The following is a 50,482-nucleotide window of genomic DNA, read 5'->3' as shown; positions in this document are numbered from 1 at the left end:
ACGACCCGAAGGCCTTCTTCGCTCACGCGGCGTTGCTCCGTCAGACTTTCGTCCATTGCGGAAGATTCCCTACTGCTGCCTCCCGTAGGAGTCTGGGCCGTGTCTCAGTCCCAGTGTGGCCGATCACCCTCTCAGGTCGGCTACGCATCGTCGCCTTGGTGAGCCGTTACCTCACCAACTAGCTAATGCGCCGCGGGCCCATCCTGTAGCGACAGCTTGCGCCGCCTTTCAACGAAAAACCATGCGGTCTTCCGTGTTATCCGGTATTAGCACCGATTTCTCGGTGTTATCCCCGTCTATAGGGCAGGTTACCCACGTGTTACTCACCCGTCCGCCGCTAACGATCCAAAAGCAAGCTTTTGAATCGTCCGCTCGACTTGCATGTATTAGGCACGCCGCCAGCGTTCGTCCTGAGCCAGGATCAAACTCTCCATAGAAAAGTTATCCTTAGCTTCTGTACGCTTTTCGCTTCGTTCAGTTTTCAAGGAACATCTTGTCGCTTTTGAAGCGACCTTTTCAATATAACATTTACGATTTTTCTTGTCAACACTTTTTTATTTTTTACTTTTTCGTGTTATCTTCAACACGGACGATTAGTAATATATCATATTTGATTATCTTTTAGCAATATATTTTTTCTCTTTTTTTTTAAAAAAGTCCCGATCATCTCGGGACTTTCGCAATTACTTATGGCGCATTTGAGGGAACAACAACACATCGCGAATCGATGGTGAGTTCGTTAACAACATAACAAGGCGATCAATACCAATTCCTAATCCACCTGTTGGTGGCATACCGTACTCTAGCGCTTCGATAAAATCTTCGTCCATCTCATGCGCTTCGTCATTTCCTTGTTCTTTTTCTTTTAATTGCGCTTCAAATCGTTCCCGTTGATCAATTGGGTCGTTTAATTCTGTAAATGCATTTGCATGCTCACGGGCAACGATAAATAGTTCAAATCGATCTGTAAAACGAGGATCTTCTGGATTTTTCTTCGCTAAAGGCGAAATTTCAACCGGATGACCGTAAATAAATGTCGGCTGAATAAGGTGTTGTTCTACCTTTTGTTCAAAAAATTCATTTACAATATGACCGAATGTCATATGCGGAGCTACTTCTACTCCGTGTTCTTTCGCTAGTTGACGAGCTTCTTCATCGCTCATATGCTTCCAAAAGTCAACACCAACATACTCTTTAATCGCATCAACCATATGAAGTCGTTTCCAAGAAGGAGTTAAATCTACTTCATATTCTCCGTATTGGATTTTTGTAGTTCCGAGCACTTCTTGAGCAATATGCGCAATCATATCTTCTGTCAATTTCATAATATCTGTGTAATCAGCATAAGCTTCATAAAGCTCAAGCATTGTAAACTCTGGATTATGGCGCGTTGAAATACCTTCGTTTCGGAATACACGACCGATTTCATATACCTTTTCTAATCCACCAACAATTAAACGTTTTAAATGCAATTCGATCGCAATACGCATATACAACGTCATATCTAAAGCGTTATGATGCGTAATAAACGGACGAGCCGCAGCCCCTCCAGCAATCGAATGCATCATAGGGGTCTCTACTTCTAAATATCCCTTTTGATCTAAATAGCGACGCATGGACTGAATGATTAAGCTGCGTGTAATAAATGTTTTTTTGCTTTCTGGATTCATAATTAGATCGAGATAACGTTGGCGGTAACGTTGCTCAATGTCTTTAAGCCCATGGTACTTTTCAGGGAGTGGACGCAACGATTTTGTTAACATTTCATATGCATGCACTTTAATAGATAGCTCGCCCACTTTTGTTTTAAATACTGTGCCTTGGACACCAACAATATCCCCTAAATCTGACGTATCAAAAATTTCATACTGCTCTTCGCCAACATCGTCTTTGCGCACATAAATTTGAATTTGCCCTGTTAAATCTTGAATATGTGCAAATCCAGCTTTTCCTTTGCCACGCTTTGTCATAATGCGACCGGCTACAGAAACATGAATTTGTTTCTCCTCAAGTTCCTCTTTCGATAAATGACCGTATAGCGCAAACAACTCTTCAGCCTTATGTGTGCGCTCGAATCGTTTCCCGAATGGATCAATTCCTTTTTCACGTAACTTATGTAACTTTTCACGACGAACTAACAGTTGATCATTTAATTCTTCATGTGACATAACAAAGTTCACTCCAATGACCTTTTATTTTTTAAGCCATACTGCCAGCATGAGCTGACAGTATGCTTTATACTTCCATCACAACATCACTTTCTTTTGCTTCAACTTCTTCGACAAAATTCATAAGTAACGTCACAAGCTCATCGCGCGTCTGGCATTCGTTAATCGCATTGCGCACTTTGGCGTTTCCACGAATACCTTTTAAGTACCACGCAGCATGTTTGCGCATTTCTTTTACAGCGATATACTCGTTTTTCAAAGCGATTAAACGATCTAAATGCAAAATGCATACTTCGATTTTTTCACGCACAGATGGTTCCGGAATGAGATCACCTGTTTCCAAATAACGAACTGTACGATAAATCATCCACGGATTACCAAGGGCAGCTCGGCCAATCATCACACCATCGACGCCCGTTTGCTCTAACATTCGTTTTGCATCTTGAGGAGTCTGGACATCGCCGTTACCGATAACAGGAATGCGAACGGCTTCTTTTACTTGTTTAATAACGTTCCAATCCGCTTTTCCTTCATACATTTGTACGCGTGTTCGCCCATGGACTGCAACAGCTTGTCCGCCTGCTCGTTCCACCGCCTGAGCATTTTCAACAGCATAAATGTGGTTTTCATCCCAACCAATCCGCATTTTTACCGTTACAGGCTTTTCTACGGCATCAACAACCGCCGCTACCATGTCGTAAATTTTATTTGGATCTAATAGCCATTTTGCCCCCGCATCACATTTTGTAATTTTCGGAACAGGGCATCCCATGTTAATATCAATAATGTCCGCATTCGTATGCTTATCTACATATTTGGCCGCTTGTACAAGCGTTTCTTTTTCTCCACCAAAAATTTGCAAGCTTAATGGTTTTTCACGCTCATCAATATAGAGCATGCCCATTGTTTTTGGATTATTAAATAAAATCGCTTTATCGCTAACCATCTCTGCACAAACAAGTCCTGCACCAAACTCTTTTACAGTTAGACGAAAAGCTGAATTACATACGCCCGCCATCGGAGCAAGCACGACAGGATTATTAATTTGTACATTTCCGATTTTAAACATTAAACTCCCTCCTTTCTTGCTAACATAAATTGTTCCTCCACCGCTTTGCGACTTTTCCATATACGAACACCTTGGTCCGATAACTGTTCAACGTACGAACGTAAAGGACGTTGAACGGAAGGAATAATTAGCGATTCATCTATTTCAAACAACGGGATTAATACAAACGCCCGTTCATACATGCGCGGATGCGGAATGATAAGTTGTTCTGTTTCAATATTTTCGTGATTATATAGCAAAATGTCAAGGTCTAACGTTCGTGGCCCCCAATGAACTTCTCGTTTTCGACCAAACTGTTTTTCAATGTCCATCGTTGCTTCTAACAAAGCAAATGGAGATAGCGACGTAGCAACCTTTACAACCATATTTAAAAAACAAGCTTGTTCGACATATCCAACCGGATCTGTTTCATAAACGGAAGATGTCGCTAAAACAGAAATACATGAATGGTTATTTAAAGCCGTGACCGCTTTACGTAAATAATCAAAACGATCTCCTATATTTGAGCCTAATGCAATATAAGCAATATGTTCCATTTGTTAACGCCCTCTCGTCATTTCAACTGCCACATACGCATAGTGACCTTTAATAGGTGGATTTGGCTTCGTCACCTTGACTGTACACGACGAAATCGTTGTATACGTAGATAAAATTTGCTCAGCAATACGTTCCGCTACTGCCTCGATCAATTTAAACGGCTTTCCTTCAACGATACTTTGACATATGTCATATATATGTGCGTAATTAACCGTTTCACTTAAATCGTCCGTTACACCTGCTTTTCTTAAATCCGTTTCAATCATAACATCAACGTAAAAACGTTGACCGAGTTTATTTTCCTCAGGAAACACCCCGTGATAACCGTAAAACTCCATTTGCTGAACGTAAATTTTATCGCTCATACTCTCACCCTCTCCCGATCATCGCATCCATCATTTTAGCCATTCTAGCGATCGGTAAAACGTCATGTACACGAACGATATGCACGCCTTTCGCAATGCCGAGACAAACGGTTGCTCCTGTTCCTTCTACTCGTTCGTGGACGGGTAAATCAAGCACATGCCCAATAAATGACTTTCGTGATGTTCCTAACAAAATAGGATAATCAAGGACTGCAAACTCATCTAATCGACGCATCACTTCTAAATTATGCTCTACTGTTTTAGCAAAACCAATACCTGGATCGATAATAATTTGTTCATCGGTCACACCTGCTTGCTTTACGAGATGAATACTCTCTTTTAAATCATTGATCATATCTGAAATAAAATGTTTATAATTGCGATCGTGACGATTATGCATTAATACAATCGGAACACCGTAATTAGCCGCTACTTTAGCCATATTCGGATCGGCTTTTGCTCCCCAAACATCGTTAATCATCGTAGCCCCTGCTTCAATGGCTTGTTTTGCGACTTCTGCTTTATACGTATCGATAGAAATTGGCACATCCACCGCTTTGGCTACTGCTTCCACAATGGGAATGACGCGACGCAATTCTTCTTCAAGCGGTACTTTTTCAGCCCCGGGGCGAGTTGATTCGCCCCCGATATCAATGATGTGCGCTCCCTCAGCTACAAGTTGTTTTGCCCGTTCAATTGCCTGCTCTACGTGATTGAACTTCCCACCATCAGAAAAAGAATCAGGAGTTGCGTTTAAAATGCCCATAATAACTGTTTGTTTTCGTAAATCTAACTTATGCTTTCCGCAATAAATGACATTAATCAATTGACGTACCCATCCTTTCTGTCGTACCTTGTCCATAAATGCGTTGTAAACGATGCGTACGCACGTTGTAGACGTTTTGTTATTTCCCCACATTTCCCGGGATATATATCCTCATCTAGCCGACAAACCGGCACAACTTCTTGAATGGAATTTGTTAAAAAGATTTCATCTGCGCTTTTTAGCTGTTGTAGCGAATAAAAACCTTCTTCCACACGAATGCCCCATGAGTGTAGTAAATCGATCACAAACATTCGGGTCACACCGTTTAAAATCCCCGTTTGTACGGCAGGGGTGTACACAACACCATCTTTCACCCAGAAAATGTTAGAAACAATCCCTTCTGCTACACATCCTTCTTCTGTAAGGAAAATGCCTTCTACATTTGGATGATGACCAATTTCCCTTTTACCTAAAATATTGTTTAAATAGTGATGCGATTTTAAGCGAATACACCCTTCTGGCGTATTTCGTTTCACTTGTAAAGTTTTACATACTTTCTCTTCCGCAAAGGCTGGAATACGTTTCATATACATAATGATCGTCGGATGTGTATATTGTTCCACTTGCAACCCAACATCTCCGATTCCAGCTGAAACGTTTAAACGAACATACGCATCGCGATAACCGTTAGCCTGTAACAATTGGGAAAGAATATGCAAAACATCATTTCGAGTGATAGAACATGAAATGTTGAGCATATCGAGTCCGTTATGAAGACGAGCTAAATGATCATCAAGCAAAAATGGATGTCCATCATATACGCGAAACGTTTCAAACACCCCAAGCCCATACATAAATCCATGATCAAACGGAGAAATACGAGCATCTTCCTTTTTTACAACTTGTCCATTTACATAAACGAACATAAGGCATCACTTTCGTCTATATAGTGTAATGAAATTTTTAAGCATCTCTAAACCATATTCCGTCATGATCGACTCAGGATGAAACTGCACCCCTTCAATCGGCAATGTTTTATGGCGAATAGCCATAATTTCTCCTTCTTCTGTCCATGCGGAAATGTCAAAGCAATCGGGCAATGTTTCTCTTTTTACAATTAACGAATGATAACGCGTAGCGGTAAACGGATTCGGAATTTGAGTAAAAATCGTCTTTCCATCATGAAAAATGGGCGATGTTTTCCCGTGCATTAAACGTTCCGCCCGAACAACTTCCCCGCCAAACACTTGCGCAATCGACTGGTGACCAAGACATACACCAAAAATCGGGACCTTCCCTGCGAAATATTGAATCGCCTCCATGCTGATGCCTGCTTCATTCGGACTGCAAGGACCAGGCGAAATCATTAAAAAATGTGGCTGAAGTTGTTCAATTTGAGCAATCGTTACTTCATCGTTTCGTTTAACGATTAATTCTTCCCCTAATTGCCCTAAATATTGGACTAAGTTATACGTAAATGAATCATAATTATCAATCATTAAAATCATTTTGCTCACCTCATGCTTAATTGTACATACTCTTCTTCGCTCAGCTCTTTTGCTTTCCATAAGGCAAATGCTTTCTTTAAACATTCTTTATATTCATGTTCTGGTTGAGAATCAATAACGATTCCTGCCCCTGCCTGTACATAGGCAAGACCATCTTTCGCAATCATCGTTCGAATCGCAATGTTTAGCTCCATATCGCCGTTAAATCCGATCCAACCAATGGAACCTGTGTAAACACCACGTCGAACAGGCTCTAGCTCTTCGATAATTTCCATTGTTCGTACTTTCGGAGCCCCTGTAATCGTTCCACCTGGAAACACAGCTGATATCACATCAAACGCATCTTTCCCTTCTGCAAGTCGTCCAGAAACATGGGAAACGAGATGCATTACATGAGAATATTTTTCAATTACCATAAACTCGTCTACGTGTACCGTCCCATATGCACATACACGTCCAAGATCATTACGCTCCAGATCAACAAGCATTAAATGTTCCGCTCGCTCTTTTTCGTTTGCTAATAATGACTGAGCAATTTGTTCATCTTCTTGAATTGTTTTACCACGTGAACGCGTTCCTGCAATCGGACGTGTACTCACATACTCCCCCTTCTTTTTTACAAGTAACTCTGGGGAGCCGCTCACGATTTGAAATTCAGGAAAATGCATATATGCCATGTATGGTGATGGATTTAATGTACGTAATTTTTCATAAATCGCAAACGGATGAGTAAGTAACCGTTTCGACTGTCGCACAGACAAGTTCACTTGAAAAACATCGCCTTGCGCAATATACGCACGCACTTTTTCGACAGCTTCCATAAACTGCTCTTCGCTCATTGACACCGTTTCTTCTTTTTCATAGTTCGGAATAAACGGACGAGAAGCATCGGTAAATTCCGTTGTCCATAATTGCTCGTACCGTTCAAGACGTTCACGCGCTTGGCGTTCTTCCCCATTTACATAATGAGTAATAAAATAAAGAGATGATTCATCATGGTCATATACAAACACATCGTCAAATACTAAAAAATATAAATCAGGCATGTTTAAATCGTCACGTGCGATCGAAGGGAGCTTTTCAATATACCGGGCACAATCGTAACTAATGTAGCCGATCGCCCCACCTTGAAAGTCTGGACCTTCCTCTAATTTGTCTATCCTCCATTGATTCAACCATTTTTTTAATGATTGCAATATATTCCCTTCAAACGTCTCTGTGCGATGCTTCTGCCACACTGTCAACTTGTCATCTTTTCCAATGACAACCGCAAATGGTTGTAAGCCGATAATACTGTATCGGCCGTCCCGACCGCTTTCAAGCAAAACATGATGCAACTGTTTTCGCGACAATGCTTTATATTGCGAAAACCAGTCACGTTGTGCGTATGAGATTTTTTTCATCATCGGTCGTCGCTTTTGCTGGCTCAAAGATGTCACTCCTCTCCATCAGTCCATACGCTTATTGTACAACGAACATATAGAAACAATCACGAAAAAAAATTCGGCAAGAATGTCCTTGCCGAATTATTCTTCAAACTGATATAGTGGTGTGCTCAAATAACGTTCACCGTTACTTGGAATAATTGCTAACACTTTCTTTCCTTTTCCTAATTTTTTCGCCACTTGCAATGCTACATGAATCGCTGCACCAGATGAAATGCCTCCTAAAATACCTTCTTGGCGAGCAGCTAGACGAGCCGCTGCAAATGCTTCTTCTGTCTTTACAGTGACGACTTCATCGTAAATGGATGTATTTAAAATATCTGGGACGAATCCTGCACCGATACCTTGTATTTTATGCGGACCTGGTTTTCCACCTGAAAGCACAGGAGAGTCAGCTGGTTCAACAGCATAAATTTTAATGTTTGGGTATGCTTGGCGCAACACTTCTCCAGCTCCTGTAATCGTTCCACCCGTTCCAATGCCAGCTACAAACGCATCTAATTGATCGCCCATTTGTTCAACGATTTCTTTTCCTGTCGTTAAACGATGCACTTCCGGATTTGCTTCGTTTTTAAATTGTTGCGGCATAAAATAACCGTGCTCTTGTGCAAGCTGCTCTGCTTTTTGAATAGCACCTCGCATCCCTTCGCTCCCTGGGGTTAACACAAGCTCCGCTCCATAAGCGCGAAGTAAGTTGCGACGCTCTAAACTCATCGTATCAGGCATAACAAAAATGGCTTTATATCCTTTTGCAGCAGCAACCATCGCTAAACCAATTCCCGTATTTCCACTTGTCGGTTCAATGATTGTATCCCCAGGCTGAATTTTCCCGGCTTTTTCTGCTGCTTCAATCATCGCAAGCGCAATCCGGTCTTTTACGCTGCTTCCCGGATTCATAAACTCTAACTTCAAATATACGTCTGCGCTATTTTCATCAACGATGCGATTTAACTTTACTACCGGTGTTTGACCAATTAACTCTGTAATGGATTGTACTACACGCGCCATTTCATCCACCCCTAATCCCGAGTATTTTTATAGAATTTGTAACCAATTTATCAGTTATTTTCGAAATTGTCAATCATTTATTTTTGTTTTGCTAATTTTTTTAACTCCTCAAGATCTTCGGCCGAAAATGTGTACGTTTCATTACAAAAATGACAAGATGCTTCCGCTTTCCCTTCCTCATCAATCATTTGCTGAATTTCTTCCGCTCCCAAGCTAATAATGGCATCTGCTACTCGTTCACGCGAGCAACGACAAACAAATGACACGGGCATCGTTTCGAGAATTTTTACATTTTGTTCCCCACCGAGCAGTTCATATAAAATTTGTTCCGGCGTCAAACCACTTTCGATCATTTTGGAGATCGGCGGAATAGTAGCTAAATTTTTTTCAATGTCGGCAATTGTTTTTTCTTCTGTTCCCGGCATGAGTTGTAAAATAAAACCACCAGCCGCTAATATCGTATAATCTGGGTTAACTAACACACCAACCCCAACGGACGATGGCGTTTGTTCAGAGGAAACGAAATAGTATGTAAAGTCTTCACCAAGTTCTCCAGATACGAGCGGAACTTGTCCTGTAAAATAATCGCGTAACCCTAAGTCTTTCACCACTGTTAATGTCCCATTTGTCCCAACTGCCCGGGCGACATCGAGCTTCCCATTCGCATTTAATTCAAAATGAACATGTGGATTGGATACGTAGCCACGCACATGTCCTTTGGCGTTACTATCAACAAGAATATGTCCAATAGGTCCACCACCTTCAATTTTAATTGTAATTTGGCTATCTCCTTTTAACATGGCCCCCATCATCACACCCGCCGTCATGGCACGACCTAAAGCAGCAGACGCTGTTGGCCACGTTTCATGTCGCCTTTGTGCCTCCTGAACCGTTTCTGTTGTTCGTGCTGCATACGCTCGCACTTGACCATCGTATGCCAACGCTTTTACTAAATAATCTGCCATTGCTGTCACTCACCTTTCTTGTTTCGCTCATATAACAATTGCAATCCTTTTAACGTTAAAAACGGATCGACGATATCAATCACCTTCGATTCATGGGCAATTAGTGATGCTAATCCACCTGTTGCAATTACTTTTGGAGGAATAGTGCTTTTTCCTTTCATCCGTGACACAATTCCTTCTACTTGTCCGACATATCCATATAAAATACCAGCCTGCATCGCACTTACTGTATTTTTCCCAATAATATCGTCTGGACGGGCAATTTCAATACGCGGAAGTTTAGCGGCTCGAGAATAAAGCGCTTCCGTGGAAATCGTAATACCTGGCGCAATAGCTCCTCCCATATATTGTCTATGCTCGTTAATATAACAGTATGTTGTTGCTGTACCGAAATCAACGATAATAAGCGGTGCACCGTACAAATGAATGCCCGCTACAGCATTGACAATTCGGTCTGCTCCGACTTCTTTCGGATTGTCATACTTAATGTTCAGCCCTGTTTTAATGCCTGGACCGACAATGAGGGGCTTAATATGAAAGTATTTTGTACACATTCGTTCTAACGCAAACATAATTGGCGGAACAACGGAAGAAATAATGATGCCGTCAATGTCAGAAAAATGCAATCCGACATCTTGCAACAACATTTTCACAATCATCCCGTATTCATCTTCTGTTTTGCTTCGGCTCGTTTCAATGCGCCAGTGAAACTTCAGTTCGTCTCCATCATATACACCTAGTACCGTATTTGTGTTTCCAACGTCTAATACAAAAATCATCACTCATCCCCACTTTTCGCAATTTGTTCCTTTTTTCATCATACCATACTCGTTTGAGCGGACGGTAAAAAAAGATGCCTCTTATAAAAAGAGACACCTTTATTCTTCTTTTTTCGTTTGAATATTTACTTTTACCTCTTCTTGTTTATCACCATTTCGATTTGGTAACGTACCGTGCTCGAACAAATGCTTAATTTGCTCCGCATCAAGCGTTTCAACTTCAAGCAACGTATTCGCAATGAGGTTTAGCTTGTCGCGATTTTCTGTTAATACACGCTTAGCTTTTTCATAACATTCTTTAATAATGCGTTGCATCTCAAGGTCAATTTCGTATGCGATTTGATCGCTGTAGTTTTGCTCGTTATGCAAATCACGACCTAAAAACACTTGACCGTGAGATTGACCAAACTGCATCGGTCCAAGTTTATCGCTCATACCAAACTCCGTAACCATGCGACGAGCGATGCTTGTTGCACGTTGGAAATCGTTATGTGCTCCTGTACTCACTTCGCCAAAAACAATTTCCTCCGCCACGCGTCCACCGAGAAGGCCTGTAATTTTATCAAGCAATTCTGGTTTTGTCATAAAATAACGATCTTCTTTTGGCAACATGACCGCATAGCCACCTGCTTGACCGCGCGGGACAATCGTTACTTTATGTACCATTTCCGCATCAGCAAGCACCATGCCAATGACTGTATGACCTGCTTCGTGATAAGCGACAATTTTTCGTTCCTTTTCAGAAATGACGCGACTTTTCTTAGCAGGACCAGCAATGACACGATCCGTTGCTTCATCAATATCGCTCATATCAATTTTTTTCTTGTTACGTCGAGCAGCAACAAGTGCAGCCTCATTTAATAAGTTTTCTAAATCTGCACCAGAAAAACCAGGTGTACGCATCGCAATCGCTTTTAAATCAACAGATTCATCAAGAGGCTTGTTGCGCGCGTGTACACGAAGAACCGCTTCACGTCCTTTCACATCTGGACGGTCAACCGTAATTTGACGGTCAAAACGACCTGGACGTAAAAGGGCAGGGTCTAAAATGTCTGGACGGTTTGTTGCCGCGATAATAATAATGCCTTCATTTCCGCTAAATCCATCCATTTCAACAAGCAATTGGTTTAATGTTTGCTCCCTTTCATCGTGACCTCCACCTAAGCCAGCACCACGTTGACGCCCGACCGCATCAATCTCGTCAATGAAAATGATACAAGGAGCATTTTTCTTCGCTGTTTCAAATAAATCACGTACACGCGAAGCACCGACACCGACAAACATTTCAACGAAATCTGAACCGCTAATAGAGAAAAACGGGACACCTGCTTCCCCAGCAACAGCTCTTGCCAATAACGTTTTCCCTGTTCCTGGTGGTCCGACGAGAAGAACCCCTTTTGGAATGCGAGCGCCAAGCTCGACAAACTTGCGAGGATCTTTTAAAAACTCAACAATTTCAACAAGTTCTTGCTTTTCTTCATCCGCACCGGCAACGTCTTTAAAGCGCACGCGCTTCTTATCTTCGTTATACAGTTTCGCACGGCTTTTGCCAAAATTCATCACTCGGCTGCCGCCGCCTTGCGCTTGATTTAATAAAAAGAAGAACAAAATAAAAATGATGATAAACGGAATAATGGACGTAAAAAACGTCACCCATCCGCTCGTTTCATCAGCAGGCAACACTTCTACCTTCGCCTGCTTCGCTGCCTCATCGATTCGCTGAAGAACTTGTGGGCTGTTTGCTACGTATGTCGTAAAAAACTGCCCTTCAGCATAAGTTTTTAATTGCCCACGAATTTCATAAACGCCTCGCTCCGGCTTCAACGAGACATACTTTACATCACCATTTTCTAGATGGGTAATGAACGCATCGTACGTCATCCGTTCCGCCCGTTGATTGCCGCCATTTAAAAAGCTCACAACACCAATGACGACAAGGAAAATAAGCAAGTAAAAGATTGTATTACGGAAAATGCGGTTCATTTCCTACCTCCTCCCACACTTAAAACACGCTATAGTCAATAGTATCATAGAAAAACGTTCCAAAACAAACGATGTGCATGAAAAAATTATTTGCTGTATACTTCTGGCTTTAACACACCGATGTACGGAAGATTTCTGTATTTCTCACAATAGTCTAACCCATAACCGACAACGAATTCATCCGGAACGATAAAACCGATATAATCTGCTTCAATATTCGCTTTGCGACCAGACGGTTTATCGAGCAAAGTCACGATTTTAATCGATTTTGCTTTGCGATAGCGGAATAAGTCGGCTAAATAGCTGAGTGTTAAACCACTATCAATAATATCCTCAATAATGAGCACGTCACGACCTTCAACGGATGTGTTTAAGTCTTTCAAAATTTTCACTTCTCCAGACGATACTGTCGCATTGCCATAACTCGATACATCCATAAAATCAATTTCTAAATATGTATCTATATGCTTAATTAAGTCTGCCATAAACGGCATAGCACCTTTTAATACACCAACCGCAAGCGGAAAGCGCCCTTCATATTCTTTCGTCAATAATGCTCCTAACTCTTTTACTTTTTGTTGAATTTGTTCTTCAGTAATTAAAATTTTTTCCATATCTTGATGCATACCCATATTCTTTCCTCCTACCATCATTCATTGCTTTTTATAGTGTAATACAATATAGCGATTTTTTGTAATATTTGTTGCTGTATAAACTGATTTTTTTACACCAGGAATCCATATGATGTTCCCGTTTGCATCTTCAACAATTGGCCATTGTTCCCGCTCGTTCGCTGGGATTTTTTCGTCAATAAAAATGCGAGCTACTTTTTTCGGATGCTCCATTCCTTTTACTTTCATGCGGTCTCCACGCTTTCTCGTTCGAACCCGGAGCGGCAACGCTAATTGATCAACATCAATCACTACATGCTCATCGTCTTCAATGACAGGATAACGATCAACAAACTGACTAGTGAGTTGACATCCGTTTGGTAATACGAGCGTCTCAGGAACACGGAAAAGAAACTCATATTCACTCGTTTGTTCCTGTTGAAACGTAAATATACACACCTCGTATTGACGAATGACTTTTAAACCATTTGGAAAATGAAGCATACCTGAAGGATGTTGTCGTTTTAAAAAAAGTAGCGCCTGGTTTATATGTATAGAAGATAACGACGATGGAACATTCCCATAAAGATAGTTTAATATTAGTTGAATCCCTCGCCTTTGTAAAGGTTTTGGCATGCGCATAAACGAAGGAATATGGACACGGACATGCCCTTTTTGTTGGTCAACAACATCTTTCAATTTTTCTTTCGTTAATTGCTCTAAAAATGCTTCATCTTCGCTCATCGTCTCGCTAAATTGTTGAACATGCTCATGAGCGCGACTGTTTTCACTTTTTAAAAAAGGGAGAACGTAACGACGAAAACGATTGCGCGTGTAATCATCTTTGTCATTGCTTGGGTCGTGACGAGTACGCAAGCCATTCTTCTGACAATACTTTTCAATTTGCTGTCGATCAATGCATAAAAAAGGGCGAATAATATATCCGTTGCCAAATGGCCGCTTGATTGGTATGCCTGCATATCCTTTCGGTGTGCTTCCGCGCACAAGTCGCATAAGCACCGTTTCTATCTGATCATCACCGTGATGAGCTAAGGCGACACAATGCGCTTTGTACTTATGCATCACTTGTTCAAAAAAGGTGTAGCGGCAATCACGAGCTGCTTCTTGCACCCCTTTTCCCGTTTGCTCCATATATAATTGGACGTTCAGCTGTTTCGCCTCACATATAATACTACGTTGATCGCAAAAATGTTTCACAAAATGCATATCTTCTTCCGACTGTTTTCCTCGCAACATATGATCAACGTGTGCCACAACGATTTGAATGTCATATCGCTCCCGTTCGCTCCATAAAAAATGGAGCAACGCTAACGAATCCGGACCACCCGATACACCAACAACGACGGTCGTATGACGTTCAAGCAATTGATGCTTTTCAATAAATTGATGTACAATGTCTAACATACTCTCCCTCTTAACAACGTCGTTTTTTACAATCGTACCATATCTCATTCCTCATACTCAAAACGAACGCAGAAAAAATTAAAGAATTTGGACATACAAATAAACGACATACATAAATAAGACGCAAACAAATAAAAACATCGTCTCTACCCAGCGAAATTTTTTCTTTTCTTTTACGTGCACGACTCTCTCTCCCCGTTTTTTTTCTGTCTGCATAGACGGTTGTTGCATACATTGCAATAACTCTTTTCTCATTTCGTAAGCGCAAGTATACTTTCCATCTAGTGCACGCCATAATATTTTTTCATATGTTTTTAAGTACGGATGGGAAGAAATCATGAGACGCAACTGCTCTCGTCCGTTTTCTTTTCTTTCAAATCGCTTTGGATAGCACATATTAATCATAATCATCGCTACGGCAAACAAATCATATGATGGCTCTGCTTTCCTTGTTCCCATTCCCCAATACCCTCGATCAAAAAACTCTGTAAATTCTTTAATCGCCCTCCCGCGAATCGTCGTCCCCCCCACATCAATTAACCGAACTTTTGGAACCTTCCCGGAAACGATTAAATTTTCTGGTTTTAAATCACCAAACACCCATCCTTTTTCATGTAACTTATGCAAATCACCTAGCAGCTGCAATATAATAACAATAATCCATTCTTTCCCACGTTTTTGAATAAAAGTTAACAAATCATCCCCTTCAATATACTCCATCACATAAAATGAATAAATCTTTTTTTCTTGCGGATGAATCCAATCATCTACATCTAATAAACAAGGTCCGAGGGCGACTCCCTGGACCTCTGAAAATCGTTTCAGTACATTTACTTCTGACATCATAGCTGTTGCTTGGTTGCTTATTTTTAGCGCGACAAACGTTCGTCCTTCTTTCGCTAAATAAACAACTCCGTTTGCTCCTTTACCGAGCTGCTTAATAATTTCATAGCGATGTTTATGCCACTTTCCTTGTATAACCGTTCCTGTTCGGATGTTACATAGATTGTTCGATGTATACATCGTCATCACCATCGTGAGTAAATAAGCTTTTTAATGAACGTCTTTTTTGGAATTGTTGTAGCGCCTCGCGGATGGCTGGACCGGTCGGTGTAATTCCCCCGGATGTTAGCTTCGGAAACACACTTGAAATCGACTCCATTTTCGGTGTCCAATCTAAAATGCGGTCCACTTCTCCTTTTTTCCCGGGAAATACGAAAACAGAAAACTCATTATTTCCCGAACGAGCATTTAAACTAATTGATAAATCTAACAATGCTTCTTTCACAGTTTGCAACTTCGTCTTCATACTTCCGCTTGTATCTACTAATATTAAAACTTGTAAATTCACTGTTTCCCCTAATTCTTCGACAACTTCCATTACTTCTCCCCTTTTTTCTGGCGGAAGCTGCTCGATCGAAGCTTGCGATCCTAAAATTTGTTTCAACTCTCGATTAATGACTCCTTGCAACGTCTGTGTCATCGCTTTTCTTGTTACCATTTGGACCGTCTGTGACAATTGTTTAGCATACACAACTTGACTAATTCCACCACCTGACTGAGCAATGCCTTCAATTTCACGCAATCCTTGCTCATCAATAATGTCTTGATCAAGAACACCGATCACATTTACTGTAATTCCTTGTTCTTTCGCTAATGCCGCCATAGCAATTGGATCTTCACCGTGGTTAGAACAACCATCTGTAATTAATAAAATTTGACGTAACGTCCCTTTCCGCATACGTTCATCCCCTCCGAAAAAAGTAGTATACTCCCATCATCGACGTTCAGAGGGGATTTTATACCTTTATTTCATATATTGATATGCGGGAATGACCGCCCATTTCGGTGTATTATGCTTAATGCGCGCAACAACAATTGTCATATCATCTTCAATTTCTCCGCCGTTGACACGAATGACCTCTTCTAAAAGCAACTCTGATACTTCTTGCGGATCATTCGTTTTTAATTCTTTAATTTTTCGTTTCATCCATACATCATGATTTTCAATGTGCGACACTCCATCTAAAATGCCGTCGCTCATCATAATAAGCAAATCGCCTGCTTTTAATTGTTCTTCAATCATTTCAAACTCTACTCCAGTAATAATGCCAATTGGCAAATTGCTCGATTCAATTTTCATCACGTTGTTTCCCCGTTTAATAAAGCTTGGTGAAGACCCGACTTTCAAAAATTTTGTCGTTGCATTTTGCAAATCGACAATGGCCAAATCTAACGTCGAAAAAATTTCTTCTGTCGTACGTAAAGCTAAAATAGAGTTAATGGATTTAATCGCAATTCGTTCTTCAATTCCTGATTGTAAAATTTTTTGTAACAGCTTGAGCGTCTCTTTACTTTCATAATGCGCTCGTTCACCATTCCCCATTCCGTCGCTAATAGCTAACGCATATTTTCCTCCGCCAATTTCCATCATTGCATAGCTATCACCTGAAATGAATCCGCCCCCCTTTGCAACATACGCAACACCTGTGTCAATGACAAACGCTTTCGAAGAACTGAACGTCACCCGACAATCTCCGTTTGGATATATAGAACAATCTTCTTTTTTCACAACGATCGTCTCACCTAAAATATCAGATAGCATCGGTGCAATGAGCTTTTCGCACTCCCCTCTTCCGTCGCAATACGGAACGACCATCTCAATGTCAACGCTTCCTTTGTCTAAACTATAAATTTCAACATCGTTTACATCGACCCCAAACTGTTGAAGGGCATGTAAAATTTGTTCTTCCTGCACATAATAATTTTCACGTTCTTTTTGAATTTCTTTCGCGAAGTCTTCCATGACTTGCGATACACCTAATAACTGTTCTGCGACAAGTCTTCTACTCTCTTTCATTTGTTGCTTTAGTTTTTTATTGGCTTTATAAAATGACACGTCTTTTTCAATAATTTGAACGACTTTATTTGCTTTCACACAATGTTTATTCCATTCGCGTAACAACTTCGCATTCGTCATTTGATCATTTTCGCCTGCTTCTTGCATAATCTTTTTCATATAATCATATGTTTTATCAAAGTGGGTCATCCAACATTGGTCTTTCTTAAAACACGTTTGACACGTTTTAGCAGCAACATCGCTTAAAAAGTAATCAATTTCACGTTCTTCCTCTTCCTCATGCGTAAGCACACCGTATGAAGAGAAACTTTTCGATAACGCTTGAAACACATGAGAAAATTGTTCGACTCGCTGGGCTGTAACATCGCGAATTTTTCTTACATATTGTTGTTGCTCATTCGTATGCTCAACCGTTCCTGGCACATACTTCGCCATTTTGCTCGTTAACGATTGTGGCGTCATCAAGAAAAGTAAAACGGCAAATACCGACTCGACGACATTTGGCACAATGTTCGCTACCCCTTCGCTATAAAGGGTGATTAACAATGTTGCAACGACGAGCCCAAACGAAACACCTAGCTTTCTCCCTTCTTTCAATAGCCCACCGAGCAATCCAGCGAATGCTAGTAGACTCATTTGGTATAAATTTGATACATTCGCTAAACTTAAAATGAGCCCTGTCACAACACCAACAGTTGAACCGACGGTCGCACCAGCAACAAAAGCAAACAAAAGCAATAAATAGCGTGACGCAACATGTTCTAGTGAAAGATCATAAATCGACCAACCAACCATCCCTGTCATCATCGAAGCAAGAAGAATGACAAAAGAAATGACTTCTTCTGGCTTTAACGTTTGTTTATATTTTTGATGGTCAAATAACGGAACACTTTGTAAAAAAATGAGCGTTAAAATGGAGGCAAGACCTGCTTCAATAAACATCGTCATTCCTTCGTATATCGTCCATTCATCATTCCACGTATAAATCATGATCATCTTCGCAAACACAGAGGCAGAAAACACGACAACTGGCAATCTTTTCGGCGGAGCATCAATCCAGTACAACAAACGATAAAAAACGAGAAACATAACGATCGAAGCAACTATAAATAGAGAGGTGTAAAAAGAGATGGTCAACGCTCCCGCAAATAAAGCAATAAACACAAATCCTAACTTATCACGACGAAGTAAATAAATGGCTGCAAAAAAAGGTAAAGCAAACGGTGTCATTTTTGTTAAAATGAGAGCTCGTCCAAGCAAAAAACCGATGATTAAAAACAAAAACCCTTGCTGGAATAACAAATGGCTTAAACGAACCGTAAACCGTTGAAACCACTGAGAAACTGTTGTTCTTGTCTCACTTAAAGGTACTTCCGCCATTCGATTGACTAACTTCCGTTCTAATCTCTCCATATTTATCCTCTCCCTTTTTTCCATATATTCGTCTATTAACTTGTATTATACAGACTGAATTATCAAAATTTTGTCAAAAAAAGAAGATGAATCATATAAATCTTTCGACGGAATACCACAAAAAACGGGTTATACAAACAAAAAAACACCAATTTCGTGACGAAATTGGTGTTTTTTGATGACCCGTACGGGATTCGAACCCGTGTTACCGCCGTGAAAGGGCGGTGTCTTAACCACTTGACCAACGGGCCACTATGTGTAATTTGGTAGCGGCGGAGGGAATCGAACCCCCGACCTCACGGGTATGAACCGTACGCTCTAGCCAGCTGAGCTACGCCGCCATGCAACGACATTTTTTATGCTAACATGTTCTTTAAACAAAGTCAATAGTTTTTTCACTATGAAATTCAAACGAAAAAGCATCCACTCATGAAATGGATGCTTATATAAACTGCCTCATGTCTCGTTCGGCAGCAAGTTAACCGCGTCGAGCACCACGACCTCCTCGTTTCGATTCAGTATGGCGTTTAAGGGATGCTAAACGATCTTCACTTTCTTTCAAGAAACGGCTAATTTTTTGCTCAAAACTTTCTTTTGAAGCGCGATCATTTCCTTTATTGCGCGGACGTGAAGCTTGTTCTTTTGCCTTTTTGATCGATAAGCCAATCTTTCCATCTTTCTCAACATTAATGACACGAACTTCGACAACATCGCCTACTTTAAGATGTTCGTTAATGTCTTTTACATAGCTGTCAGCTACTTCACTAATGTGCACTAAGCCTGTCGCGCCTTCTGGTAACTCAACAAACGCTCCGAATTTTGTAATGCCCGTTACTTTTCCCTGTAACTTGCTGCCTACTTCAATTGACATAAAAAAAGTGCTCCTCCTTAAAATCTGAAAAATCGTTTCTTTCATTATACATAATGAAAAAAACAAGTGTCAATAAGCCTTCTGCCTATCTCTTTTACTCATCAGGAGTGATGAAAATAATTTCTCCTTCTTTCGACAAAAAATATTGTTTTCGCGCCAATTCGGCAATATATTTATCATCATTTAATTTTTTGATCTCTTCTTTTAATCTTTTTTCATCTTTTTGTAACGTGCGCAACTTTTCCTCTAGTTGCTCTTTCGTTTTTATTTGTTCATCGATTGCGGAAGATTGTGTCATCATCGTATATAAAAACAGCGAAGAAGCGGCTAACGCTATCGTTGCCACAAAGCTAAAACGAATAACAATTTTTTTACGACGCCGCGCCTTTTTATGTTCTTGTTTTTCTTGTTGAATAACATACGACGTTTGAATTTTTTTTACTTTGCTTTTTTGTGGGGCACCCATGTTTTTCACCGCTCCTTCTTCATTACCCTTTTTTCCTAAATATATTCGTGATTTTGGCGAGAAACCCTTTTCCAATATGAAAGAAACGTCCAACTGCTGCTTGAAAGCGAAGCGGAGTTTTTCGCCAAATGAAACGTCCAATCCATATAAAAGGTTGCAATAAAAAGCGTATACATACATATACGACTTTATATAAAATTTTACCAATGGATAAAACAAAATGACAAGTAGCGATCAATAAAAAAACAAAAAAACGGTAAAGAAGTCGGAGTGGAAATACGATGATGTAATAAAATAAACGCATAAGGAAACGATATAACGTCACAACGATGCGAATGATGTGTTGCAACAAGCGAACATACATATTTTGAAATAACGCTTGATAAGCAGCGTACCCACATAAAATAGCTAAAAAAATGTACAAGCGAATTTGTCCATTATTCACGAGCAACAACGTGTAAAATACATATAACGCTTGCACAATCCAAAAAAGAATATCTGCAATCCATACGATCAGCCGATGACGTTCGGAACGATTGAATATATGTGCGTATGTATCAAAAGATGCACCGATGACGATCCCTGTTCCAATCATCGCAAGCAAAGTCGTAAATTGCACATGTAAACTCATTTAAACAACTTGCTAAAGAATCCTTTAGCTTTCTCCGTATGATGTTCGTCCAAATAAACGATCTCGAAAATTTTTCCCTTAATTGACACAATTCCTTTATCTACATCTAAGTTTTTCATTTGTAAACTTTGTCCTTTAATAGACAAAAAACCCATAACCGTTTCTAATAAAAATTCTTCATTATCAAAGCTTTCGACTTGCTTCACACCTGTAATTTCTAACGTGCGGCGACCGCGCATCATAATGTCGTGTTCTTGAATCGGTCCTTTATTTCCGATATTTTGTGTCATCATTGTCTCCCCCTCACAACGATCATTTGTACAAGTGTATGAGGGGGGGAAATGGTTTAGAACAAGCTATTCCACTCGCTCTTCTTTTACGATTTCGTATAAGGCGCTCGCTTCTTCTTTTTTCGCATGCTCTTGCAATCCGAGCACTTTTACTGTCACATGTTTTTGACCAAATTGAATCATCATTTCATCGCCTATTTTTACTGTTGAACTTGCTTTCGCTTGTTGACCGTTAATAAATACACGTCCTTGCTCAGCTACTTCTTTCGCCAACGTTCTTCTTTTAATAAGTCGAGAAACTTTTAAAAACTTATCGAGTCGCATATTATAACCCCTCCCTTTTTGCTTCTTCCCATATTTCATCTAGTTGGTCTAGCGAATATGAGCTCCAATCTTTTCTACTTTGTTTTACTTTTTGTTCGATGTATTGAAAACGACGATAAAACTTTTCGTTCGCCATCGCTAATGCCTCTTCAGGATTGACTTTATAGTATCGACATACGTTAATAAGCGCAAACAATAAATCACCAAACTCCATTTTTAATTTTTGTTCATCCATGCGATTGGCTTCTTGTTTCACTTCATTCATTTCTTCTTCCACTTTACGCCACATCGACTCTACTTCAGACCAATCAAATCCAACTTCCGCTGCCTTTTTTTGATATTCATATGCTCGCGATGTGCCTGGTAACGCCTTAGCCACATCGTCAAGCAATGAAAGAGACTCCCTTGCTTTTTCCTCCTGCTTTATCGCTTGCCAGTTACGTACAACCTCTTCAGCATGCTCGACATGAACATCCCCAAATACGTGTGGATGACGGCGAATCATTTTTTCTGTAACGGCGCGAATGACGTCATCAATCGAAAACATTCCTTCATCTTCTCCAATTTGAGCATGAAGCATGACTTGTAATAATACGTCGCCGAGCTCTTCAACCATGTTTTCATCGTCTTGCTGATCAATTGCATCAAGAAGCTCATATGCTTCTTCGAGCAAGTATTTTTTCAGCGACTCGTGCGTCTGTTTCCGATCCCAAGGGCAACCGTTCGGCCCACGCAACGTCGCAATGACACGTCGTAAAGTAATGAAATCATGGTACAAAAGCTCATCATTTTCTACTTTCGGTACATAAACGCTCGTTAAATTGTTAACCGTCATCCCGCGATCAAGCTCGTATAGTGGAACTTTTTCGATACGCTCTTGTTTACTTCCTGCTGCATAAACGATAAAAACCGGATAATCGTGCGGTAATTTTTCTAATAGAGCTAGTTTGACATCGGATGCAATAAACGAATCATATACTTGACAAAAAATGATATGATTTCTCAATTGAATTTCGTCCGGTTGAAATGAAGTCGCATCAATCAATTGAAATCCCTCAATCGGATCGAGACCAACGGCGTTAAATAGGGCATCAAGAAAGCTCTGCCCCCCTTCAATGCGAACAGATATATGATCTCGTTTTTCAAGCAATAACTTTACTGTGCGCTCAGCAACAAGTGGATGTCCTGGCACAGCATATACGACATCCCCTTTTTTTACTTCTTCACAAAGAAAAGCAACAATATGTTCATACACTTGTTCAAATTGATCATATTTTTCATATATATCGTCAAATGATTGAGCGTATATCCCTTCTGCTTCTAATTGTGCAACAACAGGATGATCTTTTGTCCGCAAAAAGAGGCGCTCCGCTTGTTTTAACGTGCGGTACACACCTAAAGACAGTTGATCTATATCTCCTGCCCCAAGACCGACAATTGTAATTGTACCCATGACTATCCAGCCTTTCTTTGTTTGATGTTTGTTAAATAACGACCAAGTGGAATGGCAAGTAATTCTTTCTCATCGAAAACTCCCTTTTTAACGACCATTATAATATAAACAAACGCCCCTATAAACACGCCAACAATTGCTTGAAGCGATGAAAATAGCCTTCCTTGATGAACAGGTAACTCGTTCGTTAACATGATGTATCCAATTAAAATGATTGCCATCACCGTAGCCGCTTGCATCGTCTGAATGACTGTAACGAATGAAAGCAACGGGCGAGACATTTGTTTTTGCACATAAAAAAGAGCGCTTGTACACATGACAACATAGGCAAAGAATGTCGCCATTGCTGCCCCAACCGTATGCCATAAAGGAACGAACCATATATTTAACACCCACTTCGTTACCATACCTATACATACGATGGAAAGCGGGCGAAATACATCCCCAATTCCTTGTAAAATCGCAATAAACGTTAACGTTAACGAAGTAAAAAGAATACAAATGGACAAAATCGTTAGCTCGATCGCACCAGCATGATCTTTAAACAACATGATATTCGCTTGTTTTAATATACAAACTAAACCAACTGCTGCCCCCAACCCAATAACAAAAGCTACCCGAACAGCTGTATATACCCCTTCACGTTGTGTTTGTTTGCGTGATAACATCGGCACAAGCGCTAACGAAAAAGAAGTAGCTGCTACGGTTCCAAGTTGAATGAACGGTTGACCACGGTCATAAATTCCTTTCGCCGTTTTAGCTAGCTCATGTAATCCTGCTTGTCGCAGCAAAGGTAAAAGAGTAAATGAGTCAACGAGCTGCATTAAAACGAGCACCATGTTTGCTAAGCAAATCGTCACTCCGTGAATCGCTAAAAATGACAGCACTTTTCTTTTTTCCTGTTTTGGCAACTGTATTCCCGTATAGGCATTCATTCGTCTTCGCAACATATACGCAACGAGAACGAAAAGCGCTGCAAAACTTCCTATGAGCGAGCCAAACATCGCACCAGCCCCTGCTTCATAAACGGTAAATCCGCGATGAAGCAAAAGAAAAGATAGAAACAAAATAGCTACTACACGTATGAACTGCTCCACGACTTGTGAAACAGCTGTCGGAATCATCTCCTCTCTCCCTTGAAAATATCCGCGCAAAACAGAAGTAAATGGGAGAAGCAAAAAGGCAAACGAAATCACACGAATAAGGGGAGCTAATTGATCATCTCCCATCATGATCGCAAAAAACGAGGCACCAAAATACAAAATGGAAAACATGATAACGCTGATGAATGATAAAAAATAAAAAGAAAGCCGCGCAACCGCAAACTCATATGTTGGCTGTTTATTTTGAGCAATCAGTTTTGAAATCGCAACAGGGTATCCATACGTTGATAAAGCAAGGAAAATTCCATAAAACGGATAAACTTGTTGGTAAATATAAAATCCAACATCACCCGCAATATTTTGATACGGAATGCGATAAAAAGCGCTCAATATTTTTGTAAATAAGGCCGCAAGCGTCAATATGAACGCTCCGCGCAACCAGTCTTTTCTTCCCATAGCCTTTCACCTTTTCAGTCACGTATAATGATACATCAAAAAAAGGTAGCGAGATGCTACCTTTATTGTTCCATTTGACGAGCGAGGAAGCTCGCGGCTGTTTCTGCTGCTTTATGCTCCACTTCACCAAGTGTTTTATCTTTTGAGAAAATAATAACTGCCCCGATTGGATCCCCTCCGGCAATAATCGGTGCAATCACGTATGATTGCATATGCTCTTCATGGGCTTGTGCAAATGACACGTTTGTTTCTTCCGTATGCAAAACGGACTGGCGATCTTCCATCACTTTTTCAACAAGTTCACTTACGCTTTTGTTTAAATACTCTTTTTTCGATCCACCTGCTACTGCGATAAATACATCGCGATCACAAATGAGTACAGGTTGTCCTAAGCTGTCAAATAGAGCCTCAGCGTACTCTTTTGCAAAGTCGCCTAGTTCGCTAATCGGCGAATACTTTTTCAAAATGACCTCACCATCACGGTCAACAAATATTTCAAGCGGGTCTCCTTCACGAATGCGAAGTGTTCTGCGAATTTCTTTCGGAATGACTACTCGTCCTAAATCATCAATTCGTCGAACAATACCTGTTGCTTTCATCTATCGATGCCTCACTTTCATGTAGTTATTAAAAATGGCACTGGTGAAGCAGTTGAATAATTCACCATTGTTGTGATTAGTATCCGTAACAAACGAAGTTATATACACAATGAAGGGGGATTTTTTTTAAAAAGTGAAAATCCCCCATCTTCATCATTGCCACTTATTTATAAACAGTAAACATGTATTACTCAATTATTTTTTAGCATATTTTAACCCTTTTAGCAACTCATAAATGATCATCATCCATTGTTGTGGTTTCATCCCTTTCGTATGAACGACAATTTTAAATCGATCGCCGTCCATGCCAAACCCAACGTCTCTTCCATACGGCTCACCGAGTTTAAACAATTTGCTGACATCGATTTGCTTTGTCGTTTCTTGTGAGAACAAAATCGTAATTTCTTGTTTCGTTTGCTTAATGGACTGAATGAGATGCTGTTTTGCATATATTTTCATTTCTGCAATTTGGAATAAATACGCCACTTCATCTGGATACTCACCGAAACGGTCTAACATTTCTTCTCGCAATTGTTCGAGTTCCTCTAACGAGTCAAGTGCGCGGAATCGTTTATACATCTCGATTTTTTGTTGTTCATTTGAAATGTAATGCTCCGGAATATACGCATCAACTTCTACATCAATTTCTACTTCAAACGGTTTTTCTTGCTTCATTCCTCGTCGTTCTTCAATAGCTTCTTTCAACATTTGAGAATAAAGCTCAAAACCGACGGAATCAATAAACCCGTGTTGCTGTGCCCCTAATAAGTTTCCAGCTCCTCGAATAGACAAATCGCGCATCGCAATTTTAAAACCAGATCCGAGCTCTGTAAACTCCTTAATCGCTTGTAATCGTTTTTCGGCTATTTCATTTAACACTTTATCTTTTCGATACGTAAAATACGCATACGCAATGCGATTGGAACGCCCCACTCGCCCACGCAATTGATATAGTTGGGAAAGACCCATTTTGTCGGCATCATAAACAATTAACGTATTTACATTTGGAATATCGACGCCTGTTTCGATAATCGTCGTACTTACTAACACATCGTACTGTCCTTCTAAAAACGCAAGCATGACCGCCTCTAATTCATGTTCGGACATTCTTCCGTGCGCATACGTGACGCGCGCATCAGGCACGAGCATCGAAATTTCTTCCGCTTTGCGATCGATATCTTCAATGCGATTATAAAGGAAAAACACTTGTCCTCCGCGCGCCATTTCGCGCTCAATCGCTTCTCGCACAATGATCGGACTATATTCCATCACATACGTTTGTACGGGGAAACGATTTTCCGGAGGTGTTTCGATGACAGATAAATCGCGGACACCGATAAGCGACATATGCAACGTGCGCGGGATCGGTGTAGCGGTTAATGTTAATACATCAATATTTGTTTTTAATTGTTTAATTTTTTCTTTATGAGCAACACCGAATCGTTGTTCCTCGTCAATAATTAATAAACCTAAATCTTTAAACGATACATCTTTTGATAAAAGCCGATGCGTACCAATCACCATATCGATTGTGCCGTCTTTTAAGCCTTGGATCGTTTCCGCTTGTTGTTTTTTTGTACGGAAACGACTTAATAAACCGACGTTAATCGGATATCCTTGGAAACGTTCACGGACCGTTTCATAATGTTGCTGGGCTAAAATTGTCGTTGGAACGAGAAATGCGACTTGTTTTCCGTCCATAATTGCTTTAAATGCGGCACGCAACGCAACTTCTGTTTTCCCATAACCAACATCCCCACATAATAGCCGATCCATCGGGCGCTCGCTTTCCATGTCCCGTTTAATTTCACGAATCGAACGAAGCTGATCTTCCGTTTCTTGATATGGGAACGCTGCTTCAAATTCCCGTTGCATTTCATTATCAGGTGAGAATGCATATCCTTTGCTCGCTTCTCGCTCCGCGTACAATTTCATTAAATCTTCGGCAATATCTTGAACAGAAGACTCTACTTTCTTTTTTACTTTCTTCCATTCTGTTCCGCCTAGTTTATAAATTTTCGGTTCTTTTCCTTCTGAACCAACATATTTTTGGACGAGATCCATTTGATCAACAGGAACGTATAACGTATCATTCCCTTGATATTGAATATGAATGTAATCTTTATGGATTCCGTTAATTTCTAACGTTTCGATTCCTAAATATTTCCCGATTCCGTGATTGACGTGAACGACATAGTCACCAACTTTTAAGTCCGTATAACTTTTAATACGCTCCGCATTCGACAATTTTTGACGTCGCATAGGACGTTTCAGTCGTTTTTTAAATAGCTCTTCTTCCGTAATGACGGCAAGCTTTTGCATTGACAATTCAAATCCTGCGACGAGCCCCGACGGAACGATTTGACATTTCCCATGGAATAATGCATCGTCTTTTCCGATTTGAATGGCATCAATCTCATAATCTTCCAACGTTCGTTTCAGCTTTTTCGCTCGTTCTTCGTCCCCCGCTAGCAACACAACCGCATAGTTTCCCTTTTGCCAACGTTCAATTTCCACCTTTAACAATTGCATTTGACTATAGAACACTTGTATTTGCTTGCAAGATATATTGACAATATTTTGCGGGTGTGTATATGGGATATGACGTAAAAATAAAGACAAATAAATCGTTTGCCTCATCCGCTTTTGTAACACTTCAGGAAACGAATGAGAAATCGATACGTTTTGTACGATTTTTCCTTCTTCCAATAAGTTCGTATACCACTCTGCCTCTTCTTGCTCGAGTTTTTCTGCTACTTCTTGAATGCGACTCATTTCATCAATGACAACTACACCGTTGTCTGGAATATAATCTAGCAAACTCGCAGCCGAAGGGTAAAAGAACGAGAAATACTTGTACATTTCTTCGATTGATTTTCCATTTTTCAGCTGTTCCAATTCAAACGACATATGTTCGTATAAACGATTTTTCGTCTTTTCATCATGAATATGCTGCAACGTATCATGAAATTGTACTTCTAGCTTTTGAATAGCTTCAGCCATATGTTGTTGTTCAATAATGAGTTCCGTCGCTGGACCGATGAATACCTCATCTATTTCAGCTACCGAACGTTGATCGTCAACTGCAAACGTCCGAATCGACTCAATTTCAATATCAAATAACTCAATGCGATAAGGAAGCTCTGCAGTAAGGGGATAAATATCAATAATGCCTCCTCGAACGCTAAACTCCCCTGGCGTTGAAACGACTGATACACGCTCGTATCCCATCGCAACAAATTGTTTTAAACAACGTTCGACGTCCACTTGCCCACCAACGCGAAAATGAAGTTGATAACGTTCCCATACATCTTTTGGTGGAAGTAGTCGTCGCAATGCGGCAATTGGAGCGATGACGATTCCTTTTTTCCGTTCACACCAATAGTTTAATACTTCTAAACGTTGTGCTCTCAATTCCGGACTAGCTACAGCTAATTCAGCTGCAATTAATTCATTGACGGGATAAAGAAATACTTCCTCCTCATCCACTAATTGAATCAGATCGTCATATATTTTTTGTGCTTGAAATAAATTGTGCGTTACAATGCATAAAGGCCGTTCTGTCTCCTCATACAAAGAAGAAATAAAAACAGAACGGGCCGAGCCAGATAAACCTGTCACAAGCTGCTCTTTTAACCCATTGCGAATGCCCTCTGCAACCGATTGCATGTCCGCATGATTCATAAAATATTGTCTTAAACCTCGCAAAAAATTCCCTCCTCTCCAACATAAATACAAAAACGCTTTGGGATCCCCAAAGCCAATTATTGAATAAACTTTTCATATTGATGAAGATCAGGATTCTGATCTAATGCTTCTTGGCAATGTTCACAAATGGACTTTACGTAAATTTCTCCTGAAGGGAGATACTGGATCATATCTAATTTTTCTTCTTCCGTTAAGCGATGAAAACCTAATTGCTCACTTTCTAAATCGAGCACATCAAGCGTCCCCATTTTCATGCCGCAATGACGGCAATAATAGTGTAATGCCATATCGCATCCCCTCCTAAATGGTTGATTTAATCGAATACATTTTGAACCATTTAGGAGGAAATTATTCAATTATTTATTGAATTCATTCATCACTTGAGCGAATGGAATGTGTAACGATCGCTCGCACGCATCAGCTGCCTTTTGAATCGCTTGATCGATATTTATTTTTTCTTCAGCTGTAAACCGACCTAATACGTAGTCGCTCACTTTCATGCCATTTTTCGGGCGATCGATACCGATACGGATGCGTTTAAATTGCTCTGTCTTCAAATGATGAATAAGTGATTTCATCCCATTATGCCCGCCTGCACTTCCTTTCGGGCGTAAGCGAACCGTCCCTGTCGGTAAGTCTAAGTCGTCATAAATGACAATCACATCATCGACATCAATGTCATAATAATCCATCAACGGACGAACACATTCGCCCGATAAGTTCATATATGTAAGCGGTTTGCACAATATGACTTTTTCCCCCGAAATGATACCACTTGCAAATATACCTTGAAACTTCGTTTGATTAAGGGCAAAACCCCAGCGATGAGCAAGCTCGTCAACGACCATAAAACCTACATTATGTCTCGTTTGCTCGTACTCTTTTCCTGGGTTGCCTAAACCAACAAACAGTTTTGCCATTTCTTCTGCTCCTTCTCTCCATACTGCAAAAGACGTAACCAATGATGGCTACGTCCGTCACGGCGTTGTTTCGCGTCCTTCTTCCGATTCCGGTTTCCCTGGTTCTTGTTCTTCACCGCTATGAATTTCTTCTTCTTGCTTCGGTGGCAAGATCGACGCGATCACTTCTGTCGGATCATGATTGATTTCATAAACACCGTTCGTTTGAATATGTGAAACTGTAACAACATCGCCTACTTGTAAATTTGTTATGTCTATATCGATGGACGGTGGAATATTTGACGGTAACGCCCGAATGGACAATTGATGCATCGCCTGCTGCAGTACACCACCGTCTTTTACACCTGCTGCTTCACCAACCAAATGAATAGGAACGTGAACATCAATTTCTGTCTTTGCATCAACCGCTAAAAAGTCAATATGAATGACATCGTGGCGAATCGGATGCTTTTGCATATCACGAACGATGATGCGAATATGATCGCCATTTAGTTTCGCGTCTAAAAGACCGCTCCCGCCAACAGCCCGCCATTGTTTCAAAAACTCGGCCGCATCAACAAAAACCGATTGGCTATTCGTTTTTTTTCCGTACAAAACAGCTGGGATGTGACCATGTTTTCGCATTTGTTTAACATAAGAGCGTCGATGATCTGTACGTAATTGAAGTTGTAACAATGAAATCACCTTCCTATTTTAGAATCGCTCATAGCTTCCCCTAAAATAGGAAGGTCTAAACGCCATTAATCGAACAATGCGCTAATTGATTGTTCTTCGTGTACGCGAATAATTGCTTCACCGATAAGCGGGGCAACAGATAGCTCTACAATTTTATTCGTTTTCTTTTCTTCAGGAATAGCAATCGTATTCGTTACAACAAGCTCTTTAATTTTCGAGTTTTGAATTCGTTCAATCGCTGGACCTGATAAAACAGGGTGCGTACAACATGCATACACTTCTTTCGCCCCATGCTCAGCTAACGCATTTGCTGCTAAAGTAATTGTTCCAGCTGTATCAATAATATCGTCCACTAAAATTGTCGTTTTCCCTTGCACATTACCAATAATGTTCATCACTTCCGCCACATTTGGTCTTGGACGGCGTTTGTCAATAATGGCAATAGGCGCTTTTAGGCGATCTGCCATTTTCCGTGCGCGCGTCACACCGCCGTGGTCTGGAGAAACAATGACAATGTCATCAAGCTGTTTTTCTTTAAAGTAATCTGCTAAAATCGGCACACCCATTAAGTGGTCGATTGGAATATCAAAAAATCCTTGAATTTGTGGTGCGTGCAAATCAAGTGTAATGACGCGAGAGGCACCCGCTGTTTCTAATAAATTAGCAACCAATTTTGCGGTGATCGGCTCGCGAGAACGGGCTTTCCGATCTTGGCGAGCATATCCGTAGTACGGTATAACAATATTAATGGTTTTGGCAGACGCTCGCTTTAATGCGTCAATCATAATAAGCAATTCCATCAAATGTTCATTTACAGGGGCGCTTGTTGATTGAATAACATAAACATCGCAGCCACGAATACTTTCTTCAATGTTAATTTGAATTTCCCCGTCGCTAAAACGAGAAACGGAGCATTTTCCTAGTTCAACGCCAATGACTTTTGCGATTTCTCGGGCTAAAATCGGATTCGAATTTAACGAAAATAACTTTAAATTAGAATTCAAATACTGAGACATGGGTAAGTAAACCTCCATTAGGATTTTTTCTTTTCTTGTAGACGCTCAACATAATTTTCTTTATTTGTTTGCCGAGCGCGGGCAATAGCTAAAGCTCGGTTAGGTACATCATCGGTAATAGTTGATCCGGCCGCTACGTATGCTCCGCTTCCTACAACGACAGGGGCAATTAAGTTTGAGTTACAGCCGATAAACGCACCATCTTCAATTTTTGTCACATATTTATTTACCCCATCATAATTTACCGTAATCGTACCACAACCGATATTCACATCAGCACCTACTTCAGCATCCCCGATATAGCTTAAGTGCGATGCTTTACTTCCATTTCCAAACGTCGCTTTTTTAATTTCGACAAAGTTTCCGATTCTCACATCGTCGCCAATTTTAGATAGCGGACGAATGTGGGCAAATGGACCGATCGTTACATCTTTGCCTACTTCGCTGTCATGTACAACAGAATGACGAATCGATGTATTGTCACCAATACGACTATTTTTAATTTCGCTATTCGGTCCGATGATGCAATTTTCACCAATTACCGTATCGCCTTCAATCCATGTCCCAGGATAAATGACCGTATCCTGTCCAATGTGCACATCAGGTGCTATATACGTATGCTCAGGATCAATGATTGTCACGCCATTTGCCATATGTTTACGATGAATGCGCATACGCATAATTTTTTCTGCTTGAGCAAGTGCAATGCGGTCATTCACGCCTAACGTTTCTTCAAACATTGGTGTTTCGTACGCTGAAATAATTTCGCCTTGTTTTTTCAAAATTTCGATGACATCTGGTAAATAATATTCCCCTTGCGCATTATCGTTCGACACTTTCGTCAGCGCTTCAAATAGCGCACGATTATCAAAACAATACGTTCCTGTATTAATTTCACGAATCATTCGCTCTTCTTCTGTTGCATCTTTATGTTCTACAATTTTTTCGACATGTCCATCTTGATTTCGGACAATGCGACCATATCCAGTTGGATCTTCTGCAAGGGCGGTTAAAATCGTTGCTTTCGCTTTCGTCTGTAAATGATGTTGTAAAAGCGCTTCCATCGTTTCTGAGGTGATCAGTGGTGTATCTCCACAAACGACGAGAGTTACACCATCTTTATCAGCTAAATGAGGTGCTGCTTGCATGACAGCATGCGCCGTCCCAAGCTGTTGTTCTTGAATGACGTACTCACTTTGATTGCCAAGTTGTTCTTTCACTCGTTCTGCTCCAAAACCAACAACTGTAATTAATCGATCGACATGTAACGTAGAAATGGCATCCACTACATGTTGTACCATCGGCTTCCCACAGACAGGGTGTAACACTTTATACAGCTTTGAACGCATACGCGTTCCCTGTCCAGCCGCTAAAATGATCGCATATCGTTTCATCGTAAGGCCTCCATACCTCTCTTTATCCATATTGAATATATATCAATTATGTATGTATTTCAAGGAAACATTGTCATCTACCAAAAAAATTCATCATTTTCACTATATGTTCTTTATTAATAGGATGAACATTATTTTGCATATGAAAAGGACCCTCTTGTAACGAAAGGGTCCTCTCTTATGATTTACGAAGCACCTGCTTCTTCAAGCTCTTTTTCCAACTCACCAGCACGGTGATATTCAGCTAAAACAGCTTCTTGAATTTTCCCGCGGGTTGTTGAGTTAATTGGATGAGCGATGTCACGGAATTCCCCGTCAGGAGTACGCTTGCTTGGCATAGCGACAAACAAGCCGTTATTGCCTTCAATCACGCGGATATCATGAACGACAAATTCATGATCCAACGTAATCGAAGCAATCGCTCTCATACGTCCTTCGGTATTCACGCGGCGTAATCTCACGTCAGTCACTTCCATTCTGTTCACCACCTTTTCCCTATATAAGAACTTAAGTGAATTTATTCCACGTCGTTTTTTATTTTCCTGCTAACATGAAAAAAATTTTTTTACGATTGTTTGACAAGTGCAACGACTTCAATTTCAATTAACGCATCTTTTGGCAAGCGGGCAACTTCAACAGCGGAACGCGCTGGTTTATGATCGCGAAAATATTGGCCGTATACTTCATTCATCGCTGCAAAATCATTCATATCTTTTAAAAATACTGTTGTTTTTACAACTGTTTCTAAAGACGCCCCTGCCGCTTCAAGCACGGCTTGTAAGTTTTTGAATACTTGATGCGTTTGTGCTTGAATGTCCCCTTGTACCATTTCTCCTTCCGGCGTTAAAGCAATTTGCCCAGAGCTGTAAAACATATTGTTAACGATAATGCCTTGAGAGTATGGTCCAATCGCTTGTGGAGCTTGATTTGTGTGCACAACTTTCATGTCTCTTCCTCCTGTATGTAAAAATCATTTATTTTATTTGACAAAATGAAAGTAGTTTCCTTCTTCTACGGTAATTTGTTTTTCTTTGACATTCACAGACGTTAGTTTCACAAGGGAAACATATTCATCAACGAGTCGCTCTTCTGCTTCTTCCGACTCAACGAGCACACCAATGCCAACAACGTTTGCACGAAACTCTGAAAGCAAACTAATCATGCCGTTAATTGTTCCGCCAGCTTTCATAAAATCATCAACAATTAAGACGTTTGCTCCTTCTTTTAAACTCCGCTTAGATAAAACCATCGTTTGAATGCGTTTCGATGAACCGGACACGTAATTGATGCTGACCATTGATCCTTCCGTTACTTTACTATCACGACGAATAATGACGACAGGTACATTTAAAAAACTTGCAACCGCATAAGCTAGCGGAATTCCTTTTGTAGCAACCGTTACAACAAAATCAATATGTTCATGCGCAAACGCAGAAGCATATAAACGCCCAATTTGGTTGACGATGCGCGTATCACCGAGCAAATCCGTCATGTACAAATAACCCCCTGGTAATAATCGATCAGGGTCTGCTAAGCTTGTACATAATTGCTGAATAAACTGTTTTGCTTCTGCTTCTGACATTTTCGGGACATATTGCACTCCTCCGGCAGCTCCAGGAAGCGTGCGCAACAAACCGATTCCTTGTTGCTCAAACGTTTGCTTAATAATAGCTAAATCTTCGCTAATGGACGATTTTGCTGATCCATATCGCTCTGCAAAAAAAGTCAGCGGTACAAGTTGATGTGGGTGATAAAGCAAATAGTGCGTCATATCCACAAGCCGACTGCTTCGCCTTAATTTCATGTGATAACCTCCTTATTGTTCGTGCCTTTCCCCGATTAATCGAACAGCATATACGTGTTCACAAAAGCCCCGCAACCCGTTATATACACGTTGCAAACGCGAATCGTGTTGAACAAGGCCAAATACGGTTGGACCACTGCCACTCATTAACGATACATCTGCTCCAAAACGCTTCATTTGTTCTTTAATTTGAGCTACTTCGGGATGCATGTTTAATGTGACACTTTCTAGCACGTTCCCCGCGAGCGCACAAATTTTTTCGTAATCTTTTTCTTTAATGGCAGCAACCATTCCGTCTACATTCGGATGATCAACAGATTGTAAATTCAAATTGCGATACACATCCGCCGTTGATACACCGATTGTTGGCTTCGCTAAAATGACCCAACTTGGTGGAGGGGCAGGGATATGTTCAATTTTTTCTCCTCGCCCTGTGGCAACTGCCGTTCCTCCATATACACAAAACGGAACATCTGAACCGATTTCTGCACCAATTTCAGCAAGCTCATCTAAGCTTAAACCTAACCCCCAAAGTTTATTTAACCCACGCAACGTTGCAGCCGCATCGCTACTCCCACCTGCAAGACCTGCTGCAACAGGGATACATTTCGTAATAGAAATGGCTACACCGCGACGAACGCCGAACTTTTCTTTCAACAATTTCGCGGCTTGATACGCTAAATTTCGTTCATCATCCGGCACAAAACGATTGTGGGAGATAATTTGAATCTTATCACAATACAAATCCATTAACTCTACACGGTCAGCTAAGTCAATTGTCGTCATCACCATTTTGACTTCATGGTAACCGTCCGCACGCTTATGTAATACATCGAGAGATAAATTAATTTTCGCTGGTGCCTTCACTAACAACCTCAACTTGTTCACCTACTTTTCCGACTTCAAACTTCTATCGACATTTTACCACAAAAAATAGTGAACAAATACGTGCCTTTTCAATAGCCATAAAAAAAGAGACTACCGATATCGGTCGCCTCCTTAACCGTTATGAATGTGAGCTGCTCATCGCTACTTGTTCGTCATCTAAAAATGTAAGTTGCACCGTCTCTGTCAATACGTCTGCATAACTATATGATACACGTTCAAAAGCGTTTTCTTCTTGATCAAGTTCAACGACAAATACGGACGGATATGTTTGGGCTAACACGCCGCAACGCTCGATTGTCTTTCGACGCCCACCGTTCGCCTTTAACGTCAATCTTTTACCTAGATTCGAATCCAGAACTTTTTTAATTTCCGACAATGTTTTTCCCATCGTATCCACCTCACTATTATGTAGTATAACAAATACAAATAAATAAGTCAAAAAATAAGAATTATATCAACAAAAAATATTTTATGTCAATACTTTTGTCTTTATTATGGACAATAATAAAAAAAATTATGTATAAAAAGCGTTAAAAACAAAATGATATTGCCTCATCTTGTCTTTTTACCATAATGGCAAAAAGACAAGAGGCATTTGTTTATGTTTGCTCAGCAATCGTCCGAAAAGGCATTCCGGTTCGCAACACACCTCGCGTCTCGACACCGCCAAGCCCTTTTTCCCCCGTTAACGTATTTCTTAATACATCCCATACATTGACACGATCCATAAAAGGAGTGAAACTAATGCGCGAGACGATATATACAGGATCAAGTGCATGAATATTGACGCGTGCAGGCGAGCTAGCAAAGTTCGCACCTGCCCGAATAAGCGATTCGAAATGAGATTGACAAGCGCCAGCGAAAATGACGAGTTGATCGAGATTCGGAATTTTTTTGCGTGCCTGTCGCACCGTTTGCACAAAATATTTCGAATGACGATACGCTTTTAAATCATCCATCGATCCTTTTGATTTTGAATATGCATCATGCCCAGTGACAACTAAAATATCTGGACGCACTTGTTCAAGCAGCGGAATAATACGATCAGGCATATCTGTTTCATGACAATGAACCCCATATACCGGAACCCCAATTCGTTCATACAACTGCATACATTTTCGTAAATAAAGCGGGTCTCCATCAATATGAAGCACTCGTCCTGGAAGTTGGAAAAAATCCATTTTCACTTCGTATCCACCGGTCGCTTCATATTCGCTTTTTTCCCGCAACAATCGATAATCTTGACGCAGCAATTTATAACATTGCTCAATATGTTGTTTCTCCTTTTCTTCTCGCTTCTTTTTTTCCCGCTCATCAATAACAACTAAATCAGAAAATGGAGCGTCTGCGATGAGCCGAACGTCTTCTCCGTACAAAATCGCTTCTTTTTCCCCCTCTTTTTCTTTTATATCAATGACTCGAAACAAAATATCATATTCATACGATTTCCGTGCAACAATATCCCCAATTTGAATCATACACGCCCGCCCTTTCGTTTGTTTTGTTTGTAACATATGCAACGAAAGGATCGAACGTGTAAAAAAAGAGGCTTTAAGCCTCCTGTGAAAAAAAGTCGTATAGTCGCTCGCTCAAAATAGCAAATTCAGCGATAGTAAGCGTTTCTCCTCTTCGTTTCGGATCAATACGGGCACCCTCAAGCGCCTTTTCAATTTGTTCTTTTTTCTGTTTGCCGTTTGGCAAGTGACTCATTAAATTGTTTAAAATCGTTTTCCGCCGCTGTCCAAAACTCGCACGAACAACAGTAAAGAAAAAATCTTCATTCGACACAGCAACAGCAGGTTGTTCTCGCTTCAATAAACGAATGACTGCAGAGTCCACATTCGGCTTCGGTACAAATACCGTTCGTGGCACATTCATGACCGTTTCCGCGTGTGTATAATATTGAACTGCAATCGTTAAGGAACCGTAGTCTTTCGTTCCTGGCTTTGCCGCCATGCGCTCTGCTACTTCTTTTTGCAACATAACGACCATTCCACGAATAGGTAAACGATCCGTTAACAACTTCATAATGATCGGTGTCGTGACGTAATATGGTAAGTTGGCAACAACCATAATATCTTCTACATCCGCTAACTGTTCCGATATCACTTGTTGAACGTCAGCTTTTAAAATATCTTGGTGAATAACGGATACGTTTGAATACGGGGAGAGCGTATCCGCTAAAATAGGAAGAAGCCGCTGGTCAATTTCAAACGCAATCACTTTTTTTGCTCGGCGCGCTAATTGTTCTGTAAGCGCACCGATTCCCGGTCCAATCTCGATGACACCTGTCCGTTCAGAAAGCTCAGCAAAATCAACAATACGATGTAAAATATTCGGTTCAATTAAAAAATTTTGTCCAAGGCTTTTTTTAAACGAAAAGCCGTATTTCGCTAAAATTTCTTTCGTACGAGTCGGTGTAGCAATATCTTTATACATGTTCTTCCTCCTGCACCACTTGCTTCATCGCTTCCACAAACTGTTCTTTTGAAATTTGAAACATTTGTAACCGCTTATGCAGTTGTTTTCCGTTTGTATATCCGATTTTTAATAATTTACCTAACTTTTCACGTCGGGCGCGCGCTAGCGGGCCTCCGATTAATCCTGCATCGACAAGCTGCTGAAATGGAATCTCCTCTTGCGGATCGATCATTTCTTCGTACACACTTAAAAGCGCTGTGCGAATCGCTTCAATGGAAGCATGCTCAACACCGAGACCTTTTCCGTGTTTTCCTCTCGCTTCCTCACGCGTTAAAAATGCGTGTTTACATCCCGGTACACGCTCAGCAATTGTTTTGCGAATTTTTTCCCCTGGGTAATCAGGATCGGTAAAAATAATCACCCCTCGCTGTTGCTGGGCTAAACGAATGCGCTCAATCGTTTCCTCATTAATCGCTGCTCCGTTCGTTTCAATCGTATCTGCATCTACCGCACGGCGAATCGCCACTGTATCGTCGCGTCCTTCGACAACGATAATTTCCTTAATTTTCATAAAAACCTCCATCTGTTAACTGTTCTTCACCCATTATAACGAAAAAAACAGAGGATCGTGAAATCCTCTGCAGTTATTTTAAAATTTTAATTTTCACACGTTTCGTTCCCCAACGATATGCCGTCGATTTATCGGGGAAAAATACGTCGATTTTATACCCTCTCACATTCGCGCCTGTATCTGCAGCAACAGCATATCCATACCCCTCAACGTATACTTTTGTTCCAAGTGGAATGACACGCGGATCGACAGCGATCACCTTGGCGTTTGGGTTTGAACGTAAATTCACACCTGTTGCAGTCGTTCCAGAACAGCCACCACAATACGCTGTATATGCTGTGGCAATCACATAAAGCTCTTCAGCTACCTCACCGCTTCCACGGGAAGCTAATATTCTCGGAGCTTGTTTTGTGCCGATGGCAACAATGCGACTTTTGCTCGGCTTAATTGTCTCTGTTTTAATAAGCTTGCGCGACACTTCTTTTCCATTTTCTAAAATCACTTCATATTGCTTCGCGACAAGCCCTTTCTCTCCCTCGCTAATCACTTTTTGTTTCCCTTTTTCCAATCGTGCATCTTTCTTTTTCACAACAGTATAATTGACTGGTTCTTCCACTACATCGGTGACTTTTTCAACTCGAACAATGTTTATTTTCGTGTTTGGTTGAATCATGTCATTCAATTTTGGTTGAACGCGATCCAGCTTTCGCAATGTAATATGTTGTTTAGCTAAAAAGTCAGCGACCGTAGTCGAAGTAGACCAAACTTGCTGCTGTTTGCCGCCGTCATTTACCGTAATCGGAAACGCTTTACTTATCACTATTTTCATGTTGTCTTTTACTTTTTCGTCAACGTTTGGTGATATTTCGTCATAATCACGAAGCTGGATTTGCTGAATATGCAATACATCCTTCACCGTTTTCGCCGTCGTCCTTAATCTCTTTTCTACCCCATCAACGACTAATACAATCGGCTTACTTTCTTCCCATTTCACCGTTAAATGATCAACAATTTTAGTTTGTGGGGAAGGAGAGATAAAATCTTCTTGTTTTAACTGAATATTTTGTTCTTTTAGTAGCTCAGCAACCGTATTTGCATGCGTACGTACTTTTTGTTCTTTTCCGTTTGCATACAACGTCACCGTCTCTTTTGTCCATTCATAGCTGGCATATCCCGTCATGCTAGATAAGGCTAAAAACCCTCCTGTAGCAAGCGCAATTTTCTTTTTTGATGTTGATTGCAATAATTTTTTTACATACGTAATCAAAATAAAAACGCCTCCTTTTCCGATAGATGATCGCGACGACCCTCCCTTTCTATGAAGCTTATTATCTATTATTCAAAATATTCTTTCATAAGGGAAGGAAGACTTGTCGACAAGCTTATTGTATGCTTGCAAAAAAAGTTGTAGAACAATCTCGTTTCATCTTTTCTTTAGACAAGTCTTCCTAATTATCGACACGATTCTCTATCAAATGATGCCGAATAATCGCTTCGCATTGTCGGACGTTTTTTGGGCGACTTCTCCAAAAGATAAACCTTTTAATTCGGCGATCGCTTCGGCAATATATTTGACGTAGCTCGGTTCATTCCGTTTTCCTCGAAACGGATGTGGCGTTAAATACGGACAGTCCGTTTCAATAAGCAACCGATCAAGCGGAATTTCTTTCGCCACTTCTTTCGGTTTTTTGGCATTTTTAAACGTCACAGGACCGCCAAACGAAATATAAAAATTCATATCCATACATTGACGCGCCACTTCTATGCTTCCGCTAAAACAATGCATCACGCCTCCGACTTCCTCAGCGCGCTCTTCTCGTAAAATATCAACAATATCGGCTGTCGCATCGCGATTATGTATAATAATCGGCAACTTTACTTTTTTCGCTAAACGAATTTGTTTTCGAAATACTTCCTTTTGTACGTCTTTCGGTGATTGATCCCAATAATAGTCAAGCCCCATTTCACCGAGCGCGACAACTTTCGGATGCGCAGCCAAACGCTCAATCATGATGAGATCTTCATCAGTCATATGAATCGCATCGACAGGGTGCCATCCGACAGCTGCGTAAATAAAAGAATATTGCTCTGCTAACTCCATTGCCCGTTGAATAGTTGGTCGATCAAAGCCGACAACAACAATATGTGACACACTTTCTGCACGCGCTCGTTCAATTACTTGTTCAACATCTTCGTTAAATTGTGTCGCATTTAAATGTGCATGTGTATCAAATAACATATAACCCCTCTTTTCTTCCGATGTTCAGTTTACCACACAATCCCGTTACATAAATCACAGCTATATAACAATTACATTACAAAATAGAAACAAAGAGGTGTTTTTGCAACACCTCTTTACTTCACTTTAGCTCCGTTTGGAAGCGATTCGTCCACTGTCGCCAATGACAATACCCCATCTTTTTCCCCAGCTAAAATCATCCCTTGCGACAGCTCTCCGCGCAATTTCACAGGCTTTAAATTCGTCACGCAAATGACTTTTTTCCCAATTAAATCTTCCGGTTTGTAATGTTTTGCAATACCTGATACGACTTGTCGCTTTTCATAGCCTAAATCAAGTTGCAATTTAAGCAAGCGATCCGCTTTTGGAATTGGCTCAGCATGAATTACTTGTGCGACGCGCAAGTCCACTTTCATAAAATCATCAATCGTAATTTCTTCGCTTTTCTCTTCATTTTGTTCCTGCTTTTCTTCTACGTTTGCTGACGTCCCTTTCATTTGTGCTTGAATATATTGCACTTCTTCTTGAACGTCTAAACGTGGGAACAGTGGGGTCCCTTTTTCAACCATTCGCTCATGTTGTGAAGAACCAAACGTTTGTAAGCTGTCCCAGCCCATTAATTGCTCATCTTGAATGCCAAGTTGAGCAAACATTCGTTTTGGCGTTGCTGTTAAAAACGGTTGCAATAAAACAGCTACATATCGAAGAGACTCCGCTAAGTGCGACATGACGGAAGCTAACTGTTCACGCGCTCCTTCGTCCTTCGCCAATACCCATGGTTGCGTTTCATCAATATATTTGTTCGTGCGGCTAATAAGCTGCCAAACAGCTGTTAAAGCTTGTGAAAATTGCATTTGTTCCATCGCTTCTTCATATTGTTTAACGGTATCATACGCCGTTTGTACAAGCTGTTCATCAAACGGGGTGTGCGTGCCACTATACGCAGGAATACGGCCTGCAAAATATTTTTCAATCATCGCTACCGTCCGGTTAAGCAAATTACCTAAATCGTTCGCTAAATCATAGTTTATACGCTCAACAAAACCTTCTGGTGTAAACACACCGTCTGAACCAAACGGCACTTCACGAAGTAAATAATAACGTAACGCATCTAAGCCATACCGATCAATTAACGTAACTGGATCAACGACATTTCCTTTCGACTTCGACATTTTTCCGTCTTTCATGAGCAACCAGCCGTGCGCAAACACTTTTTTCGGAAGCGGAAGATCTAAAGCCATTAACATAATTGGCCAGTAAATCGTATGGAAACGTACAATTTCCTTCCCAACAAGATGAACATCTGCCGGCCAATACGTTTTATATTTTTCATCATTTTCTGTTCCATACCCTAACGCAGTAATATAGTTTGACAGCGCATCAATCCATACATAAATGATGTGCTTTGGATCGCCTGGAACAGGAATGCCCCAATCAAACGTTGTCCGTGACACAGCTAAGTCCTCTAAGCCCGGCTTAATAAAGTTATTAATCATCTCATTTTTGCGCGATTCCGGCTGAATAAATTGCGGATTTTCTTCATAAAACGCTAATAAGCGATCGACATATTTGCTCATGCGGAAAAAATATGATTGTTCTTTTACTTTTTCTACAGAACGTCCACAGTCTGGACAATTGCCTTCAACTAGTTGTCGCTCAGTATAAAACGATTCACACGGAGTACAATACCATCCTTCATATTCGTCTAAATAAATATCCCCTTGTTCTAAAAGACGGGCGAAAATTTTTTCAACAACTTGCTTATGGCGCTGTTCTGTCGTACGAATAAAATCGTTATAAGAAATGTCGAGTTTTTTCCAAAGTTCTTTAATTCCAGCAACAATGTCATCCACATATTGCTGTGGAGTAACCCCTTTTTCCTCTGCTTTTCGCTGAATTTTTTGGCCGTGTTCATCTGTTCCTGTTAAGTACATCACATCATAGCCGCGCATCCGCTTATATCTTGCCATCGCATCGCCAGCTACCGTCGTATAAGCATGGCCGATATGTAATTTATCGCTCGGATAATAAATGGGTGTGGTAATATAAAACGTCTTTTTTGTCACTTGTACCCCTCCTTGTTGCACGTTTAGTAGAAACGCTCTCGCCCAAAGGACGAGAGCGATCGCATATTTCTTATTCTTGATCAGTACATCTATTCCTCTTATCTCACCAAAATATACATAAAAATAAAGAGCGCTGTCAACTATTCGACATGGGATTGTCGATAAATCGCATATTTTTGTCGAATTTTGTCGAAAAAATAACGAAAAAATTGTCGAATTTGTGTTGAATTTTGTCGAATAATATTTATAATAAGTTTTGTATCGTCTTGAAAAGCAGTTAAAAACTGTGTATGCATCTGTTGTCAAATGACTTGGATTTTGTCATTTCGACTATAATTTTGTCGAATTTTATATGCAGCTACATGTAAATCATACATTTTTTTTTATTGTTGCATATAAAAGGATTGACGCTTAATGGAAAAGTTGTTATGATAAATCCATAGAGATTTTGTCGAATATTGACGAAAAAAGGAGAGGAGAATAAAGATGAAATCAACAGGTATTGTTCGTAAAGTCGATGAGTTAGGTCGTGTAGTTATTCCAATCGAATTGCGCCGCACATTAGGTATTGCAGAAAAAGATGCATTAGAAATTTATGTAGATGATGAGCGTATCATTTTGAAAAAATACAAACCAAACATGACTTGCGTAGTAACTGGGGAAGTATCTGACGACAACTTTAAGCTTGCAGATGGAAAAATCATTTTAAGCAAAGAAGGCGCAGAAACGTTATTACAAGAAATTCAAAACCTTCTTCAACAATCAAAATAAAAAGTTTCTCTAGACTTTTCTAGAGAAACTTTTTTTACTTATGATACGCCTCATACACATCCCGCTTCGGTAATTGGCGATCTTTTGCTACTTGTTTAATCGCTTCTTTCGATGTATATTGCTTCGCTTCTATATAATAATTTACATGTTCAACAATAGTTAAATCATTCCACCATATCGGTTCTTCATCATATATGTGATTTCCTTCAACAAGAAGACAAAACTCTCCGCGAACTTCATGATGTTCTGCCCAATGCATCACTTCTTCTATCGTTCCGCGAATAAACTGTTCAAATTTTTTCGTTAGCTCGCGCGCCACAGCCATTTGTCGATTGCCAAATATATGATACATGACCGTTAACGTTTCTTGAAGACGATGCGGCGCTTCGTAAAAAATAAGCGTATCTTTTATATGTTTTAATTGCTCCAGCTCTTTTTTCTTTTCTTTCTTATGCCGCGATAAAAAACCATAAAAATAAAAATGATTTGTCGGTAATCCAGAGGCTGTTAACGCGGTAATGGCCGCATTCGCACCAGGAAGAGGAACAACTTTACATTGTGCACGTAACGCTTCAACTACAAGCTCATGGCCTGGGTCGGAAATCGTTGGCGTTCCAGCATCACTCACTAAAGCGATATGTTTCCCTTGTAATAGAGAAGCAATAATATGCTCTCCTCGCGATTGTTTATTATGTTCATGGTAACTAACAAGCGGCGTATGAATATCGAAATGATTAAGCAATTTCTTCGTTTGCCGTGTATCTTCAGCCGCAATGAAATCTACTGTTCGTAACGTTTCAATCGCACGCAACGTGATGTCTTCTAAATTGCCGATCGGCGTCGGGACGATGTACAAAATTCCTTTTTCATCTTCTTCAATAAAACTTTTTTGTTCGTTCATCTCATCTCATTCCCCGTATAAAATATGTTTTAACTCGCTCGTATACTCTCCATTTTGTTCGTATACAAAGAGAGGAGGTAATATTTTCAACCCTTTATTGCCGTCTTTCGTTCCTTCAATTAAAATGGTGTTCGCTTCCTTTCCCTGTTTTGGATAAACAAAACGCAACCGTTTCGGTTCTAAACGATATTGTCGCATAAACGTAACGATATCTAACAACCGCTCAGGGCGGTGAACGAAAGCGGCCTTTCCACCTTGTTTGAGCAATTGACTGCTTACGCGAATGACATCTTCTAACGTGCAGTAAATTTCATGGCGCGCAATCGCGAAATGTTCATTTTTATTCATTTCTTCTTCGTTTGGTGTTGGGAAATACGGAGGATTGCACGTCACAACATCAAACTTACTATACCCAAGATGAGCAGGCATATCTTTAATGTCACCGTGAATGATTTCAATTTGCTCCTCTAATTTGTTGTATTGTACGCTTCGTTTCGCCATATCATAAATTTTTTCTTGAATTTCTACCCCAATCATTTTCCCTTTCGTTCGTTTGCTTAACAATAGTGGAATGACTCCATTCCCTGTACATAAGTCAACTAAATTTCCTTTTTGAATCGGAACGTATACAAAATTGGCCAACAACACCGCGTCAAGTGAAAAAGCAAATACGGATGGACTTTGAATAATTTTCATATCTTCTGCTAGCAAATAATCGAGTCTTTCATCCTCACGCAACATATACAATCCCTCTTTCTACGACAAAATAGCCTTTCCAGACCATTCGTCAGAAAGGCTATTTTTTATTTAAAAATGACAAACAAAATAAACAATCCCCATCGGTCCGTAAACTTCCGTAATGTACATTGCAAATGTGAAAGCCTTCTTGGTACAGACGAGCTAAGTTGTCGTATCCTTCACCAATATCAACTAATTTTTCTTTCGTTTGTTTTTTGCCTTGTTCGACTTTTCGCTCAGACAACTGTTCGAGCCGTCTGCGCAAATGATCATTTTCAACTTGGAGGCGATGATTTTCTTCAATTAACTCTCCAAGATAGCTTTTCAACTCACCTAGCTGTTTATATAAATGAGCAATTTGTTCCTCGATGCTCGTTACAGATTGGAAAATCTCTTTTTTATTCACGCGCCATCCACCCCATCACTCTGTGGCTTGAGTAGGAAGAACTTTTTCCTTTAATAATTCGTCAATCGTATACTCAACGACCCGATCTTTTTCGACTAACTCCACTTGTAACACTCGTTCTAAAATGTTCAAACCAACAACTTTCCCTAGTCCAAGAGGCGTTTCGATCATTTCCCCTAAATCCGGCAACTGTTCTTTCGCTGTTTCGTATTCGTCGTTTTCATATTTTAAACAACACATTAATCGACCACATAATCCTGATATTTTTGTCGGATTTAATGATAAATTTTGATCTTTCGCCATTTTTATAGAAACAGGATCAAAGTCACCTAAAAACGTCGAACAACAAAGCATGCGTCCGCATGGTCCGATACCACCTAACATTTTCGCTTCATCACGTACACCAATTTGTCTCAACTCAATTCTTGTGCGAAAAATAGCTGCTAAATCTTTAACAAGCTCGCGAAAATCGACTCGTCCATCAGCCGTAAAATAAAAAATGATTTTATTGCGGTCGAATGTATACTCGACATCGACAAGCTTCATTTCCAGCCCGTGTTCTTCTACTTTTTTTAAGCAAATGTCGTATGCTTCTTCGGCTGCCTTTTTATTTTCCTCTACAATAAGCTTATCTTTTTGATCAGCCATGCGAATCACTTTTTTCAATGGCAAAACAATATCTTTTTCATCAACTTGTTTTTTAGCGACAACAACCTTTCCAAATTCAATGCCGCGAACGGTTTCAACAATGACATAATCACCGTTTGAAATCGGTAAATCTCCAGGATCAAAATAATAAATCTTTCCTGCTTTCTTAAAACGAACGCCTACAACTTCATACAAATGCAGATCCCTCCCGCAACTGCAATACTAACTGTTCCATTAAAAGCTGCGGATTCATATTCGTATGCAACCGCGCTTTTGCTTGTAAAATGGCCTTCATATGTTGAGCAATTTGCTTTTCAGAATAAAGAAAACGCGACCGCCGAAATTCATTTATGCAATCATCGTATGCAATTTGTTGTTCTTCTCCTAGTAACACATATAACAAATCTTTATATAAATATAATAATAAGTCTAACCCCATGCTCATTTGTTCTTTATTTGTAAAATGACTAAGCCAATGTTGTTGAATAACGAGCAACGCTTGGACATATTGCTTGTTTAATGCTTCATATAATTGTATCACTATTTTTCGTGCTTGTGCAAACCAATCATCTTGACTTAACTGAAAAGCTTCTTGCACATTATTTGTTAATCTGGCAGCTAATATGGCTAGCTCCCGTGGTACACCTTGTTGTTGTAAATAAGCGTATATTTGTTCCGTCGGTAATGTATGGAAAGAAATAACTTGACAACGTGAAACAATCGTTGGGAGTATGCGATGTAATTGCTCTGTTAATAAAATGGCCACCGTTTTTGCTGACGGTTCCTCTAAAAATTTTAATAAACTATTCGCTGCTTGAACGGTCATCTGATCAGCATGCTCAATGATGTATAGCTTGCGATTCGATTCAACAGCCGTTTTTGTAAACTCCTCTTGCAGCTGCTCAATTTGTTGTTTTTTAATTGAGTTTCCATCAGGAACAACAAGATGAACGTCTGGGTGATTACCAGATTGAATCCGCCGACAATTTACACATGTTTCGCAAGGTTCATCATGTACATTTGTTAAACAAAACAAACGCTTAGCGAATAAAAGAGCCGCTTCTTTTTTCCCTGTCCCCTTTTGTCCTTCAAATAAATAGGCATGAGCCACTCTTCCTTTTCTTATACTGTTGACAATCATTTTCGCTACATGTGGTTGATTTGTTTCGAGCGCTTTCCATGACATAACGATCCTCTCACTTTCTTAAAAAAGGCTCAATCAATGCCCGTACGTCTTCAAATACTTTGATTATCGACTGAGTAGCGTCTACTTTTTTTATGCGATTTGGAAAACGATCTAATAACATCATATATCCATCACGCACTCGCTCATGAAACGCTAGTTCCTCTAAATCAAGTCGATTCACTTCTCTTAATCCATTTTCGCGAATACGCGCTAACCCAAGCGCTGGATCAATATCAAAGTAAATCGTTAATGTCGGCATCCAATTTTCAATCGCAAACGCATTAATAGCCAATATCTCATCTATTCCTAAACCACGCGCGACCCCTTGGTAAGCGAGAGAACTGTCAATAAAGCGATCACAAAGAACGATTTTTCCTTCCTCCAACGCAGGAATCACTTTTTCAACTAAATGTTGTCGTCTTGCGGCTGCATAAAGTAAAGCTTCTGTTCGTGCATCCATTCGATTATTATTAGGATGCAAAATGACGGAACGAATTTGCTCGGCAATATCAATTCCCCCTGGCTCACGCGTCGCAATAACGTCAACATGTTGCTTCGTTAAGTAATCAGTTAACATGCGAACGATCGTTGTTTTCCCTGCTCCCTCGGGACCTTCAAATGAAAAAAATAAGTAGTTCATCTTAAGCCTCCTCAAAAACTTCGATATAATCCCCATTTATATCTGTTTGAAAATATGCCCCCATTTGCTTCAAATATTGAATAAGCTCAATATGTTGCTTTGTCACAATTTCTCCAATAAGTAAAATAGGAATCCCAGGTGGATAAGGGACAACCATTTGAGCACAAACACGTCCGACTGCATCATAAAGCTGCACTTGTTTTGTTTGCTTACCTTTAATCCATTCATAACTTACAGCTTGACAATGCTTTGGTAATTGAATTTGTACATGTTCGTTTTGTCGTTCGCTTCCGATAGATTGTAGCGCGCGTTTTATTCGCTCTGTAATCATTTGAAATTGTTTGATTTTCGCAAGCGGATAAACAAGTAATACGTTATATGGATCAGCCATTTCTGTGAAAATTTCGTTTCTTTCTAATAGCTGTTGCAACTCATAACCTGAATGTGCACTGCGTGTTTGTAGCGTAATCTTTAACAAGTCTGTTCGAACGAGTGGATGCTGTGATTCTACAACATGAATTGCCTCAATTCCTCGCAACTGTTGCTTAAATAATTGAATTTGCTCAACCATTTCATTAATCGTTTCACGTGTCTGTTGCGCAACATAAGCGCGAGCCAAATCAAGCGAAGCCATAATTGGATAAGATGGGCTGCTTGTTTGAAAAACTTGCAAAAAGTATCTTAACGTACGTTCATCTATAAGATCACTATTAAAGTGCAAAAAAGAACCCATTGTCATAGCTGGAAGTGTTTTATGGGCTGATTGTACAACAATGTCTGCCCCACACTCAACAGCCGATTTTGGAAAAGGTTCCCCGAGCACAAAATGAGCTCCATGTGCCTCGTCCACTAAAACAGGCATGCGATAAGAATGGGCCAATTGAATAATTTTTGTTAAATCAATAGACATCCCATAATAGTTTGGATTTGTTAAAATGAGCGCAGCGGCATCCGAATGCTCACGCAATGTATTATAGATTGTTTCAAACGATACAAAAGACATCACTCGAACATCTTCATCAAATTCCGGGGAAATAAAAATCGGTGTTGCCCCAACAAGATGTAGCGCATGTAAAATGGATTTATGGCAATTACGTTGTACAATAACTTTTTTATTTTTTTCACATACAGCTGTAATCATTGCTAAATTACCAGAAGTAGAACCGTTAACTAAAAAGTATGTCTGTTTAACCCCATACAGTTTTGCCGCTAATTGTTGCGCCTCTTCAATCGCTCCCGTTGGATGATGCAAGTCATCTAAATGCGAAAGTTCCGTTACATCTAAATGTAACAACGGTACAAAAGTAGAAAGAGCCTCTTCATAAAAAACAGCTCCATATTTATGCCCTGGTACGTGAAATGAAATCGGTTGTCTCGAGGTATGTTCACATAAAAGTGTATATAGAGGTGTTTTCGTTTGGTCCATCTTTATTCGTTTCCTCGCTCACGTTTTTTATATATTTATATTAAAATAAAACAGGCCCTAATCATAGTAGGGGCCTTTTGTTATGAATATATTTTATTCTCTCTTATTTTTTTCAGCCGATCAACGTAAAATTTGTATTTTTCATCATTTGTTTCCGTTTGAATGAGATCGTTATGACAATCCATGCATATAAAATGATGAAAAACATGAATCCCTTTTTTATTTTGTCCATCACATACGATGCAAGTTTCTTTATAAGACATTTGTTCTCCACCTCCCGCTAACAGTTTTCCCAGTTTCATATAACAATATACTTCGAAAACGATCATTTGGTGCGAGAGTATAACAAAAGCGAAAGTAAAAAGACCAAGACTAAATGTCTTGGTCTTTTCTTTGCCCGGCAACGTCCTACTCTCGCAGGCGGTGTCCCGCCAACTACCATCGGCGCTGGAGAGCTTAACTTCCGTGTTCGGGATGGGAACGGGTGTGACCTCTCCGCCATCGTCACCGAGCAATATGATGAAGGATTATTCCTTCAAAACTAGATAACAGGAGTTCAGATGTTTTCTTGACTACGTCAAGAACCGTTCTCCGCTTTTCTCATGTGCTTAGTTAAGTCCTCGATCGATTAGTATCCGTCAGCTGCACGTGTCGCCACGCTTCCACCTCAGACCTATCTACCTTGTCATCTTCAAGGGATCTTACTCGCTTGACGCGATGGGAAATCTCATCTTGAGGGGGGCTTCACGCTTAGATGCTTTCAGCGCTTATCCCTTCCGCACATAGCTACCCAGCTGTGCTCCTGGCGGAACAACTGGTACACCAGCGGTGCGTCCATCCCGGTCCTCTCGTACTAAGGACAGCTCCTCTCAAATTTCCTACGCCCGCGACGGATAGGGACCGAACTGTCTCACGACGTTCTGAACCCAGCTCGCGTACCGCTTTAATGGGCGAACAGCCCAACCCTTG

At 40.3% G+C, this 50,482-nt stretch carries 50 protein-coding genes, 2 tRNA genes, 3 rRNA genes and 1 pseudogene; 1 reads left to right on the top strand and 55 read right to left on the bottom strand.

The window, feature by feature from the left end:
- From JV16_RS11645 to metG, 45 genes and pseudogenes are all read right to left on the bottom strand, one after another.
- Positions 1–437 (bottom strand): 16S ribosomal RNA (locus tag JV16_RS11645); the annotation flags it as partial.
- Between the two features lie 246 nt (positions 438–683).
- Positions 684–2,168, bottom strand: a complete 1,485-nt coding sequence (gene lysS, locus JV16_RS11640; protein ID WP_021095798.1) for a lysine--tRNA ligase — start codon at positions 2,166–2,168, stop codon at positions 684–686.
- Between the two features lie 67 nt (positions 2,169–2,235).
- Complete coding sequence (gene dusB / locus JV16_RS11635) at positions 2,236–3,237, bottom strand: tRNA dihydrouridine synthase DusB (RefSeq protein ID WP_021095797.1); 1,002 nt, start codon at positions 3,235–3,237, stop codon at positions 2,236–2,238.
- Positions 3,237–3,773 (bottom strand): 2-amino-4-hydroxy-6-hydroxymethyldihydropteridine diphosphokinase, encoded by a 537-nt coding sequence (folK, locus tag JV16_RS11630; protein ID WP_021095796.1) that lies wholly within the window; start codon positions 3,771–3,773, stop codon positions 3,237–3,239. The genes dusB and folK overlap by 1 nt, the downstream gene beginning before the upstream one ends.
- Positions 3,774–3,776: 3 nt before the next feature.
- Positions 3,777–4,139, bottom strand: a complete 363-nt coding sequence (folB, locus tag JV16_RS11625) for a dihydroneopterin aldolase (protein ID WP_042535943.1) — start codon at positions 4,137–4,139, stop codon at positions 3,777–3,779.
- A gap of 4 nt (positions 4,140–4,143) precedes the next feature.
- The gene (folP, locus tag JV16_RS11620) at positions 4,144–4,905 is read right to left on the bottom strand and encodes a dihydropteroate synthase (protein ID WP_223249791.1); all 762 of its coding nucleotides are present in this window, start codon (positions 4,903–4,905) and stop codon (positions 4,144–4,146) included.
- Positions 4,906–4,961: 56 nt separating this feature from the next.
- A complete protein-coding gene (pabC, locus tag JV16_RS11615; RefSeq protein ID WP_042535939.1) occupies positions 4,962–5,831 on the bottom strand; it encodes an aminodeoxychorismate lyase in 870 nt (289 codons plus the stop codon).
- Positions 5,832–5,837: 6 nt separating this feature from the next.
- A complete protein-coding gene (gene pabA, locus JV16_RS11610; protein WP_042535937.1) occupies positions 5,838–6,413 on the bottom strand; it encodes an aminodeoxychorismate/anthranilate synthase component II in 576 nt (191 codons plus the stop codon).
- Between the two features lie 5 nt (positions 6,414–6,418).
- Complete coding sequence (gene trpE, locus JV16_RS11605) at positions 6,419–7,819, bottom strand: anthranilate synthase component I (protein ID WP_042535945.1); 1,401 nt, start codon at positions 7,817–7,819, stop codon at positions 6,419–6,421.
- Between the two features lie 120 nt (positions 7,820–7,939).
- Positions 7,940–8,866 (bottom strand): cysteine synthase A, encoded by a 927-nt coding sequence (cysK, locus tag JV16_RS11600; RefSeq protein ID WP_021095790.1) that lies wholly within the window; start codon positions 8,864–8,866, stop codon positions 7,940–7,942.
- Positions 8,867–8,943: 77 nt separating this feature from the next.
- The gene (gene hslO / locus JV16_RS11595; protein WP_021095789.1) at positions 8,944–9,831 is read right to left on the bottom strand and encodes an Hsp33 family molecular chaperone HslO; all 888 of its coding nucleotides are present in this window, start codon (positions 9,829–9,831) and stop codon (positions 8,944–8,946) included.
- A 5-nt stretch (positions 9,832–9,836) separates the two neighbouring features.
- Positions 9,837–10,610 (bottom strand): type III pantothenate kinase, encoded by a 774-nt coding sequence (locus tag JV16_RS11590; RefSeq protein ID WP_042535935.1) that lies wholly within the window; start codon positions 10,608–10,610, stop codon positions 9,837–9,839.
- A 99-nt stretch (positions 10,611–10,709) separates the two neighbouring features.
- On the bottom strand, positions 10,710–12,593 hold the full coding sequence (ftsH, locus tag JV16_RS11585) for an ATP-dependent zinc metalloprotease FtsH (RefSeq protein WP_021095787.1): 1,884 nt from the start codon (positions 12,591–12,593) through the stop codon (positions 10,710–10,712).
- Positions 12,594–12,679: 86 nt separating this feature from the next.
- Positions 12,680–13,225 (bottom strand): hypoxanthine phosphoribosyltransferase, encoded by a 546-nt coding sequence (gene hpt / locus JV16_RS11580; RefSeq protein WP_021095786.1) that lies wholly within the window; start codon positions 13,223–13,225, stop codon positions 12,680–12,682.
- A 21-nt stretch (positions 13,226–13,246) separates the two neighbouring features.
- On the bottom strand, positions 13,247–14,629 hold the full coding sequence (gene tilS, locus JV16_RS11575) for a tRNA lysidine(34) synthetase TilS (protein ID WP_042535933.1): 1,383 nt from the start codon (positions 14,627–14,629) through the stop codon (positions 13,247–13,249).
- A 78-nt stretch (positions 14,630–14,707) separates the two neighbouring features.
- Positions 14,708–15,664, bottom strand: coding sequence for a serine/threonine protein kinase (locus JV16_RS11570; protein ID WP_084220361.1), 957 nt, complete (start codon positions 15,662–15,664; stop codon positions 14,708–14,710).
- A pseudogene (locus JV16_RS11565) lies at positions 15,627–16,382 on the bottom strand (vWA domain-containing protein); the annotation flags it as partial. The pseudogene JV16_RS11565 and the gene JV16_RS11570, both read right to left, overlap by 38 nt.
- A gap of 54 nt (positions 16,383–16,436) precedes the next feature.
- Complete coding sequence (gene spoIIE / locus JV16_RS11560; RefSeq protein WP_021095782.1) at positions 16,437–18,902, bottom strand: stage II sporulation protein E; 2,466 nt, start codon at positions 18,900–18,902, stop codon at positions 16,437–16,439.
- Between the two features lie 179 nt (positions 18,903–19,081).
- Positions 19,082–19,153, bottom strand: a tRNA-Glu gene (locus JV16_RS11555).
- A 13-nt stretch (positions 19,154–19,166) separates the two neighbouring features.
- A tRNA-Met gene (locus JV16_RS11550) sits at positions 19,167–19,243 on the bottom strand.
- 137 nt (positions 19,244–19,380) lie between these two features.
- Positions 19,381–19,773: a S1 domain-containing RNA-binding protein gene (locus tag JV16_RS11545; RefSeq protein WP_006323664.1), complete on the bottom strand. Its 393-nt coding sequence runs from the start codon at positions 19,771–19,773 to the stop codon at positions 19,381–19,383.
- A 94-nt stretch (positions 19,774–19,867) separates the two neighbouring features.
- Positions 19,868–20,239 carry an FtsB family cell division protein gene (locus JV16_RS11540; RefSeq protein ID WP_021095781.1) on the bottom strand — a complete coding sequence of 124 codons (372 nt, stop codon included), beginning with the start codon at positions 20,237–20,239 and terminating at the stop codon, positions 19,868–19,870.
- 22 nt (positions 20,240–20,261) lie between these two features.
- Complete coding sequence (gene yabQ, locus JV16_RS11535; protein WP_235045459.1) at positions 20,262–20,858, bottom strand: spore cortex biosynthesis protein YabQ; 597 nt, start codon at positions 20,856–20,858, stop codon at positions 20,262–20,264.
- An 8-nt stretch (positions 20,859–20,866) separates the two neighbouring features.
- On the bottom strand, positions 20,867–21,160 hold the full coding sequence (yabP, locus tag JV16_RS11530; RefSeq protein ID WP_042535926.1) for a sporulation protein YabP: 294 nt from the start codon (positions 21,158–21,160) through the stop codon (positions 20,867–20,869).
- 66 nt (positions 21,161–21,226) lie between these two features.
- Complete coding sequence (locus JV16_RS11525) at positions 21,227–21,484, bottom strand: RNA-binding S4 domain-containing protein (protein ID WP_042535924.1); 258 nt, start codon at positions 21,482–21,484, stop codon at positions 21,227–21,229.
- 1 nt (position 21,485) lies between these two features.
- A complete protein-coding gene (gene yabN, locus JV16_RS11520; protein ID WP_042535922.1) occupies positions 21,486–22,937 on the bottom strand; it encodes a bifunctional methyltransferase/pyrophosphohydrolase YabN in 1,452 nt (483 codons plus the stop codon).
- Between the two features lie 2 nt (positions 22,938–22,939).
- A complete protein-coding gene (locus JV16_RS11515) occupies positions 22,940–24,496 on the bottom strand; it encodes a putative polysaccharide biosynthesis protein (RefSeq protein WP_042535920.1) in 1,557 nt (518 codons plus the stop codon).
- A 62-nt stretch (positions 24,497–24,558) separates the two neighbouring features.
- On the bottom strand, positions 24,559–25,095 hold the full coding sequence (gene spoVT, locus JV16_RS11510) for a stage V sporulation protein T (RefSeq protein ID WP_009360768.1): 537 nt from the start codon (positions 25,093–25,095) through the stop codon (positions 24,559–24,561).
- A gap of 195 nt (positions 25,096–25,290) precedes the next feature.
- On the bottom strand, positions 25,291–28,803 hold the full coding sequence (gene mfd / locus JV16_RS11505; protein ID WP_042535918.1) for a transcription-repair coupling factor: 3,513 nt from the start codon (positions 28,801–28,803) through the stop codon (positions 25,291–25,293).
- A 56-nt stretch (positions 28,804–28,859) separates the two neighbouring features.
- Entirely contained in the window at positions 28,860–29,090 is a 231-nt protein-coding gene (locus tag JV16_RS11500; RefSeq protein ID WP_042535916.1) for an anti-sigma-F factor Fin, read from the bottom strand.
- A gap of 69 nt (positions 29,091–29,159) precedes the next feature.
- Positions 29,160–29,723: an aminoacyl-tRNA hydrolase gene (gene pth / locus JV16_RS11495; RefSeq protein WP_042535914.1), complete on the bottom strand. Its 564-nt coding sequence runs from the start codon at positions 29,721–29,723 to the stop codon at positions 29,160–29,162.
- A gap of 57 nt (positions 29,724–29,780) precedes the next feature.
- Complete coding sequence (locus JV16_RS11490) at positions 29,781–30,407, bottom strand: 50S ribosomal protein L25/general stress protein Ctc (protein ID WP_042535912.1); 627 nt, start codon at positions 30,405–30,407, stop codon at positions 29,781–29,783.
- A 56-nt stretch (positions 30,408–30,463) separates the two neighbouring features.
- Positions 30,464–31,414, bottom strand: coding sequence for a ribose-phosphate diphosphokinase (locus JV16_RS11485; protein WP_042535909.1), 951 nt, complete (start codon positions 31,412–31,414; stop codon positions 30,464–30,466).
- A 17-nt stretch (positions 31,415–31,431) separates the two neighbouring features.
- The gene (gene glmU, locus JV16_RS11480; RefSeq protein ID WP_021095771.1) at positions 31,432–32,808 is read right to left on the bottom strand and encodes a bifunctional UDP-N-acetylglucosamine diphosphorylase/glucosamine-1-phosphate N-acetyltransferase GlmU; all 1,377 of its coding nucleotides are present in this window, start codon (positions 32,806–32,808) and stop codon (positions 31,432–31,434) included.
- Positions 32,809–32,993: 185 nt separating this feature from the next.
- Positions 32,994–33,284, bottom strand: coding sequence for a septation regulator SpoVG (gene spoVG, locus JV16_RS11475; protein ID WP_003398210.1), 291 nt, complete (start codon positions 33,282–33,284; stop codon positions 32,994–32,996).
- Between the two features lie 89 nt (positions 33,285–33,373).
- The gene (locus JV16_RS11470) at positions 33,374–33,754 is read right to left on the bottom strand and encodes a RidA family protein (RefSeq protein WP_004888532.1); all 381 of its coding nucleotides are present in this window, start codon (positions 33,752–33,754) and stop codon (positions 33,374–33,376) included.
- Positions 33,755–33,787: 33 nt separating this feature from the next.
- Positions 33,788–34,612 carry a pur operon repressor gene (gene purR / locus JV16_RS11465; protein ID WP_021095770.1) on the bottom strand — a complete coding sequence of 275 codons (825 nt, stop codon included), beginning with the start codon at positions 34,610–34,612 and terminating at the stop codon, positions 33,788–33,790.
- A gap of 12 nt (positions 34,613–34,624) precedes the next feature.
- A complete protein-coding gene (ispE, locus tag JV16_RS11460) occupies positions 34,625–35,491 on the bottom strand; it encodes a 4-(cytidine 5'-diphospho)-2-C-methyl-D-erythritol kinase (protein ID WP_035063573.1) in 867 nt (288 codons plus the stop codon).
- Positions 35,492–35,618: 127 nt separating this feature from the next.
- Entirely contained in the window at positions 35,619–35,888 is a 270-nt protein-coding gene (veg, locus tag JV16_RS11455; RefSeq protein ID WP_004888526.1) for a biofilm formation stimulator Veg, read from the bottom strand.
- 211 nt (positions 35,889–36,099) lie between these two features.
- The gene (gene yabG, locus JV16_RS11450; protein ID WP_021095768.1) at positions 36,100–36,978 is read right to left on the bottom strand and encodes a sporulation peptidase YabG; all 879 of its coding nucleotides are present in this window, start codon (positions 36,976–36,978) and stop codon (positions 36,100–36,102) included.
- A 73-nt stretch (positions 36,979–37,051) separates the two neighbouring features.
- Positions 37,052–37,939 carry a 16S rRNA (adenine(1518)-N(6)/adenine(1519)-N(6))-dimethyltransferase RsmA gene (rsmA, locus tag JV16_RS11445; protein WP_021095767.1) on the bottom strand — a complete coding sequence of 296 codons (888 nt, stop codon included), beginning with the start codon at positions 37,937–37,939 and terminating at the stop codon, positions 37,052–37,054.
- A complete protein-coding gene (rnmV, locus tag JV16_RS11440) occupies positions 37,932–38,504 on the bottom strand; it encodes a ribonuclease M5 (RefSeq protein ID WP_035063570.1) in 573 nt (190 codons plus the stop codon). The genes rsmA and rnmV overlap by 8 nt, the downstream gene beginning before the upstream one ends.
- A gap of 61 nt (positions 38,505–38,565) precedes the next feature.
- Positions 38,566–39,759: a G5 and 3D domain-containing protein gene (locus tag JV16_RS11435; RefSeq protein ID WP_021095765.1), complete on the bottom strand. Its 1,194-nt coding sequence runs from the start codon at positions 39,757–39,759 to the stop codon at positions 38,566–38,568.
- Positions 39,760–39,963: 204 nt separating this feature from the next.
- Positions 39,964–40,731, bottom strand: a complete 768-nt coding sequence (locus JV16_RS11430; protein ID WP_021095764.1) for a TatD family hydrolase — start codon at positions 40,729–40,731, stop codon at positions 39,964–39,966.
- A 116-nt stretch (positions 40,732–40,847) separates the two neighbouring features.
- Positions 40,848–42,797, bottom strand: coding sequence for a methionine--tRNA ligase (gene metG, locus JV16_RS11425; protein WP_042535908.1), 1,950 nt, complete (start codon positions 42,795–42,797; stop codon positions 40,848–40,850).
- Positions 42,798–43,277: 480 nt separating this feature from the next.
- Here metG and JV16_RS11420 point away from each other — a divergent pair, with 480 nt between their 5' ends.
- Positions 43,278–43,568 (top strand): AbrB/MazE/SpoVT family DNA-binding domain-containing protein, encoded by a 291-nt coding sequence (locus JV16_RS11420; protein WP_171335231.1) that lies wholly within the window; start codon positions 43,278–43,280, stop codon positions 43,566–43,568.
- Between the two features lie 34 nt (positions 43,569–43,602).
- Here the strand turns inward: JV16_RS11420 and rsmI are convergent, their stop codons facing one another.
- From rsmI to JV16_RS11370, 10 genes are all read right to left on the bottom strand, one after another.
- Positions 43,603–44,469, bottom strand: a complete 867-nt coding sequence (rsmI, locus tag JV16_RS11415; protein WP_021095964.1) for a 16S rRNA (cytidine(1402)-2'-O)-methyltransferase — start codon at positions 44,467–44,469, stop codon at positions 43,603–43,605.
- 6 nt (positions 44,470–44,475) lie between these two features.
- Positions 44,476–45,210 carry a tRNA1(Val) (adenine(37)-N6)-methyltransferase gene (locus JV16_RS11410; protein WP_021095963.1) on the bottom strand — a complete coding sequence of 245 codons (735 nt, stop codon included), beginning with the start codon at positions 45,208–45,210 and terminating at the stop codon, positions 44,476–44,478.
- Between the two features lie 55 nt (positions 45,211–45,265).
- A complete protein-coding gene (gene yabA / locus JV16_RS11405) occupies positions 45,266–45,613 on the bottom strand; it encodes a DNA replication initiation control protein YabA (protein WP_021095962.1) in 348 nt (115 codons plus the stop codon).
- A gap of 15 nt (positions 45,614–45,628) precedes the next feature.
- A complete protein-coding gene (locus tag JV16_RS11400) occupies positions 45,629–46,456 on the bottom strand; it encodes a PSP1 domain-containing protein (RefSeq protein WP_021095961.1) in 828 nt (275 codons plus the stop codon).
- Positions 46,449–47,447: a DNA polymerase III subunit delta' gene (gene holB, locus JV16_RS11395; RefSeq protein WP_021095960.1), complete on the bottom strand. Its 999-nt coding sequence runs from the start codon at positions 47,445–47,447 to the stop codon at positions 46,449–46,451. The genes JV16_RS11400 and holB overlap by 8 nt, the downstream gene beginning before the upstream one ends.
- A gap of 10 nt (positions 47,448–47,457) precedes the next feature.
- Positions 47,458–48,087 carry a dTMP kinase gene (gene tmk / locus JV16_RS11390; RefSeq protein ID WP_021095959.1) on the bottom strand — a complete coding sequence of 210 codons (630 nt, stop codon included), beginning with the start codon at positions 48,085–48,087 and terminating at the stop codon, positions 47,458–47,460.
- 1 nt (position 48,088) lies between these two features.
- On the bottom strand, positions 48,089–49,513 hold the full coding sequence (locus tag JV16_RS11385) for an aminotransferase class I/II-fold pyridoxal phosphate-dependent enzyme (protein WP_021095958.1): 1,425 nt from the start codon (positions 49,511–49,513) through the stop codon (positions 48,089–48,091).
- 80 nt (positions 49,514–49,593) lie between these two features.
- Positions 49,594–49,776: a sigma factor G inhibitor Gin gene (locus JV16_RS16115; RefSeq protein WP_042535906.1), complete on the bottom strand. Its 183-nt coding sequence runs from the start codon at positions 49,774–49,776 to the stop codon at positions 49,594–49,596.
- Between the two features lie 132 nt (positions 49,777–49,908).
- Positions 49,909–50,025 (bottom strand): 5S ribosomal RNA (gene rrf, locus JV16_RS11375).
- 96 nt (positions 50,026–50,121) lie between these two features.
- Positions 50,122–50,482, bottom strand: a 23S ribosomal RNA gene (locus JV16_RS11370); the annotation flags it as partial.

This window comes from Anoxybacillus ayderensis, assembly GCF_000833605.1.
Classification (GTDB): Bacteria; Bacillota; Bacilli; order Bacillales; family Anoxybacillaceae; genus Anoxybacillus; species Anoxybacillus ayderensis.
This window is presented reverse-complemented; position numbering and strand designations above follow the sequence as displayed.

What these genes read in the sequence shown, in the direction of transcription:
- pth (WP_042535914.1), bottom strand. Translation starts at nt 29,723, where the DNA reads ATGGCAAAACTGTTTGTTGGTTTAGGCAACCCAGGAAAAGAGTACGAG.
- JV16_RS11500 (WP_042535916.1), bottom strand. Translation starts at nt 29,090, where the DNA reads ATGGCATTACACTATTATTGCCGTCATTGCGGCATGAAAATGGGGACG.
- tmk (WP_021095959.1), bottom strand. Translation starts at nt 48,087, where the DNA reads ATGAACTACTTATTTTTTTCATTTGAAGGTCCCGAGGGAGCAGGGAAA.
- hslO (WP_021095789.1), bottom strand. Translation starts at nt 9,831, where the DNA reads ATGGCAGATTATTTAGTAAAAGCGTTGGCATACGATGGTCAAGTGCGA.
- holB (WP_021095960.1), bottom strand. Translation starts at nt 47,447, where the DNA reads ATGTCATGGAAAGCGCTCGAAACAAATCAACCACATGTAGCGAAAATG.
- JV16_RS11540 (WP_021095781.1), bottom strand. Translation starts at nt 20,239, where the DNA reads ATGGGTGCCCCACAAAAAAGCAAAGTAAAAAAAATTCAAACGTCGTAT.
- JV16_RS11515 (WP_042535920.1), bottom strand. Translation starts at nt 24,496, where the DNA reads ATGGGAAGAAAAGACTGGTTGCGCGGAGCGTTCATATTGACGCTTGCG.
- JV16_RS11590 (WP_042535935.1), bottom strand. Translation starts at nt 10,610, where the DNA reads ATGATTTTTGTATTAGACGTTGGAAACACAAATACGGTACTAGGTGTA.
- purR (WP_021095770.1), bottom strand. Translation starts at nt 34,612, where the DNA reads ATGAAATTAAGGCGAAGCAGTCGGCTTGTGGATATGACGCACTATTTG.
- folB (WP_042535943.1), bottom strand. Translation starts at nt 4,139, where the DNA reads ATGAGCGATAAAATTTACGTTCAGCAAATGGAGTTTTACGGTTATCAC.
- trpE (WP_042535945.1), bottom strand. Translation starts at nt 7,819, where the DNA reads ATGATGAAAAAAATCTCATACGCACAACGTGACTGGTTTTCGCAATAT.
- yabN (WP_042535922.1), bottom strand. Translation starts at nt 22,937, where the DNA reads ATGGGTACAATTACAATTGTCGGTCTTGGGGCAGGAGATATAGATCAA.
- JV16_RS11570 (WP_084220361.1), bottom strand. Translation starts at nt 15,664, where the DNA reads ATGGTGATGACGATGTATACATCGAACAATCTATGTAACATCCGAACA.
- folP (WP_223249791.1), bottom strand. Translation starts at nt 4,905, where the DNA reads ATGGGCATTTTAAACGCAACTCCTGATTCTTTTTCTGATGGTGGGAAG.
- JV16_RS11485 (WP_042535909.1), bottom strand. Translation starts at nt 31,414, where the DNA reads ATGTCTCAGTATTTGAATTCTAATTTAAAGTTATTTTCGTTAAATTCG.
- JV16_RS11525 (WP_042535924.1), bottom strand. Translation starts at nt 21,484, where the DNA reads ATGCGACTCGATAAGTTTTTAAAAGTTTCTCGACTTATTAAAAGAAGA.
- JV16_RS16115 (WP_042535906.1), bottom strand. Translation starts at nt 49,776, where the DNA reads ATGTCTTATAAAGAAACTTGCATCGTATGTGATGGACAAAATAAAAAA.
- yabG (WP_021095768.1), bottom strand. Translation starts at nt 36,978, where the DNA reads ATGATTCAAATTGGGGATATTGTTGCACGGAAATCGTATGAATATGAT.
- glmU (WP_021095771.1), bottom strand. Translation starts at nt 32,808, where the DNA reads ATGAAACGATATGCGATCATTTTAGCGGCTGGACAGGGAACGCGTATG.
- cysK (WP_021095790.1), bottom strand. Translation starts at nt 8,866, where the DNA reads ATGGCGCGTGTAGTACAATCCATTACAGAGTTAATTGGTCAAACACCG.
- rsmI (WP_021095964.1), bottom strand. Translation starts at nt 44,469, where the DNA reads ATGAACGAACAAAAAAGTTTTATTGAAGAAGATGAAAAAGGAATTTTG.
- tilS (WP_042535933.1), bottom strand. Translation starts at nt 14,629, where the DNA reads ATGTTAGACATTGTACATCAATTTATTGAAAAGCATCAATTGCTTGAA.
- pabC (WP_042535939.1), bottom strand. Translation starts at nt 5,831, where the DNA reads ATGTTCGTTTATGTAAATGGACAAGTTGTAAAAAAGGAAGATGCTCGT.
- JV16_RS11410 (WP_021095963.1), bottom strand. Translation starts at nt 45,210, where the DNA reads ATGTTGCGTGAGGATGAAAGACTCGATTATTTGCTAGCAGAAGATATG.
- rsmA (WP_021095767.1), bottom strand. Translation starts at nt 37,939, where the DNA reads ATGTATAAAGATATTGCTACACCGACTCGTACGAAAGAAATTTTAGCG.
- lysS (WP_021095798.1), bottom strand. Translation starts at nt 2,168, where the DNA reads ATGTCACATGAAGAATTAAATGATCAACTGTTAGTTCGTCGTGAAAAG.
- veg (WP_004888526.1), bottom strand. Translation starts at nt 35,888, where the DNA reads ATGGGAAAAACATTGTCGGAAATTAAAAAAGTTCTGGATTCGAATCTA.
- JV16_RS11545 (WP_006323664.1), bottom strand. Translation starts at nt 19,773, where the DNA reads ATGTCAATTGAAGTAGGCAGCAAGTTACAGGGAAAAGTAACGGGCATT.
- spoVT (WP_009360768.1), bottom strand. Translation starts at nt 25,095, where the DNA reads ATGAAAGCAACAGGTATTGTTCGACGAATTGATGATTTAGGACGAGTA.
- yabP (WP_042535926.1), bottom strand. Translation starts at nt 21,160, where the DNA reads ATGACACAAAATATCGGAAATAAAGGACCGATTCAAGAACACGACATT.
- pabA (WP_042535937.1), bottom strand. Translation starts at nt 6,413, where the DNA reads ATGATTTTAATGATTGATAATTATGATTCATTTACGTATAACTTAGTC.
- spoIIE (WP_021095782.1), bottom strand. Translation starts at nt 18,902, where the DNA reads ATGGAGAGATTAGAACGGAAGTTAGTCAATCGAATGGCGGAAGTACCT.
- rnmV (WP_035063570.1), bottom strand. Translation starts at nt 38,504, where the DNA reads ATGGAGGTTTTTATGAAAATTAAGGAAATTATCGTTGTCGAAGGACGC.
- hpt (WP_021095786.1), bottom strand. Translation starts at nt 13,225, where the DNA reads ATGGGTATGCATCAAGATATGGAAAAAATTTTAATTACTGAAGAACAA.
- ftsH (WP_021095787.1), bottom strand. Translation starts at nt 12,593, where the DNA reads ATGAACCGCATTTTCCGTAATACAATCTTTTACTTGCTTATTTTCCTT.
- spoVG (WP_003398210.1), bottom strand. Translation starts at nt 33,284, where the DNA reads ATGGAAGTGACTGACGTGAGATTACGCCGCGTGAATACCGAAGGACGT.
- JV16_RS11470 (WP_004888532.1), bottom strand. Translation starts at nt 33,754, where the DNA reads ATGAAAGTTGTGCACACAAATCAAGCTCCACAAGCGATTGGACCATAC.
- JV16_RS11430 (WP_021095764.1), bottom strand. Translation starts at nt 40,731, where the DNA reads ATGTTATTTGATACACATGCACATTTAAATGCGACACAATTTAACGAA.
- JV16_RS11385 (WP_021095958.1), bottom strand. Translation starts at nt 49,513, where the DNA reads ATGGACCAAACGAAAACACCTCTATATACACTTTTATGTGAACATACC.
- folK (WP_021095796.1), bottom strand. Translation starts at nt 3,773, where the DNA reads ATGGAACATATTGCTTATATTGCATTAGGCTCAAATATAGGAGATCGT.
- dusB (WP_021095797.1), bottom strand. Translation starts at nt 3,237, where the DNA reads ATGTTTAAAATCGGAAATGTACAAATTAATAATCCTGTCGTGCTTGCT.